37 protein-coding genes are annotated in these 57,671 nt (G+C 38.2%); 24 read left to right on the forward strand and 13 right to left on the reverse strand.

Going from position 1 to position 57,671, the window contains the following annotated elements; all coding sequences use genetic code 11:
* Positions 1-511: 511 nt before the first annotated feature.
* From Q0954_RS08685 to Q0954_RS08695, 3 genes are all read right to left on the reverse strand, one after another.
* Positions 512-805 carry a hypothetical protein gene (locus Q0954_RS08685; RefSeq protein WP_299455930.1) on the reverse strand — a complete coding sequence of 98 codons (294 nt, stop codon included), beginning with the start codon at positions 803-805 and terminating at the stop codon, positions 512-514.
* Between the two features lie 170 nt (positions 806-975).
* Positions 976-1,239, reverse strand: coding sequence for a hypothetical protein (locus tag Q0954_RS08690; RefSeq protein WP_299455932.1), 264 nt, complete (start codon positions 1,237-1,239; stop codon positions 976-978).
* Between the two features lie 143 nt (positions 1,240-1,382).
* The gene (locus tag Q0954_RS08695; protein ID WP_299455934.1) at positions 1,383-2,576 is read right to left on the reverse strand and encodes a sensor histidine kinase KdpD; all 1,194 of its coding nucleotides are present in this window, start codon (positions 2,574-2,576) and stop codon (positions 1,383-1,385) included.
* Positions 2,577-2,978: 402 nt separating this feature from the next.
* On the opposite strand from Q0954_RS08695, the gene Q0954_RS08700 reads away from it, so the two are divergent.
* The 6 genes from Q0954_RS08700 (at position 2,979) to Q0954_RS08725 (ending at position 14,937) form a co-directional block, all read left to right on the forward strand.
* Complete coding sequence (locus Q0954_RS08700) at positions 2,979-7,082, forward strand: TOMM system kinase/cyclase fusion protein (RefSeq protein ID WP_299455936.1); 4,104 nt, start codon at positions 2,979-2,981, stop codon at positions 7,080-7,082.
* Positions 7,083-7,254: 172 nt separating this feature from the next.
* Complete coding sequence (locus Q0954_RS08705) at positions 7,255-9,153, forward strand: RiPP maturation radical SAM C-methyltransferase (RefSeq protein WP_299455938.1); 1,899 nt, start codon at positions 7,255-7,257, stop codon at positions 9,151-9,153.
* A gap of 38 nt (positions 9,154-9,191) precedes the next feature.
* Positions 9,192-10,028, forward strand: a complete 837-nt coding sequence (locus tag Q0954_RS08710) for a hypothetical protein (protein ID WP_299455940.1) — start codon at positions 9,192-9,194, stop codon at positions 10,026-10,028.
* Between the two features lie 120 nt (positions 10,029-10,148).
* Positions 10,149-12,377, forward strand: coding sequence for a TOMM precursor leader peptide-binding protein (locus Q0954_RS08715; RefSeq protein WP_299455942.1), 2,229 nt, complete (start codon positions 10,149-10,151; stop codon positions 12,375-12,377).
* A gap of 280 nt (positions 12,378-12,657) precedes the next feature.
* Entirely contained in the window at positions 12,658-13,932 is a 1,275-nt protein-coding gene (locus Q0954_RS08720) for a hypothetical protein (protein WP_299455944.1), read from the forward strand.
* An 87-nt stretch (positions 13,933-14,019) separates the two neighbouring features.
* Entirely contained in the window at positions 14,020-14,937 is a 918-nt protein-coding gene (locus Q0954_RS08725) for an FHA domain-containing protein (protein ID WP_299455946.1), read from the forward strand.
* Between the two features lie 43 nt (positions 14,938-14,980).
* Here the strand turns inward: Q0954_RS08725 and Q0954_RS08730 are convergent, their stop codons facing one another.
* Complete coding sequence (locus Q0954_RS08730) at positions 14,981-16,159, reverse strand: hypothetical protein (RefSeq protein ID WP_299455948.1); 1,179 nt, start codon at positions 16,157-16,159, stop codon at positions 14,981-14,983.
* A 657-nt stretch (positions 16,160-16,816) separates the two neighbouring features.
* Here Q0954_RS08730 and Q0954_RS08735 point away from each other — a divergent pair.
* From Q0954_RS08735 to Q0954_RS08745, 3 genes are all read left to right on the forward strand, one after another.
* A complete protein-coding gene (locus Q0954_RS08735; protein ID WP_299455950.1) occupies positions 16,817-17,665 on the forward strand; it encodes a M57 family metalloprotease in 849 nt (282 codons plus the stop codon).
* A 506-nt stretch (positions 17,666-18,171) separates the two neighbouring features.
* Positions 18,172-19,032: a M57 family metalloprotease gene (locus Q0954_RS08740; protein ID WP_299455952.1), complete on the forward strand. Its 861-nt coding sequence runs from the start codon at positions 18,172-18,174 to the stop codon at positions 19,030-19,032.
* A gap of 1,036 nt (positions 19,033-20,068) precedes the next feature.
* Positions 20,069-20,689: a thermonuclease family protein gene (locus tag Q0954_RS08745; protein ID WP_299455954.1), complete on the forward strand. Its 621-nt coding sequence runs from the start codon at positions 20,069-20,071 to the stop codon at positions 20,687-20,689.
* A 530-nt stretch (positions 20,690-21,219) separates the two neighbouring features.
* On the opposite strand, the gene Q0954_RS08750 is transcribed toward Q0954_RS08745, so the two are convergent.
* Positions 21,220-22,704 carry a tetratricopeptide repeat protein gene (locus Q0954_RS08750; protein ID WP_299455956.1) on the reverse strand — a complete coding sequence of 495 codons (1,485 nt, stop codon included), beginning with the start codon at positions 22,702-22,704 and terminating at the stop codon, positions 21,220-21,222.
* A gap of 129 nt (positions 22,705-22,833) precedes the next feature.
* On the opposite strand from Q0954_RS08750, the gene Q0954_RS08755 reads away from it, so the two are divergent.
* Complete coding sequence (locus Q0954_RS08755; protein WP_299455958.1) at positions 22,834-23,028, forward strand: TIGR04149 family rSAM-modified RiPP; 195 nt, start codon at positions 22,834-22,836, stop codon at positions 23,026-23,028.
* Between the two features lie 338 nt (positions 23,029-23,366).
* Here the strand turns inward: Q0954_RS08755 and Q0954_RS08760 are convergent, their stop codons facing one another.
* From Q0954_RS08760 to Q0954_RS08780, 5 genes are all read right to left on the reverse strand, one after another.
* Positions 23,367-23,672 carry a hypothetical protein gene (locus Q0954_RS08760; protein WP_299455960.1) on the reverse strand — a complete coding sequence of 102 codons (306 nt, stop codon included), beginning with the start codon at positions 23,670-23,672 and terminating at the stop codon, positions 23,367-23,369.
* Positions 23,673-23,688: 16 nt separating this feature from the next.
* Positions 23,689-23,850 carry a hypothetical protein gene (locus Q0954_RS08765; protein WP_299455962.1) on the reverse strand — a complete coding sequence of 54 codons (162 nt, stop codon included), beginning with the start codon at positions 23,848-23,850 and terminating at the stop codon, positions 23,689-23,691.
* Between the two features lie 196 nt (positions 23,851-24,046).
* Positions 24,047-24,364, reverse strand: a complete 318-nt coding sequence (locus tag Q0954_RS08770) for a hypothetical protein (RefSeq protein ID WP_299455964.1) — start codon at positions 24,362-24,364, stop codon at positions 24,047-24,049.
* 688 nt (positions 24,365-25,052) lie between these two features.
* Positions 25,053-25,379, reverse strand: a complete 327-nt coding sequence (locus Q0954_RS08775; protein WP_299455966.1) for a nucleotide pyrophosphohydrolase — start codon at positions 25,377-25,379, stop codon at positions 25,053-25,055.
* Positions 25,380-26,223: 844 nt separating this feature from the next.
* Complete coding sequence (locus Q0954_RS08780) at positions 26,224-27,591, reverse strand: hypothetical protein (RefSeq protein ID WP_299455967.1); 1,368 nt, start codon at positions 27,589-27,591, stop codon at positions 26,224-26,226.
* 533 nt (positions 27,592-28,124) lie between these two features.
* Between Q0954_RS08780 and cmk the strand changes: the two genes are divergently transcribed.
* The 9 genes from cmk (at position 28,125) to Q0954_RS08825 (ending at position 42,018) form a co-directional block, all read left to right on the forward strand.
* Entirely contained in the window at positions 28,125-28,814 is a 690-nt protein-coding gene (gene cmk / locus Q0954_RS08785) for a (d)CMP kinase (protein WP_299455969.1), read from the forward strand.
* A 211-nt stretch (positions 28,815-29,025) separates the two neighbouring features.
* Complete coding sequence (locus Q0954_RS08790) at positions 29,026-29,793, forward strand: HNH endonuclease (RefSeq protein WP_299455971.1); 768 nt, start codon at positions 29,026-29,028, stop codon at positions 29,791-29,793.
* 307 nt (positions 29,794-30,100) lie between these two features.
* On the forward strand, positions 30,101-31,453 hold the full coding sequence (locus Q0954_RS08795) for a Na(+)-translocating NADH-quinone reductase subunit A (RefSeq protein ID WP_299455973.1): 1,353 nt from the start codon (positions 30,101-30,103) through the stop codon (positions 31,451-31,453).
* 101 nt (positions 31,454-31,554) lie between these two features.
* On the forward strand, positions 31,555-32,928 hold the full coding sequence (gene nqrB, locus Q0954_RS08800) for an NADH:ubiquinone reductase (Na(+)-transporting) subunit B (RefSeq protein WP_299455975.1): 1,374 nt from the start codon (positions 31,555-31,557) through the stop codon (positions 32,926-32,928).
* A gap of 6 nt (positions 32,929-32,934) precedes the next feature.
* Positions 32,935-33,687 carry an NADH:ubiquinone reductase (Na(+)-transporting) subunit C gene (gene nqrC, locus Q0954_RS08805; protein WP_299455977.1) on the forward strand — a complete coding sequence of 251 codons (753 nt, stop codon included), beginning with the start codon at positions 32,935-32,937 and terminating at the stop codon, positions 33,685-33,687.
* Between the two features lie 69 nt (positions 33,688-33,756).
* Positions 33,757-34,413: an NADH:ubiquinone reductase (Na(+)-transporting) subunit D gene (locus tag Q0954_RS08810; RefSeq protein ID WP_299455979.1), complete on the forward strand. Its 657-nt coding sequence runs from the start codon at positions 33,757-33,759 to the stop codon at positions 34,411-34,413.
* Between the two features lie 34 nt (positions 34,414-34,447).
* Positions 34,448-35,053 carry an NADH:ubiquinone reductase (Na(+)-transporting) subunit E gene (gene nqrE / locus Q0954_RS08815; RefSeq protein ID WP_299455980.1) on the forward strand — a complete coding sequence of 202 codons (606 nt, stop codon included), beginning with the start codon at positions 34,448-34,450 and terminating at the stop codon, positions 35,051-35,053.
* A 286-nt stretch (positions 35,054-35,339) separates the two neighbouring features.
* Positions 35,340-39,245 (forward strand): two-component regulator propeller domain-containing protein, encoded by a 3,906-nt coding sequence (locus tag Q0954_RS08820; protein ID WP_299455981.1) that lies wholly within the window; start codon positions 35,340-35,342, stop codon positions 39,243-39,245.
* Between the two features lie 370 nt (positions 39,246-39,615).
* Positions 39,616-42,018: a SpoIIE family protein phosphatase gene (locus Q0954_RS08825; protein ID WP_299455982.1), complete on the forward strand. Its 2,403-nt coding sequence runs from the start codon at positions 39,616-39,618 to the stop codon at positions 42,016-42,018.
* A 233-nt stretch (positions 42,019-42,251) separates the two neighbouring features.
* On the opposite strand, the gene Q0954_RS08830 is transcribed toward Q0954_RS08825, so the two are convergent.
* A complete protein-coding gene (locus tag Q0954_RS08830) occupies positions 42,252-43,418 on the reverse strand; it encodes a DUF3103 family protein (protein WP_299455984.1) in 1,167 nt (388 codons plus the stop codon).
* Positions 43,419-43,746: 328 nt separating this feature from the next.
* Between Q0954_RS08830 and Q0954_RS08835 the strand changes: the two genes are divergently transcribed.
* The 4 genes from Q0954_RS08835 (at position 43,747) to Q0954_RS08850 (ending at position 49,639) form a co-directional block, all read left to right on the forward strand.
* Positions 43,747-44,817: a phosphotransferase family protein gene (locus Q0954_RS08835; protein ID WP_299455985.1), complete on the forward strand. Its 1,071-nt coding sequence runs from the start codon at positions 43,747-43,749 to the stop codon at positions 44,815-44,817.
* 166 nt (positions 44,818-44,983) lie between these two features.
* Entirely contained in the window at positions 44,984-45,823 is an 840-nt protein-coding gene (locus Q0954_RS08840; protein WP_299455986.1) for a DUF2071 domain-containing protein, read from the forward strand.
* Between the two features lie 427 nt (positions 45,824-46,250).
* The gene (glpK, locus tag Q0954_RS08845) at positions 46,251-47,741 is read left to right on the forward strand and encodes a glycerol kinase GlpK (RefSeq protein WP_299455987.1); all 1,491 of its coding nucleotides are present in this window, start codon (positions 46,251-46,253) and stop codon (positions 47,739-47,741) included.
* 251 nt (positions 47,742-47,992) lie between these two features.
* Positions 47,993-49,639 (forward strand): glycerol-3-phosphate dehydrogenase/oxidase, encoded by a 1,647-nt coding sequence (locus Q0954_RS08850; protein WP_299455988.1) that lies wholly within the window; start codon positions 47,993-47,995, stop codon positions 49,637-49,639.
* A gap of 192 nt (positions 49,640-49,831) precedes the next feature.
* Here the strand turns inward: Q0954_RS08850 and Q0954_RS08855 are convergent, their stop codons facing one another.
* Together Q0954_RS08855 and leuS are read right to left on the reverse strand one after the other, a co-directional pair.
* On the reverse strand, positions 49,832-51,670 hold the full coding sequence (locus Q0954_RS08855; protein ID WP_299455989.1) for a leucine-rich repeat domain-containing protein: 1,839 nt from the start codon (positions 51,668-51,670) through the stop codon (positions 49,832-49,834).
* 522 nt (positions 51,671-52,192) lie between these two features.
* A complete protein-coding gene (gene leuS, locus Q0954_RS08860; RefSeq protein ID WP_299455990.1) occupies positions 52,193-55,000 on the reverse strand; it encodes a leucine--tRNA ligase in 2,808 nt (935 codons plus the stop codon).
* A 713-nt stretch (positions 55,001-55,713) separates the two neighbouring features.
* On the opposite strand from leuS, the gene Q0954_RS08865 reads away from it, so the two are divergent.
* Complete coding sequence (locus Q0954_RS08865; protein ID WP_299455991.1) at positions 55,714-55,890, forward strand: helix-turn-helix domain-containing protein; 177 nt, start codon at positions 55,714-55,716, stop codon at positions 55,888-55,890.
* The last annotated feature ends 1,781 nt before the right edge of the window (positions 55,891-57,671 follow it).

The following is a 57,671-nucleotide window of genomic DNA, read 5'->3' on the forward strand; positions in this document are numbered from 1 at the left end:
AATCCAATAGATTTTAAAGATACATTGTCTATTGGAGCCATTCACAGATTTTAAAATGGAGGATGGCGAACATGTTGTTATTGAACAACTTAAATTAAGCATCAAGGTAGTTACTTTGATGACAAATTCATAACGATTTAATAGGTTTATTCACTTCACTATTTTCTTGAGCTATTTTTAGGTGAAGACTTTAAAGTAGTTGTTTTAATGGTTTGAATGTTTGATAGTTTGCGAGGAGGTAGGCTAATTAATGGCTTTGTAAATGACTGATTATAAGTAGTTTATGAATCGGTATCTCAGGGCTTATACCGTATAAGAGGAAAAGTGGATACAAAATATAAAAACACCATACTGTAGTATTGACAAGCGGTTTTTAGGATTGATATCAAAGTATGGTGTTGGTTAATTTTGCGTAAGCAAAGAATTAAAAAAGCATAACTGGCATTGGATCAAAAAAAGCTGGAGCCAGATGGTTTAAAGTAAAGATATTTATATAAGCAGTAATTAAAAGTTAATCGTTAAGCGCCTGAGCGATAAGGTTGATGCCCCAAGGGTGTTGAAAGCCTAATTTTTGAGCGCTTTCCCAGTCTTGGCGGGCTTTGTCTTTGTTTCCAATTTCTTTATAAGCACACCCTCTCATATATAAAGCATAAGCCAAATTAGCAAGAGCATTTATCTGGGCAATAGCCTGAGTATAATACTGAATAGACAGCTCATACTTTGCCTGATCAAATACTTGTTCGGCAGTGTCCATAAGACTAATGACACTTATAGGTGAGTGTGAAGAGTAATGTGTGCTAGTCATAGTTCTATGCGTTTGTTAATGATGTATTTGCCTTGATTTTTAATGACATTACAAATATAGATAGTTCATTTGATTTAAAATATTTCACTGTATTTCATGGGGGCAGCCGTAATAAGTTAAAACAATGATAAACTGTAACAAGCAGGCATAAAAAACGAGCATTTCATTGACTACGCTATTTCGATAGGTAGCTCAAAACCAAACCTTTGAGCTTCTTTCCAGTCTTTTGCTGCTTCTATTGCATTGCCTGTTTCGTGATAAGCACAACCACGCATATACAATGCATAAGCCAGGTTAGAAGGTGAGTTGATTTGTGGAATGGCTTGAGAGTAATATTCAATCGATAAAATATACTTCTCTTCATAAAATATGCTTTCTGCGGCGTTCATAAGCTCTACTGCCTTTTGTGCCGGTGTTTTTTTATAGTTCTTCATAGTTCTGTCGTCTTCTTGATTGTTTTGTAAAATGCATTGAATGCCTGTTCTTAAAAAATAGCATTGTTACATAAAGGCATATAGGCTGTAGGATTGGCCGCGAAGAAGAAGGTAATTGGCTGAGGTATAGATAGGCAGTGGATTTACTTAATTAACCACTCATACTGTTCTTGGTTGCTGGTATAAAGCGCTTGTTCAAGTTGCTTTTTCCATCGGTTATAGATGCTTTCTTGTTCAAATGTCATTGTTTTGAGTATACCCTTTATTTTACTCAGTTGGTATACTTCGTACTGTCTCAGTTGTATTAACCAAGGAGTGAGTAAATCTTTATCTTGTGAGGTGAAATAGTTGGAGCAAGGAGCACAGGCAGCGGGTGTTTTTCTGAGTACAGAAGTGTTGTTAGGTTGACTCAACTTGCCAGCGGGTAGGGTAAACCAAAATGTAGTACCTTTGCCTACTTGCGACTGAACACCAATAGTACCCCCTTGTGCTTCTACCGCAAGTTTGCAAAAGGTGAGTCCTATGCCAGTAGAATAAGCCCCACTGATTTTGGGTGAGTGATTTACCTGGTAAAACTTGTCAAATACATTTTTTTGAGCTTTTTGTGGTATTCCACATCCCTGGTCACTGACAGAAAACCTGACAGTGTCAGCATTTACCTGTTGGGTTTCCACCAATATTTTACTGTTTTGAGGCGAGTACTTAATAGCATTACTCAATAGGTTGGTCAAGGTTCTTTTTACCAACCGGCTGTCAGCGGCTACTGAAGTAGGGTGAGGTGGTGATTGAATGATGATGTTTTTAGCCTGTGCTTTGCCCTCCACCTGCGCAATTGCTTTGTCGATCAGGGTTGAGCTATGGAGAGGTTCAGGGTTTATGGGAAGTTTGACCTCCTCCATTTTTTCTACATCCAAAATATTCATAATTAAATCAAGCATGTGAGTCCCTGACTCATAAATGCGCTCCATATCGCTACCTGATTGACCATTTTCTGATAGACTAATGATATTGCTCAAAGGGGTTTTAAGATCATGAATAAGCATGTTGATCATTTGTTTTTTAAAGCAGGTAAGCTCGTCGGTAGGCGCAGGGTCTTGTGGGTAAGGCGGGGTGGTTTCTCTGGGCGTATTTAATGGGCGTATTGTTTGAAAAGCAGGTGCAAAGACTTGTTGTTGAGACATGTAGAATATTCCAGCAAATGTTGTACTTATGATGGCTACTGAAAATAAAGAAGGGGTAAAAAAGAAAAAGCTAACACCTGCCAGTAATATCAAAAATAACTTTTCTTCAGGGATGCACTGATACACCGAAAGTGAGTAACCCCGTGTTATTTTCATTTTTTTATCATTCATCATATCGTGTAATGTTCTTATATAAAATAGTTCTAATGCCTTCATTACAAACATACCCATATAAGACCGATAAAAATATTTCACCCTATTTCACCCTGCTTTAACGCTCAGTTAAATAAGCGCCACACTTTTATTTTAAACCTTAGGTGCCAAAAGTTTGAGAAAATGAGCTAAGTACTTGAAAAAGAGTGTTTTTTGTGGGTAATGAGAGGCTTAATTGCAGGGCATTATTACAAGGTTTTTTTAGAATTTTATTTTGCTTTTTGCTCCAATACTTTCTATCTTGGTTAAGTATCTGGCTATTTTTAATAAAAAAGGCTATCCTTCCCGGAGCTCATGTAATAATTCCTCAATAAAGTAAGGTTCATGTAAATCCCTAAGAAAGCGATGATAAATCCATCAATACCGAATTACACGCTATTAGAAAAAATTGGAGAAGGAGGCTTTGGTTTGGTATATAAAGCCAAGCAAAGCAATACAGGACAGTTGGTTGCTATTAAAGTACTGAAAAATGATGTAGGCATTGATGAGCAAAAGCATAGGCATCAACAAGCCCGATTTGAGCGTGAAACCCAACTTAGTGCAAAAATTAATCATCCCCATATAGTAAAATTATTAGATAAAGGCTATACAGAAACAGGTGAACTATTCGCTGTTTTTGAATATGTGGCTGGCGAAACACTCAAAGATTATATCATTCGTAATGGAGCTTTACCTGCTGCTGAGACAGGGGTCTTAATGGGACAGGCGTTAGACGCCTTGGTTTGTGCCCATGATCAAGGCATTGTGCACCGCGACCTTAAGCCTCAAAACCTAATGGTATCTCAAACCGGATCGCAACGCCATATCAAGATCTTAGACTTTGGTATTGGCGCGTTTACCCAAGAGTATCGTACCAAAGACTACAAAAGCCTCACTCTCACCAAAGAAATGGTGGGTACTCCCAGCTATAGTGCCCCTGAGCAGCTTCGGGGCGAACCGCCTACCGTAAAGTCTGATTTATATGCCTGGGGGTTAATTTTGATAGAATGTCTGACTGGAAAAACAGTGATGGAAGGCGATTCGATTGCTGAAATATTTCAGCAACAACTACAGGCAAGCAACGTACCTCTACCTGCTGCAATTTTAGACCATCCTCTGGCAAGTTTGCTGCGCCGGGTACTCGAAAAAAATCCTCAGTCAAGGGCAGGATCTGCTGCCAAGTTGTATGAAGATTATCTGGACATTAATTTTAGCTCTATAGTAGGCAAATTAGCCCGTGAATCTGCCGGGCAACTGGCTGATTATGAAGATGATCCTACCTTGGATAGTGACATGGATGTAGTGGTAGGGCGTAGCGCAAAACGACAGATTACAGTACTTTGTGTAAAGTTAAGCTTGGTGTTGTCTGATGACAATGACTTGAGCCTCGAATTATTGGATACCATTCAAAAAGATCAACTCAATGGGTGCCGTGACATTGCCATACGCTATGGAGGACACATAGCGGGAAGCTTAGGCGACAATATTTGTATATATTATGGCTATCCTGAGGTAAGCGACAATGATGCCCGACGCGCTGGAAGAGCTGCGCTTGAGCTGGTTACCCAAACCCAAAAACGCAGTGCATTGCTGCAGGCCTTGCATGGCATTTCGCTCGACATCAGGGTAAGTTTGCACGCGGGCGAAGTAGTAGTAAAACAAGCGCATACCCCTGAAGGGCTTACGCCCAATGTGGCCTTTAACCTTTTGTATCAAACCAAGGAACAATCGGTGTTGGTAAGCGAAACGACCAAAAAACTACTAGACCCTTTTCTTGAGTTCGAAGTAGCCGAATCTTGTTATTTTCCTAATATAGCAGGTGAGTTTAAAGTATATGCGCTGGTAGGAGAACGACAAACAGAAGCCTTGTCTTTTTTGCGCCCACAAAGTGCTGGGCGACAAATGATAGGTCGAGAGCAAGAGCATCAAATATTTGTACAGCAATGGCAAAAAGTAAAAGCCGGAGAGGGACAGGCAGTACTATTTAGCGGGCAAGCAGGCATTGGTAAGTCACGCTTGACTTATGAGTGTAAAAAACAACTTCGGGAAGAGGGGGTTGTAGTAGCAGAGTGCCGTTGTTTGCCCGAACACGAAAATAATGCGTTGTACCCGTTTTTTGACATGTTGCGTAAACATTGGGGTTTGCAAGAAGGTGAAAACCAAGATTTTAATATAGTAAGACTAGAGGATGTACTGACTCAGGCAGGATGTGATACAAAAATGGCATTGCCTATACTTTGTTCCTGGTTATCGGTACCCTTGTCTGATACTTATGAAGCAATACAATTGCCTGCTCCTGAGCAACAAAAAGAAATTTTAATGGATGCGCTCGAAAAACTGATCCTTAACCTTGGAGAGTCAGCATATTTCTTACTGATAGTAGAAGACTTGCACTGGCTCGATCCTACCAGTAAAGAATTACTAGAGCGATTGTTACATAACTTAGACCAACAAAACTACTTGTTATTGCTCACTACCCGCCCTTATTTTAAACCCTCTTGGTCGTACAACTACTTGGCAGTGATGGATTTGATGCCCTTGGAAATCAATTCGGTGAAAAACTTGATTGAAGGCGTGCTGGAAGGCAAAAAGGTAACTGATCCCACTGTACAATACATAAGTGAGCGAGCGGACGGTATACCTTTATTTATAGAAGAGTTAAGTCAGATGTTACTTGAGCAAGGATACTTGGTTTTAGACAGTGATGAATATCATTTGCAAGAAAACCTAGACGAAGAAGCCGTTCCGGTGACCTTACAGGCATTACTCAACGCTCGTTTAGACAAGTTAGGTTTAGCCAAAGAAACCGCTCAACTTGCGGCTGCCATTGGACGTAATTTTGACTATGATTTATTAGTCCGGTCTTCGTTGCGTGACGAAGCATTGGTACAAGCCGATTTGCACCAGCTCATGAATGCCGATTTGGTTTATCGTCAAAGACGTGTACAGGGCGAAAGTTATATTTTCCGTCACGCCCTTATTCGTGATGCAGCGTATGATGGTATGCCCAATGCCCTGCAGAAAGATACTCACCAACGCATAGCCACTACGCTGGAGAGCGAGTTCCCGTACGTTCAAGAGGAGAATCCCTTCGAAGTAGCCAGGCATTTTGCCGGAGCCGAACTATTTTCAAATGCGGCTGATTATGGGTTGCAAATGGTGAAAAAACAAGTCGATGGTTCATCCAATCAGGAAGCTTTATTGGTAAATGAAAAAGTAAAAGGTTGGATAGAGCAGATTACATCATTGACCACAAAAATTGAAACTGAACTTACCTTAAACAACACCGTGCTGCCTGCATTTATGGCCATTGAGGGTTTTGGTGGAAAAAGCGTATTGCAAACAAGCAAGCGCAATGAAGAATTGATAGATAAAGTAAAAACACTGGATAGCACACTATCTAATCATAACCTTGAAGCCTTGGCTAACAACACTGAGTGGGCGTTATTTTTAAATTATCATTTTCATGCCAAACGTAAAGATGCGCGCAAAATAGCTGAGAAGATACTACAAAGTGCCCGAACTAAGGGTGATCGTATGAGAGAAGTGGCCATTTCGCCTATGATTGCTCAGGCATTCTTAATTGATGGCGATTGGGCATTGGCAAAAGAAGTGTGTACAAGGGTGTTAGAGATATACAATGAGGCAACAGATGTAGAAATAGGCATTGCCCATGGGATGGAGGCTAAAAGTGCCGCCAACTTTATTTTGGCGCGTATTTATTGCTGCTTGGGTTATCCTGATAAAGCCATTGGTTACATAGAAAATGCCATTGCCTGGGCTGAGCAAACCAAACACCTGGTAACTACCACCTTGTCTTACAACTACAAGGGCATTATAGGAAGCCTAAGGCAAGACAAAAATATGGTGAAACAAGCAGTGACAGATCATAATGCCAAACACGCGGGGCTTTCAGAAGGAAATTGGGTCACTATTCATTTGCTAATGCTCAACGACTGGAGCAATAACAAGTATGACTATGCTGCCCAGTATGTAAAAGATTCTTTAGCGTCTGGACAACACTATGCTTTAGGCTACTTTGAACCTTACCTTGCAGAAACTTACCTTGACCAAAAAATGGTACAAGAAGCCATTGACTTGATGGAAAACTCAGTACAGCGTTGTTTGAAACACGAAGAATGGGGAACATTGCCTATGGTTACCAGGCGATTGGCGTTGAGTTATTATGCCGCAGACCAATGCCTAAGTACAAGGGTGAAAGAACAAATCACTGAGTCGCTGAAGCTTGCCCAAAAACAACAAGTAAAATGGTTTGAGTTTGAAGCCCTGATTGACTATGCCAATATTTTGCTGGAGTGCAACGAGGAAGTTATAGAAGAAAAGGTGAAAATATACAACCAACTTGAAAGCGTAATGGATTTTTTCAAAAGAGAAGGAGAAGCCCAGGAGACGCTACAGTGGAAACGTGCAGTCAAGGTTTTAAATAATATTAAGAGTTTGAATAACTAATAGATCACGTTAGTTTGAGCAAGGAAGCAGGTGAAGGCTCATATTGTAAGCAATTAATTTTATAGAATTGTAGGATAGAACAACAGTAAAAAATACTAAATATCTGCTTTAATTACTTAAACAGTGCACTAGAATATTTTCATAGAATTACGAACTCTAAAAACAGTATCAAATGAATCAACCTACACCTGATACCGACTTATTGAGTTATCTAAAACAGCAAATTGACTCAGTAGTACACCAAGGTGACATACTTATTATTGTACCTCCTTTTTATAATATTGGCTTCATAGCTCTTGGACCTTATTTATTACAAGCCATTGCTAAAGAACATGGGTATAAGGTTGATGTCTTACATCTGGACTTGTTGTTGGCAAACCTCATCGGGATAGAAGATTACATAGAAATTCAGGAAAGCCCGTCATTTTGGATGTTAGGCGAGAGGATGTTTGCCCGAAGTGCGTATGGTTTACCCGCATTGGGTGAAGACAGTGCCCAAACCAACGAGCACTTTCATACCATAAGCCCTACCAATAAGGCACAGATGTACTTGAACCACGGACATGCCTTTGATTTAGAAAAGTACCAAAAACTAGAAGAGCAATGTTACCAGTTTGCGCAGTGTGCAGGCGCCATCATTGCAGGGCTTGACTATACTATAGCGGGTGTTTCGTTAGGGTTTTGTAATCAAATCAATGCTGCGGTTGCCTTTATCAATCACATTAAACACCATGCGATAAAAACGACTACTATTATAGGTGGTAGCTATTGCGAAGGAGAAAAGGCTGAAGCCTTGTTTTCTCTAAGTGACAAAATTGATTATATTTTTGAGGGAGAAAGCGAACTCACATTTATTGAGTTTATTGAACACACCCTCAGCAAACGACCTTACCCCAATAGGCTCATCAAACCCAAAAAAGCAGTCCCTTTAGAAAAACTCCCCATTGCCAACTATCAAGCGTATGCTCATCAGGTAAAAACTATCATGGGAGAAGAGTACTATGAACACAAAGTAAAAGCGGTATGGTATGAAACCAATCGAGGGTGTTGGTGGGCAGAAAAAGCCAAGTGTACATTTTGTGGTATTACAGAAATAGGCTTTCGACAAAAAAGCATTGCTCAAATTGCCCAGGATTTAGAAAAAATAAAAGCCCAGGTTCCAGACAAGTTTTTGTTTTTTACCGACCTGATTATGTCAAGTGGTTTTCCTGACAAACTATTGAATTATAGCGCCGACACAGACAGTTATCCTGTGTTAGGAATGCAACTAAAAGTAGGGCGTACGATAGAGGAGGTAGTAAAGCTCCATCAGATAAACGCCAAATACATTTTGCCAGGAGTAGAGGCATTCTCTACTAGTTTGTTGAAAAAAATGAAAAAAGGAACCACTGGCAGGCAAAATATCTATTTTATCAGAAATGCCTATTGCTTTGGTATCAGTACACAGTATTATTTATTGTGGGGTTTCCCCGGAGACACCGCCAAAGAGTACACTTCTTTGTTAGACATGATTCCCTCGCTCAAACATCTACAGCCTCCCCAACTGTTTGATGGTGCCCAAATAAGCCGGGATGCCCCTTACTTTACTAACCCCGAAGAATACAACATCAAAGCATTGACTTACTGGAAAGTATACGATATGATATTTCCTAAACAGGCCAATATCCAACAGCTGGCCAATTACTTTGTAGGAGATTATGAATCATATTCTTACGAAAATATTCATTTAATGGAGGCTATTCAAAAAGAAGTAGCCGACTGGAAAAAAAATTGGGCTACCTGTAAACTGAACATGATGTTTTTTATGGGACGGTATATGATTTATGACTCACGCAAAGTAACCAAACCAGAAGTGGTAAATCATGTGGTAAGCGAAGAAGAAGCAACAAAAATCATGAGCTATCAAAGGCATCAAACGGGGCAATCACAAGTGTTGGATTGGGCTTTAGAACATAAATTGGGGCTTTTGATGGATGGTTGGTACTTGCCATTGGTTACCGCTACTCCAGAGCTATTGTTAAAACTGAACGAGTACAGCAAAGTAGAAGAGGCAGTAAGTGTATTAAAATAACTAAATGAACATAATCTTAAACTTAAAAATTATTTGTTATGACGCAGAGTTCTGTGAAAAATTTTAAAATCAAGAATGAGGTAGCTCAAGGAGTACTCAATGAAATTCTTGACTTATCGGTTAATTTTTTGACTTTAATGGCTTGTTTAGGCCAAACCGAGTATGCAGGGGATGATTTTGCCACTGTAGCTGATTTTGAGCGCAATCCGCAAAACTACCTGACAAAAAATGACAAAAATAAAATGAAATGGAAGAAAACACCTGATCGGCTTAAACAGTACAATGGAGTAGGGATGAAAATTCCTAAAAATACTTTGATTATTTTAGACTCTAACATTCTTTATCCAGTAATTTACCTCAAAGAAAAGTCTGACACCCAGTATGGAGTAGCTTCCAAATTTACTACACCAACGATTGAAGATAAAGACAATATTTTTATTGTAGGCGAAGAAAGCCTGGACATGGCAGTGATACAAAATGTAAGCAAGTACGTAAGGCGTGACTTGAACAACACCCGCATTCAAAAATTGGAAGAATCGGTAAAAGTAGAGCAAACTTACCTTTTTTCTGAATTTTTAGGCTTGCTAAACATTACTGGTGGTAGTCCTGCACAGGAGCTAAAAGCAGCCCAAGGACACCGAATGACTACTATTATTGAGCAAAATCCAGAAGACCATACCGTAGAAAAATATTTGCAACTCGACTACTATGATTGTTATGATTATACTCAACCTGATGGTTTGAACCCTGATTCGAGCTTTGAAAAAGGAGGAAAGTTAATCATTATGATGCCTTATATTTCGGCCAGGCATGATATGCTGGGGCAATTATCATTTGGTGATACTGATCCTGCCATTATTCTAACCACTACTTAATTGGTAAACTTATACACCAATCAAACTTCAGAAAGTTGGGCAGTCATCCCCAGTTTTCTGAAGTTTATTATAAGAAAATAAACCACCATTTTTGGCACAAAATTAAACTTAAATAACTAGTTGAAAAACCAACAACTCAACCCATCTTATCACTTCGAGGTACTCAACAGTGATTATACCTTATTGGTTTCTGAGAGTAACGAAGTGATGTTTTCTAACAAGTTAAGTAATGCTATATTAGCCGAAATAGTCCAAAACCAACCTTCTAAAGAAGAACTAATTGCTGAATTTTCGGCGAGTGATGTGCCTTTGTTTGAAGTTATGCAAGTATTGGTTAAACTTGAGCAAGCAGGGTACATAAAAGAAGTAAGTGATTTTTTTACCCCTGAACAAGCAGCTTATTGGGAGTCGGCAGGGTTCAATACCACGCATTTGGCGCAGGTACTACAACAAAAAACTATAGGCTTGATAAGTGTTGGAGTAGCACAAGAAGCGTTTGAAGATGCTTGTCGCCAAGCTCAATTGCAGTTGTCTGCTACACCTGATGTATACCTGGTCATTACCAAAGACTATAATCACCCTAAACTTAACCAACTCAACCAACAGTTTGAACAAAGTAAAACCCCTTGGCTATTGGTCAAACCTACGGGACAAACTTTATGGTGGGGACCTGTGTTTGTACCAGGCAAAACTGCTTGCTGGCAGTGTTTGCACCATAGGCTAGAGCTACACAACCCTATCAATAAATTTTACAGAAATATCAAAAACACGGATCAAGCACCCTCCAAGCCCTTGGTGAGCCATCCCGCAACTTTTCAAATAGCGACGGGTTTTGCAGTACTTGCCTTGGTAAAATGGTTATATCACCAACCAACCGACGTGTCAGAAACCCAAATTACTTCATTCAATACCCAAACTCTTGAGCAACAACATCATACCGTCGTCAAGCGCCCTCAGTGTAAAACCTGTGGCAATGCTACCGTCAAACCACCCCAACCTATTACTTTACAGCCCGTGTCGGTTGCTTCTACCTTGGGGGGCTACCGTGCTGAATCGCCAGAAGTGAGTTTTCAAAAATACAAGCACCATATTAGTCCCATATCAGGCATTATCTCTGGTTTGAAACCTTATGGTATCACTAGCCATACTGATATTCATAATTATTCATCAGGGCGAAACCTTGCCCTGCAAAGCGTGTCTATGTTTTGGCTAAACCACCACTTGCGTAGTGGCAATGGAGGAAAAGGAAAAACTGATATTCAGGCAAAAATGGGCGCTGTTGGCGAGGCAATAGAACGCTATAGCCTCATGTATCAAGCAGGGGAGAGGTACAGCATCAAAGCTACGCTTGACGATTTACCAGAAGGTATTCACCCCAATAAGTGTATGAACTACAGCAAGGCACAAATGCAAAACAGAGATACTACCAATATCAGCAGTGCTAAGTTTTATGAACTTATTCCGGTTCCTTTTAACACTTCAGAAACAATGGATTGGACTCCTGTATATTCATTGACCCATCAGAAATTTAAATATTTGCCTGCTTGCTTTTGTTATGCCCAGTATCCGGCTAAAGATGAAAGCCAATTATATGCTTACCCCGATTCTAATGGTTGTGCAGCGGGTAATACCATAGAAGAAGCTATTTTACAGGGGTTTATGGAATTAGTAGAGCGTGATGCAACGGCGATATGGTGGTATAATCGTCTAAAACGTCCTGCAGTAGACCTTAATACTGTAAACAATCCTTATATCGACAAGATGAGGGCATATTATGTGTCGAACCACCGTAGTTTGTGGGTATTAGACATTACCAACGACTTAGGAATTCCCGTGTTTGTGGCGATATCACATTGTTTGAAGGGTGACAAAGAAAAAATACTGTATGCTTTTGGGGCACACCTAGAGGCCAGTATTGCGGTAGAACGTGCAGTGATAGAACTGAATCAATTGCTGCCCATTGGAGCTTCAGAGAAATACTTGACTCAGGATCAGTCTTTTATAGATTGGTTAGATACTCAAACTTTGGCAAACAATGACTATCTCTTGCCCAGGCAAGGAGCAACTAAAAATATCCAAACCGACTATCCTAAATTATGCAACCCAACCATTTATGACAGTGTAAAGTATTGCATAACTACTGCCCAACAACAAGGCTTAGAAACATTGGTGTTAGACCTTACCCAGCCTGATATAGGCTTGCCAGTAGTGAAAGTAATGGTACCTGGTATGCGGCATTTTTGGCGCAGAACTGCACCTGGTCGGCTGTATGATGTTCCAGTAAAAATGGGTTGGCTGAGTCAACCATTGGCAGAAGAAGCACTAAACCCGGTCAGCATATTTATTTAAGTAACGTGTTCGCAATAACTGTCCGATTCAGAATAAATCCGCTTTACTGCCTTTCGTTACCCCGGCAGTTCCGCCGGGACTGTAAGTTTTTATTGCCCGTAGCGCTGCCCCGAATCAAGTTCGGGGTTCAAGCTCTACGAGCGCAAAAACCGATAGCTGCAGCTACGCTGCGCTGAGCTCTGCCAAAGGCTAAATGCCTCAGTCAGTTGTGCGTATTTGTCCTGAAAACCAAAAACTTATTTTGAGCACGTTACTAAACCAACAAATCAATTCCAGAATTATGAAATATATCTCTTATAACAATCACTCTTTTAAGAAAACAAAGTACTACGGGCGTTTGTCAAAAGCACAACAAGACGACTTTGACCTGTTATCCAATATTTTTTATTTTAAAACCAATAACTATGTGCTTGATAATCTAATTGATTGGGATAACCTTGAGCAAGACCCCATGTTCAGACTTAATTTTTTGCACAAAAATATTTTGAGCGAGGCTGATTATCAACAACTTCTTTATTTGTATCAAGCAGGCGCCAGTATTGAAGCTTTACAGCCTTTCATTGAGTTGATTAGAAAAAAAACAACTCCTCAAATTCCCTATGATGAAAAGTGCTTTCCTACGGCTGGTGGTGAACGCATCAAAGGTTTGTATCGATCTTTTAATAATGTGATTAGCTTGTTTCCTGATCCTATGTTGAAAACTTGCCACGCGTATTGCTCTTATTGCTTTCGCTGGATCGCATTTAACAATAGTGAAGTACAAAGTTATACCTCTTACAAAGACCCTCAAACCCCAGTGGCTTATCTAAAAGCCAACCCTGAAATTAATGAAACTTTATTTACTGGTGCGGACCCACTCACGTTGACTGCAGCAAAAATAAAAGAATATATTGATCCATTGCTGACCATAGACTCAGTAACAACGATTCGGTTCAATACTAAAGCATTGACCTGGTGGCCGTTTCGATTTACAACTGATAAAGACGCTAAAAATATACTGGAATTGTTTAAGCACATTGTGGCATCAGGGCGTACACTTACTTTTTGTGCCCACCTTACCCACGTGAGAGAGTTGCAGAATGACAATGTGATAGAAGCTGTCAAGAACATTCAGGCAACTGGAGCTAAAATTATATGTCAAGGTCCGGTAGTAGAAGGAATCAATGATACTATAGAAGATTGGGTAAACTTGTGGAGCCAAGAGGTAGCTTTAGGCTTACAACCTTATTATATGTTTGTAGAGCTTAACCATAATGCAGAGGCGAGTTTCCGAATTCCCTTGGCAAAAGCTGTTCATATATTTCAGGAAGCCGAAAAACGCGTCAAAGGTTTGCAACAACCTTTTAATGGCCCTGTGTTTATGAATGATGTGCACTGTGTGTCTATAGATGAAGTGACTGATGAAAATGATGCAAAACAATTTGCACTCAAGTGCCTTGCTTCGCCTTATGCCGAAAGCGAAGGACAAGTGAAGCATATTCCTTATGATAAAAACACCCGTAATGCAGGTAATTTGGTTGAAATGTTTATGCCAAAGGAGTATTCGAAGCCATAGTGCATAAACTATTTCTTGATTTCTAATCCATTCGGTAGTAATTTGAGTTTATTTTAATGTTGGAGAGATGGAATAAATTGATTACTTATGGCTACAATTGAGAATACAATTACTAAAAATACTATTTACCTTAATTCCCAGCATATATTTGGTAGAAGCCCGCACAGTTCTACCCAGCTTGATGCAAAAGATGTATCTAAGTCGCACGCCACTTTATATTGGCAGGGAGGGTTGTGGCATATCAAAGACCATAGTCGCAACGGGACAGTGGTGAGTGGCAAGTTTTTGCATAATTCTGTAGAGCGATTGGCAAAGGGACAAACCATACAGTTTGGTAAAGACCCTACTACTCAATGGAAAGTACTCGATATTGCGCCACCACTCAACTATTTGGAGTTGCTTAATAATTCACCACAAGTTATTCCGCTGGAGTCTTATTATGCACTACCCAATGAAGATACACCCGAAATAGCTTTTTTTTGTACACCAGACAGGCAATGGAAAGCAGAGCGTGCCGGAGAAACTTTTGAGCCTGAACACCACCAGGTATTTGTGTGCAATAACGAAGAATGGCGTTTTGTAAGAAATGAACTAGTGGATGAAACTGTAGACTATGGGCGAATTAAACAAAACGCCTGGTTTGAGTTTACTCTAAGTGCCGATCAGGAAACAGTGAATATTCAGATTACAGTAAATGAACTAACAATGGATATGGGTGAACATGCCCATAACTATATGTTGCTCGCCTTGGCACGAAAACGCAAAGAAGATATAGAAGCAGGGCTAGACTCCAAAGATCAAGGATGGCAAAGCATAGATGCACTCACGTATGAATTGTCAAAAGAAGAATTAAAAGAAGTAGACCAATACAACCTTAATTTACGCATTCATCGTTTACGCAAAGGCTTACAAAAACTAAAGCCACACGGTACACAGTTTGTCAACATTATTGAACGAAGAAAAGGGGAAATACGCTTTGGTCATCCCAAAATTAAAATACAGTAACAGTAATGGGTGCCTGCATACTACAAAGGCGGGCACCTGTTAATCAAGCTTGTTTGCGGAGTAGACGCATCACTACCAAAATATTAATGCCTATAGTAAGCCCCGTAAATGCCAACCCTACCAAAATGGTAATAGGCTCAATGCCTGGAGTAATCTCCAGTCCACTATCAATCATAAAGCGTTGGGTAAGCTGAATACCATAATATACCAAACCAAAAGTAAGCACTGACAAGCCACAAACAAATGCAATAAAAAAGTAGATGAGGTTTTTGCCAATCATCTGGGCAGTGTATCCTAGTTGTATCAAAAGCTTAATTTCGTTTTTCGACTCTGCAAGCACCACCCTAAAACTCATCATAAATATAACAAACGATAATGCTATAAAAAACGCCCCTAAAATACTGATCACTGACATGATAATTTTAATTACACCACCTGCTTTGCTCGCATTCAAGCGATCTTTATTAATTTGAATCCGTTTTCTTTCAAAGTAATTTGCAATGGCAGGATCTGCCGGATTTTTTACCTTAAGTATCAAACGTGAGGGGTTTACCTCTTCGTTGCGTCCAATATTTTTGTTTGCCCAATCCATAAAACGCTCAGGTACAATCATAGATGGAATACGTTCACTAAAACCTACTACTCTGCCTTGAAAACTTGCCTTTCCTTGCGGTCCTTCTATGCGTATGCTTACTTTAAGCAAACCAATAGTTGATTTAGATATTTGAGGAAGTCCATTACCCAAAGCATAACCAAAGTTGTATAAGTCTAAAAAGTTTTTAGAAATAATTACCGGAATCAACTTTTGCCCTTCTTTCCAACCCCACCCTTCAGGTATTTCACCTATCATCTGGTCAGGCACCGACTCAAAAAATAACTCAGAATAAAAGGGGATTTTCCCTTTAGCAAAAGCAATTACTTTGTATTGGTTAGACTTAAACTTACCTATATCTTCTACAAACGGTTGTCGTTTCAGGCTACGAATATCCTTTTTGCGAAAACTAGCCCGTGCCATCGTAAGCATATTGCCTAAACCTACTTGTTTGCTTACAATCAAGTATTCAGGATAGGTATTTTTAGGATTGAGCACTTTATTTACCTGAATGTATAGTTGCACCGAAAGCAACAGCATAAGCATACCTAGCAAAAAGCCCAATCCGGCAAATAAAAATTGCCCAAGGCTTTGCCGGGAGCGAAAAATTTTATTCAGTATCTTATTCATAAAAGTTTTGAGTCATGAGGGTGGTTGGCATTTTGTGTTGAAAGATAACAGAAGTATAAAAATAAAGAAAGCACCAGCGCTCAAAATTCGGTGAAGCACTGTATTTAGCTTTTGGCATGATGTTTTTCGGGTGGTCGTCACCTCCAAGTGAGTGCTTATGTATGGGAGAGTATACAGTGTGTTAAGTTGTGTTGTGCAACTTTGTTAGATTATTCCGGGAGAGCGAATAAGTAAAATCAAACAACGGGAAAAAGTGCTGAAACCTGAAAGCGCCTTGAAGATTATAAAATAGATGAGATTGATATTTTAATAGCCTAATAAGCTTGATTGTTAATGTTTTTGAGTTAAAATAAGTCCAAATATAAAAATAAAACCGATTTATTTGTTCACCTACTTTTACTATGCTTGTTTACTCATTTTAGCACTATACACAGTGATGTAAAGCTTTATTTCAGCGATTGAGGGATATTTTTTGGTCATTTATTATTTGAGTTGTTGTTGTGTACAACTACTATTGTTTACTAGGTTTTTTACGTATTTTGATGGTGTATACTTTTTGTTTACCTGTGCTTCTTTGATTATGTTTTGAGTTATAGTAGAATTGCCAACGAATATTTTATTCAGTTTCAATTATATTACACAATAACTTAAAAAATTATGAAAAAGAACACATTGTTCGCTGCAGTGCTTGCTGTTGTAATGGCTGCATTTACTTTCTCTTGTAAGCAACAAGAAGGAAACGTAAACCCAGTAAAAACCAGCGCTATCAGCACAGAAGTAATAGCGCAGTTTAAAAGCTTGGGCATAGATGCCCGTGATGCTAAATTTGGCGAAGTAACCAACGAGTTAACTGGTGAAAAGCAAACAGGGTACACTTTAGAGAAAGACCTGTTTGTTTCTGAAAAGCAATTAGCAGAAATGCTGAGCAGTAGTGTAAAAACAGGTCCTGATGGTGAACAATACAGAACCACCAACCTGGTAAACGGTACTCGTACAATTAGAGTAATTGGATACACTGGCGGTTCTTTTGCTTTGACCAGTAAAATGAGAAGCGGTTTACAGCAGGCAGTTGCCAGCTACAATGCTTTGCCATTGCGCTTAAGCTTTAGTCTTTCCTTTGCTACCAGTACCAACGCCGACATTGTAGTATACAAAGTAAGTGGTGGTGCAGGTGGATCAGCTGGATTCCCAAGTGGAGGCAACCCTTACAAGTGGGTAAGAATCAACTCTGGAACCGACGCTTACTCAACTGCAGTAAACAGACACGTAATTGCGCACGAAATTGGTCACTGTATCGGTTTCCGTCATACCGACTGGTTCAACCGTTCTATCAGCTGTGGCTCTGGTGGAAACGAAGGAACTGCTGGAGTAGGTGCTATCCATATTCCTGGTACTCCAACTACCAATGTTACAAGAAATACTTCTATTATGGTATCTTGCTTTAACTCTGGCTCAAACGGTGTATTTACATCTTCTGACGTAACTGCTTTGAACTTTCTATACTAAGAACATAGCGTTAAGTTTATAAACCAAGTAAAGCCCTGATGAATGCGTTAGGGCTTTACTTATAATTACAATAGAATAGTAGTATAAAATCGAGTTTTTAATCCTGTATTTATACGCAGAAGAATCTTGAAATAGTATCTGATTTTTGTTAGAATAGTACTGTTTATGCTTGTTTTGATGCATAAAGCGACCAATTTATACCTTAAGTAAAAAAAATAACGCTCTTTCCTTGTTTACCCCCTCTTATCCCATTTGTTTACTTCGTATATTTTCCTCTATGTCAAAATAAAATGCTGACTAACAGAAGTATACAGGGTTAATATTGTATTATTTAATGTTAAATATTGCCCATTTTAAATGCAAATGTTTACGTGATTTTTTCCTCTTTAACGCCTTGTTTACTTTTTGTTCACCCCTTGTTTTTGTGAAATATTTTGAGAATAGCTAGAATTGCCAATGAATATTTTATTCAGATAATCAATTATATTACACAAATATTAAAAATTATGAAGAAGAGTTCTTTTCTAACTGTAATGCTTGCAGTAGCAATTGCCGCATTTACTTTTTCTTGTAAGCAACAAGAAAACAACGTAACTCCAGCTCCAGTAACTAAAAATGGTATAAGTCAAAAAGTGATTGACAATTTCCTAAAGTTAGGCATTGATGCCCGTGATGCCAAGTATGGAGAAGTAACCAATCCACTAACTGGCAAAACACAAGTGGGCTATACACTTGAAGGCGACATGTTTGTATCTAAAGAAAAGTATGACGAGATGTTAACAGGTGATGTAATAGCAGGACTAAATGGTGAGCAGTACCGTACTTCTAACCTTGTAAGCAACAACCAAACAATTGACGTGATTGGTTACACTGCCAACAACTCTAATGGACTAAGCTCTACACTACAAAATGGTTTGCGTTGGGCAATAGACAATTATAATGGTTTGAACATTGGCTTACGCTTTAACCTTACTTTTGGAACTAACTTCCAACCTAAAGACATTGTGGTGTACCAGGTAAGTGGTAACGGTGGAGGATCAGCTGGATTCCCAAGTGGTGGAGCTCCTTATAAGTGGGTTCAGATTCAGGCTGGAACTGCCAACTTTGGTACCAACGTAGCCGAGCACGTAATTGGCCACGAAATTGGACACTGCTTAGGCTTACGTCACACCGATTACTTCAACCGCTCTATTAGCTGTGGTTCTGGTGGAAACGAAGGTTCTGCTGGGGTAGGAGCCATCCAAATCGCAGGAACTCCTGGTCAGTTTAATATTGATATGAACTCTTTAATGTTGGCTTGTTTCAGCTCTAACGAAGATGGTGAGTTCTCTAACTTTGACATCATTGCATTAGAGAATCTATACTAGTCATAGTCATATTTCAGACTTTTATTTAAAAGTACCTACCCTGACCTGCAAGGCCAGGGTTTTTTGTGTTTTGGATAATATAATAATATAACTTTATAAAGCTTGGTTGGTAGATGTTTGAGAGGTTGTAAATATAAAAAAAGCCATTTTACGTATATGGATTTCAAATGTTTCGTTTTTAGTTTGATAAAATAGTACTTTTGTATGCAAAACTATGTGTTTTATGTGTAATCTGTTGTTTTTATTACCAATACCGGAATTATATTTTGTTTTAAATGCTTTTAGTTGACTTGTTAAGTATTTGATTATCAGATTTGATATGTAGGTTCGCACCTGTAATACATCACCTGATCAGGAATGATAGGTTCGGTCAATATGAACATTTATATTTTAGTAGATTACAGTGGTGAGAAGTGGTTTATTGTGTTTTTTGGTGAATTTGGTACTTTTCGGTTTTTACCTTTTTTAGGATAAACCAACCCTACACCCTATCTTTGTATTAAATCATTCAGAACATTATCACTTATCACAACAACAAATGTTCTGTTTTAATTAAAATCCCACTTCTTTGATCTGATAAAACTGAAGTGAGTCTGAGTAATTTCCTTGAAAACTCAGTAGAAGTACCAAGTGACCTAAAAAATTTAATTATATATTAATTACAAAGAGAAAATATCACATAGCAATATATTAAATATCATTACTACCAAATTTGAAAGCGCTGGAGTTATTTCCAGCGCTTTTTTTGTGCCCCTTATTTAAATCACACCTTTACTATTCATCTCTTAGGAACGGTGAGAAATTAAATTACCATTCTTGAGGTAGAGGTTTTGTTTTGAGACGAGGCTATTTTTTGCGCCCATAGCAGCGCTACGGTCAATAAAAATAACGAAGTATCAAGGCGAAAAATCACCCCTCAGAGTGTAAATTTATTTTTGAACAATTCCTTAGACTTGTCTGTTATTGAAAAATGCTTATTTTTGTAGCAATAAGATACTTTTTGTTAGCAAAACATTTTTTTAAATCAGAGTTTTCTATGTTTGAACCAATCATTGACTTTTGGAAGAAACTACCTGAGTCTACCCAATACATTCTGATAATAGTGGGTGTAATCATTGTGCTATTTTTTGTGTATCGTTGTTTAAAAATATTTGGGTTATTCTTTGGTGCTATTTTCCGGGGTAAAATTACCAGGATATACAAGGTGGTAGATGGAGACACGATACATGTGGGTACCAAAAAAAACAAAAAAACGGTGCGAATGATTGGTGTAGATACTCCCGAGAGTTTGAGGTCAATGTATATGAATGTGCAACCTTTTGGCAAAGAAGCCTCTGATTATGCTAAAAAACGACTCAAAAAAGGTCAAAGGGTAGTATTAAGATACGATAAAGAGAAGGAGGACAAGTTTGGTCGTTTGCTTGCCTATGTATACTTGGGCAATGGAGAGTTATTCAATGCTTCTCTGGTAAAACATGGATATGCTTTTGCCAAACGCTATAAGCCCAATGTAAAAAAAGCTCCTTACTTTGAAAAACTGGAGGCCAGGGCTAAATCTAAAAAGAAAGGACTGTGGAAGATTTATAAAAATCCAAAAGAGTTGCGTGCCCAATACAAAAAATCAGCAGCTTATCGCAAGTTTAAAATGAAACATTAGGGCATAAAGCATAAAAAAAGCCGAAGACAAGCTTCGGCTCAACATTAAAATAAAAGATATATATATTAAGCTATGGTTATTAATTGAGATCTTTATATGGATGGTTGTTTTTTCAACCAATTTATATCTTATCAATACTATTTGATAGTTGATCTAAACTATAGCTATAACCTTGCCTATAGTTGAAAGACACTTTGTTTAATTATATAATTTCTTGTGATATTCTATTTATAGCACAACTTATTAAGAGATTTGATAATTAAGAGTTGTAAATCAAAACAAGAAAAAAATGTATCTTATATATACCTACCGTAACGTATAGAAACTTAATGAGTTGTGTGATTAGATGAAAAAAATCAAATTAACTCACAAGTGTAAAATCAATACCCATTTTCATTGATATAGCATTAGACCTAAGAGCTTGTCAGCTATAGCAGACATTGATCATTCGTTTTCTCGAGAAAAGAGGAGTGTATAGACTTTAAAGTTACTGGTCTTTTGTTGATATAAGTTGTAGTGTTTCCATTTTTTTACATTAAATCCCTTATATTCTTTACCTGACACTGGTCTTTCAGTCTTTTTATTCTGGTTTTAATAGCGCCTACATTGAGCCCTACAGCTACTGATATTTGAGCATATTTATAGTTTCTTGCTACCATCACCAAAATTTTAATATCATCCGTATTAAGTTTGCCTTGTATATGCCCTTCAATACTCTGAAGCATATCTATCTCTTGTGGGCTGAGTTCCTCAAACCCCTTCACTGGACTGGCTTTGATTGCCTTGATAAAGTTGGTGTGGGCATGCAAGCTCTGCTCACGTTTACGATAAATAAGCAGACCGCCAGTAATAAGCACCAAGGCGATAGCAAGTAGCCACCAAAGGTTGATCTGGCGCACTATCTGGGTTTTGGGGCGGTAGCGTTCTATTACCAGAGCATCCTTAAGAGTCATTGCTACCTTAGAGCGCTTATACCAATTTTTTTCTGCTTTCATACGGGCCTTTGCCCAAGTTTTGGCAGGCTTAAACCTTACACGATCGCCATAAAACCAAAGGGTGTGCAACACCCGCCAGGCACGGTGATAAATTTCATACGCTGTTTTATGTACATATTTTTGCTGTAAGTAGTTTTGAGAAGATTCAGACAAAATTGTGAGTAATGAATCGCAACGTTTGTAGGAAAGCTTGGCAGCAGTTTCGTTTCGGTTGATAAAATGCAGCAAGCCTCTGGCTGCATATAGTTGTATCAAGGCTTTGGAGGTGGTGGTTCCTAAAGCATTTACTTTGGTCAAATACAGCTTTGCAGCTGCTGGTTTTTGGGCAAGCAAACAGAGTTGTATCATATGCGTAAGTCTTATTACTTTTTTTGCCCGGCAAGCATCAGGTTGTGTGTCTAATGCAAGCTGTTGATAGCTGATAGCCGAGTTATATTCGTTCAGCTTTTCTTTAAATCTTGCCATGTCATCATACAAGTTTGCCAAATCTTGTGGAGTACCTCGTTGAATGGCCATACTCAATGCGAGTTTGTAAGTACTGTCAGCATTTGTAAAGTTCAATCTTGCACGGTAACAGTTTGCCAATAAGTTGTAAGCATGCATAAGTTTAGTAGAGTCTTTTAGGCGTTTAAAGTGTTCAATCGCTTTATGACTGATAGATATGGCTGTCTGGTGGTTTCCCGCATTGTTGTAGCAAAAAGCCATATTGTTAAGCATAGCAGCTTTATTTGCCAGTGAGTCGTAAAATTTATAAGCTGCTTTATAATGTTGGGTAGCCATTCCGTAATAGCCTAAGTGTTGAGAGTAATAAGCAATAAGTTCGTGTGCATAAGCTTTTTCTGTTACTTTCTGAGCAGCGTTTAATGCCTTTCGAGCATAATGAATGGCTGAGTCAGGCTGGGCTTGATACAAGTCCTGTGCTTTTTTACATAACTGTTGGTAGTTCACAGGTTTTTTAGTGTGGGCAAGTCCCCACAAGCTAAAGCTCAATAATACTATTGATAATATGAAACGTTTCATTTAAATAAATGCAATTAGGTTTATCTTAAATTTACTGATCTGTTTTGTGTCTGTAGGCAATGTTTTTGTAGAAGCTTTGTTGCCCTGCACAATGCCGGGTGTATTTTTACACAACTAAAATACAAAACAATGAAAAAAAATAATAAATTAAACAAAATGTTTAAAAAATTCAGTGAAAATTCACTCAAGTCTAATCAATTATCTTCTTTAAAAGGAGGTTGTGGGTGTGGAGGAGAAGACAGTGGAGGGCTTATCCCTCCCCCTCCAAGACCACCGAAAAGTGCGGTTAATATACTTGAAAAAGGTTTTTTTTCAAAAGTTTAGCCTTGATTTATAAGTGAATAAACCCAAATGCTCAAGGGTATTGGGACAATTCATTGCTTAATTAACCAATGATAAACTGAGTATGCTTTTAGTGTGCTTAGTTTATCTGTTTTGGTTGTATGTTTTTAATTATAATGATTTAAAATTGACTCTTAATGTTGTTTTTTGTGAGGGTTAAAGATGAAAAGTATTGGCAGAAATACAAAAAAGTGAAGTATACAACTTATAAATAACCTGATTGTAAAGATTACTTTTTATGCATTTACTTTTTTACTGAATTGAATCTATTTGATTTATATATTGAGTTAAATGTTTTTTATTTGAGTCGTTTTGATTTATTAGCTTTTGATACAGCCAATTCCAAGCAACCCTGACATCAATACCCCCAAAAGAGCCGCCCAAAGTCCCAAACGACACATAAACCAAACACGGTGTGTTGTCGAGTAATTGAGCGCTGTATCAGTAAAACCTACCCAAGTGATGCTCCGAGCCCAAGCAATGTAAAATCCGGTTTGTTCGTAGCCTTGTAAAAAAGTGCGCCAGCTAAAGTCACGATGGGCAAAGTAAAACCATAAAAAAAAGAAAGCTGTGCTTGTAAACAAATACAAATAGCGGTAGAAGCGCACAGCAAAAGCAGTGGTCATATTGTTCTTTGAGCGATTATTGAATATTTTTCTTAAGCCACCTAGCGGTCAGGTAAGCCCCCACACTAATGCTGGTAAATACAAATAAAGCTGTATATCTGTCATATATATTGAGGTAAACCCCTAGCAAACTCATGGCTGCTAAAATGGTAAGTATTAGCATTTCAAGTATATGCATAATCATCGTTTTTTTGTCCATAAAAAACACCATAGCATAAGTTCCAGATTAGCCACCCTAATCCAGAGACTTATGCATGGTGGCTTTACACACACGGTCTCTGGCGTACTATTAAATACTACCAGAGCCGGCTAAAATGTGAGAAAGCGATTGTTTAAGAGTGAAATATTGATTGATAACTCGAACTACAAAACAGTTAAGTCTTTTTTTGAGTCAATGTTGTTTTTAGAGCTTCTAATTGAATTATTCCTACCTTGTTATGGGCAAGTGTATTCAGCGTTTTTCTGAGTGAGGCAAAGTTTTCACTGCATCTAAAGGCAAAGCTTTCGTCATTCGTTTGTTCACTTACTACCATTAGTTTTGCTTGCACTTCTAGCAAGAAGTCAAGCCACAACAGCCACACATTTTCAGTGTCAGTATCAGTGTCAATCTCAAAAAAAGAAGAGATACTATCGATCAATACTTTAAGTTCGGCGACTTCATTTGTATTGATTAAAACTTTTTGTTCAATCATTATCCTAAGTATATTAAGTGTAATTGATGTATCAAAGTGTAATAAGGTGAGTAGGGTATAAAAATACCCTATTCACTCAATATACAACTAAGTTGTTGTATAGAAGATTATTATATTACACTTATGCAAAAGTAGGAGGAGTAAACATAGGATACAATAGCTTATGTTGAGTGTTTACATCTTGTATAACAGGTGAAACTTTTTAAGCGAAAAGTTTCAGTTGGTTGCATCTTTTTGCATCAGCTTTATTTACAGGTGATTATAATAATTTTTGTAGTAGTTTAATGGTAAAGGTTTTTTTTTCTCCTGTTTCCTTAATTTTTTTTCGTTTATCAGTTTTTTACTCAAAAATTCGTGAAAAACTATTTTTTTAAATAAAAACTCCTGTTAACCATTAAGCTGATAAATTAAAATGGATATGATAAATCAAAGTACTATGACCAAAATTATATAATGATACTCATGTATAATATCACTTTTATTTAAGGTCTACAGTTACTTTGGTCGGTTGTGAGGACACAAATCAGGGCGAAAAATAGTAGGGTAGAGTAGAAGACTATTTGATAGTCTATTTTGTAAGTTACGCAAAAAGCCCCATAAAAAAGATGATGATTTTTTAGGGGCTTTATAGTTGCTTAGAGCACGCTTAAAGCGTATCTATTGTGTTTTGGGAGCGACAATACTTACACTACTTTAACTTCTCGTTATTGGCGTGGCGTTCCTTGTCTCGTTTAGTTTTTTTATCCAGGTTTTTATGTAGAGCTTCTGTCAAGTCAATGCCAGTTTGGTTTGCCAAACAAATCAATACAAACAACACATCTGCCATTTCGTCGGCAAGGTTATGTGCTTCATCCGACTTTTTGAAAGATTGCTCACCATAAATACGTGCCATTAATCGTGCTACTTCGCCTACTTCCTCCATTAATACTGCAGTATTGGTCAGCTCATTATAGTATCTTATACCAGTAGTGTTTATCCATTTGTCTACAATTTCTTGGGCTTCTTTGATAGTCATAATAAAAATTTGTTTTGAATAGGTGATGAGTGAATCTCGACAAAACTACTCATTAGCCGTAGTTTTGTTTGAATTATGACAAGTAAATTTTGAGTAAAGCAGGTGCTAAAAAGTACTTACCCATCCATAGGTTATCAGGCGATTGGGCAAGCAGAATAGTAAGAGGTGAAACTGTTTTTTTTGATAGGGGTATAAAAAACGAAAACAGAGATTTATTCAATCTCTGTCTTCGTGATAAGTTTGTACCATCAGGCAAAATACAAACCGTGGATTAGTTTAGGTTTAAAGGTAAGGTATAAATTTAAAAGTTCAAAAAGTATAATAAAATTTAGATGTATTTTTTTATAAAGGTTAAGTAATAAGTGTATAATATTTTAAAAAGTGTAATAAAATTTAGATGTATTTTTTTTACTATAATAAGTGTTTTAAAAAAGTGTAATATAACCTGGGTGATTTTATTAGTATGTTCCAAAGGTCGAGGTTTTTTAGCGATTCGCAAAAAAAAGCAAGTAAACAAAAAGTAAACAAGGGGTGTTTTTGAGGTTTTCAGGGTAAACAAAAGGTATACAAGTAAGTTTTTTGTTGGTATAATTATAATTTAAAGTGATATAGTTAAATAATGAGTTGACTTTTATTTTTTCTTTCAAAAAATGCTTGATAATAGGATTTTACTAAATAAGTGCAGTGGATACGACCAAAAGACGGAATAAAGTAGAAAAAAAAGCAAAAAAACGATGTAAGTTTTTTTGCTTTTTTGTATATGTTGTGTGGGTTTATTTCCTGAAAATCAGGGGTGTTTGATAAATGAATAGTGATAGTTTTGGATACTCTTGATAGGAAAGGTTTAGGTAAACAGGGCATTCATTTTTTGAATAAGCAACTTGTAAGCTGACTCACTCGCATCTCCCCAGAAACCATCTGCTCCTCCACTTCTTACCACAATACTTCCGGCAGTCATGATGGTTTTTTGAACACCTTTTACCTCTTTAGGCGACATTTTGCCAATGGCTAAACTGTCTTTTTGTATTTGTTGTTCCGTCATTTCAATCAATCTTGCCAACTTTGCAAATGCTACAGCACTGTCTTTGCCCCAAATACCATCAGCACCTCCATTATAGGCTACTAAATTAGCTGCATCTATGATGGTTTGTTGTACACCCTTTACTTCTTCACGACTTAGCCCGCTAATATGTGTAATGTGGTTATCGTTGGCACCCTTGAGTAATTCTTGAATAGTTTTACCTGTTAACTGGAAAGCCTTTTCTGTAGAATTCCCCCAAATGCCATCAGCTCCTCCACTGCTCTTCATTAGTTGGGCAGATTGTGTATTACCTGAGTTTATAATAGCTTGTTGAATAATCTTAATTTGTTGAGGGGTGAGGTGCATACCATTAATAGCGTATTTGGGTGGTATGTCTGTATCAGGTGGAGCCTGGTTGTCATTGTCAGGTGTAATGGTAGCTGTTTTTAGCATGTTGTATAAATTAAGTGCACGTGGTGTATACTTGTGATTTACATAAGCTACCCAACCCCCACTTACTAGCATGCCATAAGCTTCAAAACTCCCCTCTGTTAAATTAGCAATAGCTTTTTGTGCAGTATGCCCCTGTGAGATAAAATTATGAAAAGTTTTACAGGCAACATCTAAACTGTTGATGGCTGTTTCAAATTCTTCTGCCTCATAATCATCTAAAGGCTTGGGTAAGGCGGGTTGCATATATTTTTCGTAATTGTTGCGCCAGGTAAGTTGATTGAAGCCATACCCACGATAACGATAGAAATCGCAACGGTTTTGGGCATTATTAGGCAAGTCGCCAGGGTATACATGGCCATTCCATTTGGCTACATCCAATTCACTGCTAATGATTCCCCATTGCTTAAGTTGATCTCCTGCCAGTTTATTAGGTGCTTTGTTATAGGTAACTTTTCCCCAAGAGGTTGGCTCAAACATATACTTAGGACCTCCCATTTCGCGAATAACCGTAAAAGTACCTCCGGTTTCATTGTACATAATGGCAAAATGCCCACAAAACTCTGCTAAGGTAATGGCTTGCTTGCCTGTAAAATCAGGAATATAGCCCATTAGTTTGGTAAAGTTGGAGGCATTTACAAAGTGGGAATAGATTTGCGGGTTAGTAAGGCGAAATGTTTGGTTAAACCAGTCGGCAAATGGTACACCATTTACCCTAAAGTTCCCATTGATAGTGGTCATAGTTGTTGATAAGTTTAGAAAATAAGAGACTACTGAAAGCTTTGTCTATTCCTAAGGAATGGTGTAAAAATAAATTTCTATAGTAACGCTAAAATATTTTGTTGCTAGACGCGGCACGGCAATATCCAGTGGATATTGAGCGAGCTTGCGGGATGGCCGGCTAATAGCATCGCTATTCGGCTATTTTTTAACAACGTATAGCCTCAAAAGATGAGGTTAAGAATGCGTATTTATTTTGGTACCATTCCTAAAAGAAGAAAATAGTAGCTGATTATTTAGGCAGAGCTAAATAATCAGCTGTTGTCTACATACAATCTGTCTTACTATCTGGCAGAATAAACTTTTATCCAGGCTCTTATAATAGATTGAATAGAAAAGGAGTTTTTTGATTAATGGTTATTTATGCACTTTCTGTACATACACCATAAAAATGCATATTAAACTTAGCAATACCAAGCTGTAAACGGTATATTTGTAAGTCGACAATTTTATACCCTTAAAAATATTTTTCCAGTCAGGTTAATATGAATCTAATGGATAACGAACACAAAATTATCATTGCCATTGACGGTTTTTCAGGTTGTGGCAAAAGCACCACAGCAAAAGTTGTGGCCAAAAAGCTCAACTATATATATATAGATACAGGTGCTATGTACAGAGCCGTGACTTTGTACTTTTGTCAAAACAATATTATGCTTGACGATGAAGCACAAATAGACAAAGCCTTGGCAAACATCGAAATCCGGTTTGAGTACAATGCTTCTTCTGGGCAAAATGTTACTCTACTGAACGGAAAAGTGGTAGAAGACGAGATACGTAAAATGTATGTATCGGCAAGGGTGAGCCCGGTAAGTGCGATTCCGGCAGTACGCAAAGCAATGGTAGCACAACAACGTCAAATGGGTGAAGGCAAGGGCATTGTAATGGATGGCAGAGACATTGGTACCAATGTTTTTCCAAATGCTGAACTAAAGATTTTTATGGAAGCTGATGTAGTAGTAAGGGCTGAGCGTCGTCAGAAAGAGCTAGCCGCTAAGGGACAAGAGGTAGACCTGCAAGAAATTATAGATAACCTGAGCCAACGTGATCACCAAGACAGTACTCGTAAAGAAAACCCTTTGACTAAAGCCATTGATGCCCACACCATTGATACCACCCGTATGACTATAGAGCAACAAAGCGAAGAAATAGTAGGATTGGTAGAATCATTGGTGAGGTGTTAGAAAATACTTTATAGATATATGCAGAATGAGTGGAGTTTCTGAGTTTGATAATGTATTCATTATGGGTGATGAAACTCCTTGTTGTTCGAAGTGTGGTGCTAGAACGGAAATAGTTGCAGAGTATACACAAACCAGGCCTTATTGTCAGTTACACAGATGCTTATCCTGTTTCTTTGAATTTGTGTTAATTGATGACGATGACTAGTCAAGAATGAAAAAAGGACAAAAATTATGGACGCGTGAAGAATTGATATTGACCTTATGTCTTTATTACAAGCTTCCTTTTGGTAAAATGCACGCAAAGAATGCAGAAGTGATGCATCTCGCCAAGGTGTTAAATAGAACACCAGGTTCTATAGCTTTCAAACTGGTTAACTTTGCTAGTTTAGATCCTGATTTGCAAAAACGAGGAGTGAAAGGGGCTACAAACGTAAGCAAACTAGATAGAACTATATGGGCAGAGTTTTATCAAAAGTGGGACAGTTTAGTTTTGCAAGAAGAGCAAATTAGTCAAAGTCATTTGATGATTGAGTCTGATCAACCAGATGAACATTTGATAAACTCTAAGACAGTAGGTGAAGACACGGAAGTAATACGTAAGCAACGGGTAAATCAACATTTCTTCAGAAAAAGTATTTTGGCTTCTTATGATAATACTTGTTGTATTACTGGTATACAACAACCCCAATTATTGGTTGCGGGGCATATTAAACCTTGGGCATTGGATAAACAAAATAGGCTAAACCCTCATAATGGTATTCTTCTCAACTCGCTGCATGACAAAGCCTTTGAAACTGGGCTGATTACTATAAATACAGACTACTATATACAAGTAGCTACAGAAATCAGGCAGTCAAAAGACAAAAAACTTACCTCATTCTTTCTGCCTTATCACAATCAACCCATCATTTTACCAAAAAAATATTTGCCTCACCAAGAGTTTTTAGCATACCATCATAACGAAAGATTTAAGGGATAAATACAGTGTTTTTTTGTGAATAGTGGCTGGTTTTTAACTTTTCACTTCAAAAAAGACTTTCCAATAAATGTAATCTAAAGCCCTTAATTAATTGTTTCCCATATACCAAACATATACTTTTGCCATTAATTTTTAACAAAAAGCACAAAACATGAGTTAACGAAGTGCATTTTACATTCAGTATGTTGCATTTTGAGAATAAAAAGAACAATCCCTCTTTTATAAACTAAAAGAAGGCATTTTTTTTCTTGAAAAAGTTACTATTTTTGCGCAGTTTATAAAACACAAGAAAGTTACGGTATAGAAGATGTCTATCAAATTAAAACGTGGTTTTGATATAAATTTGGCTGGAAAAGCGAAAGCCGAAAAGGGAGATACCATCCATCCTGAATCATACATTTTTAAGCCCACTGATTTTATGGGCATCAAGCGACCAAAAGTGATGGTGAAAGAAGGGGATGAGGTAAAAGCTGGAACCCCTATTTTCTTTGACAAACTCCATGAGCAAGTCAAGTATACTGCTCCGGTAAGTGGAAGAGTATCCGAAGTAATTCGAGGTGCCAAACGCAAACCAATGGGGATCAAAATAGAAGCTGATCGTGAAACTCAATACGTTGAGTTCGATAAATACGATAGCAGTCAGCTGTCTGGCTTGAGCAAAGAACAAATCATCGCAAACCTTTCTGCAAGCGGTGTGTGGCCAAATATTATTGAACGCCCCTATGGTATAGTGGCAAACCCCCAAAACACACCCAAGTCTATCTTTATTTCTGGATTTGACAGTAGTCCCCTTGCTCCTGATTACGATTTTGTATTCAAAGATCAGGGAAAATACCTTCAGGCAGGAGTAGATATACTAAGCAAGCTTACCTCTGGCAAAGTACACCTAAGCACTGAAGCAGGAGTGGCCTCGGTACTTAAAAATCTTACAGGGGTACAAAAACATGAAATACAAGGAAAACACCCTGCGGGCAACGTAGGTGTACAGATTCACCACATTGACCCTATCGTTAAAGGTGACATTGTGTGGACTACCACTCCTTACGGCTTACAGCAAATCGGCAAGCTTTTCTTAGAAGGGCGTTATGATGCTTCTAAAACCATTGCAGTGGCTGGTTCGGAACTTAAAAACCCTTGCTATTACGATACATGTGTAGGTGCTACGGTGATTGGGTTTTTGAAAAACAACCTCAAACAAGACAATGTGAGAATAGTGTCTGGCAATGTACTTACTGGCGAAAGAATAGAAATGGATAGTTCCGTTGGTTATTACAACAACCTCATTACAGTAATACCTGAAGGTGATAAATATGAGTTTTTGGGTTGGATCACACCAGGCAAAAATAAGTTGAGCATGCATCGTCCGATAGGTTTGTTGTCTTTTCTTATGCCTAAAAAAGAATATGTTCTCGATACCAATATGAAAGGTGAAGAAAGAGCCTTTGTACAAACAGGAGTTTTTGAAAAAGTGGTGCCTATGGATATTTTTCCGGTGTATCTGCTGAAAGCCATTATGGCAAATGACTTTGAAGAAATGGAAGCATTGGGTATTTATGAAGTCATAGAAGAAGACTTTGCTCTGTGCGAATTTGTGGATGTGTCTAAAATAGATGTGCAGGCAATTGTACGTGAAGGGATCAACGCGCTCATGGATGCCTAATTTTTGCTTGTACCAAGCATATTGAAACAATCAAGAGAAATACAACAACTGATAAGAAGCAGCATTAGCGAATTGCTATCTATTGAACTTTTATTAATGATATGAAATTCTTACGTAATATCTTAGATAAACAGAAACCAAACTTCGAAAAAGGGGGGAAACTACATTTTCTTCACTCTGTTTTTGATGGTTTCGAAACCTTTTTGTTTGTCCCCAAACATACTACCCCTGACAAAGGTGCTCAGGTACGCGACGCTATAGATATGAAGCGTCTGATGATCACAGTAGTAGTGGCTATGGTACCTTGCTTGTTGTTTGGTATCTGGAACACCGGACACCAACATTATTTGGCAATTGGCGAAACAGCCGATATGATGGCTAAAATCATTTATGGAGCCAAAGTAGTATTACCAATAGTGATTGTGTCGTATGGTGTAGGTTTAGGAATTGAATTTGCCTTTGCCCAAATGCGCGGACACGCTATCAACGAAGGTTACCTTGTTTCCGGAATGTTGATTCCCCTCATTTTACCTGTAACTATTCCTTTATGGCAAGTAGCTTTAGCTTCTGCTTTTGCGGTAATTATTGCCAAAGAGGTTTTTGGAGGTACAGGCATGAATATTCTAAATGTAGCTATGACTGCTCGTGCTTTCTTGTATTTTGCTTACCCTACTTATATGGCTGGCGATATCAAAGTATGGACTGCAGGAGAGCCTACTGTAATTGAACAAAAATTAGATGGATATACTCGTGCTACTGCACTTGGGCTGGCTGCAGAGCAGTCCAGTAGTTTGGCGGCTGAGATACAGAATGCCCGCGAAGCTTATGTAGATAAAAAGGTAAAAGAAGCTGAAACAAAGGGTGAAATAAAAGATCCAGTAGCATTTAACAATGCAGCATATAAGGAGTCTGGAAAATTGCCAGAAGTAAAAAAGCTTCAGGCACAGATACCCACCCAAGTAACCAATGCCTTCGAGTCTAAAAAAGGAGGGCTCTACTCGCTCAAAAGTTTTGTAATAGGAACTATCCCTGGTTCTATTGGTGAAACCTCTTTTCTGATGTGTTTAATTGGTGGAGTCATTCTTATATTGACAGGTGTAGGAAGCTGGAAAATTATAGTCAGTGCTTTTGGGGGAGCCTACCTTATGGGACTCTTATTTAATGCCATTGGTGGTAATGCATTTATGGCAATGCCAGCACACTATCACTTAGTAATGGGAGGACTCGCCTTTGGTATAGTGTTTATGGCAACCGATCCTGTAACTGCCGCTCAAACTGAAATAGGCAAATGGTATTACGGTTTTTTAATAGGAGCACTTACTGTCTTGATTCGCGTATTTAACCCTGCATATCCTGAAGGTATTATGTTGGTTGTATTGTTGATGAACGTTTTTGCTCCATTGATTGACTACTACGTAGTGGCTGCTAATAAAAAGCGTCGTTTGAAAAGATTAGAGTTAAAAAAAGCACAATAAGGAACAATGAAAAAGGATTCTAAAGCTTATCTTATTACATATACCCTGTTGATCACGATCATTTCAGGTTCGTTGCTTGCAATGGCTTCAAAGGGACTGGAGAGTTACAAGGAAGCCAACAAAAAACTAGAGCTCCAGAAAAGTATTGTAAATACATTTATGGAGTTGCCTAAGTCGAGTGAAGATATTGTAAAAGTTTACAACAAACGGGTAAAAAACTATGTTGTAAATGCTCAAGGCGAAAAAATAGAAGGAATGAAAGCCTCTGCAGTAAATGTAGGGGAAGAGTATTCGGCAAAGCGTGAAACTCCCAGAAGAAGACACTTGCCTGTATATGAAATATATGGTGAAGATGGAAAAGGAGGTGTTTTATATTATGTCTTTCCCTTGTATGGCTTTGGCTTGTGGGACGTTATCTGGGGTTACATTGCATTGGATGCTAAAGACATGAACACGATCAAAGGATTGGTGTTGGCACAAAAAGGTGAAACCCCCGGTTTGGGTGCTAGAATTTCTGATAAAGAAATTCACGAGCGATATACTGGTAAAAAAATCTATGATGACAAAGGGCAATTACAACGTGTGGTAATGCAGCGAGGAGAACACCAGGGATATAGTATCAAACACTATAAGGGACAAGACCACAAAGTAGACGGAATGTCTGGTGCTACTATTACCGGAAACGGAGTAAATACAATGTTCAAAGAGTATTTGAAACTGTATGATGGCTTTATTCAAAAGAAACAACAAAAAAAGTAAGCCTCATAATATTTAATAAAAGTTTATAGAAACCCTGAGGTATCAAGCCTTTTAAAAATATAAATCATTATGGCAGAAACTACAATTGAAGAAGTAAAGCCTAAAAAGAAAGAGGCATTATTTTCTAAGAAAAACCGACGAATTCTTACCGATCCGTTAGATGGAGACAATCCGATTACGGTACAGGTATTGGGTATTTGTTCAGCACTTGCCGTAACTGCACAATTAAAACCTTCACTGGTAATGAGCATTGCTGTTATCTTTGTAATGGTTGGTTCAAGTGTACTTACTTCTTTGCTGAGAAACACCATCCCTCCACGCATCCGTATTGTAGTACAGTTAGCCATTATTGCTACATTTGTGATTTTGGTAAATGAACTACTTTTAGCTTTTGTATATGATACAGCTAAAGATTTAGGTGCCTTTGTAGGCCTAATTATTACTAACTGTATTGTAATGGGACGCCTGGAAGCTTTTGCAATGGCTAATAAGCCTTGGCCTTCATTTTTAGATGCGTTAGGCAACGCAATGGGGTACGCTATTATTCTTTTATTGGTAGCTTTCTTCCGTGAGTTGTTGGGTTCTGGTACACTATTCGGCTTAAAAGTATTTCCAGAGAGTCTTGCTACCAACGGTTTGATGCTTTACTCTTCTGGTGCTTGTATAGTAGTTGGTGTGCTTATTTGGGCACAACGTTCGTTTAATGGCTATCGTGAAGATGCCTGATTTTTAAGTAGAACTAAGGATTTAAGAATATATTATGGAACTAATTAGCATTGCAATTCGCTCTATATTTGTCGAAAATATGATCTTTGCCTATTTCTTAGGCATGTGTTCATATTTGGCTGTATCAAAAAACGTAAAAACAGCAGTAGGACTTGGAATGGCGGTGATTTTCGTATTGACAATGACCATCCCTATCAACTATTTGATTTACAACTATGTGCTAAAGAAGGATGCATTGGCATCTATCTTTGGACCCGGTATAGATCTAAGTTTTCTTATGTTGATTGTGTTTATTGCAGTAATTGCTTCATTTGTACAATTGACTGAGATGATTGTAGAGAAATTCTCCCCAGCATTATATGGAGCCTTAGGTATATTTTTACCTTTGATTGCTGTAAACTGCTCAATTCTAGGAGGTGCCCTTTTTATGTTAGGTAAGCCTTATACCTTAGGACAAGCCACTGTTTTTGGTCTTGGTTCAGGTATAGGTTGGTTATTGGCAGTAGTTGCTTTGGCTGCCATCCGTGAAAAAATTAAATATTCAAATGTGCCTCCTCCTTTAAGAGGTTTAGGAATCACATTTATCTTAGTAGGTTTAATGTCATTTGGATTTTTGAGCTTCTTAGGCTTTTCAATCTAAACAAAACTTTATATTAAGAAGTACAAAAAAGCGCTGAGTTTCTACTCAGCGCTTTTTTGTTTTTTGCTGCATAGTTTTTGCCACACGGGGTGTTACAGCGCTTAATATTATTCTTTATTTTGATAGAATAAAAGAGTGAGTTAGGTTATGTGAGAGTGTTTTAGGCACAGTATATAGATATACTCATTTTTTATTTGTTATTTAGTTTTCTAAACGGCAGAGTTGATAACCACAAAACGATAGAATATACTACTGCCTTATTATTGATTTTTATAATAATAATCCTATGAGGTTCTGGATCACACTGTATTTATCTTGTGTTTTTTTTCAGGCGTCCGCACAGCAATATTTTTTTCGAAACTATTCACTAAAAGCAGGCATACCCCAATCAGAGATATACGCTTTAGTAAATGGCCCTAAAGGTGGAATTTGGGTAGGAACAAATGGGGGAGGGGTAGCTCGCTTTAATGGGCATAGGTTTGAAGTGTTTAACAAGCAAACCCATGGGTTTGTTCACGATCAGATAATCCAGCTTTTTTTTGATAGCAAAGATCGGCTTTGGGTAGGCACTGCTGCTGGTATTACCCGTTTTGATGGAAAGTTAACCAAAAACTTTCCTTTCCCAGCTACATCTTCTAGCGAGATTTCTCTTTATTTTTATGAAGATCCACGAAAGCCTGGTAGAATATGGAGCATGTCTGTGCTCAACCAAAAGATTCAGTATTTTGACGGAGACAAAGTTGTTGACTTGGCCGATCAATATCCTAAACAATTAAAAAATGTTCCTTTTCTAAACTTCATTTTACTTCATAATGGTAATTTTCTCATTGCTACTGGCAAAACATTGCTTGAGTACAATGGCAAAGTACTTCAGGAGTCACCTATAGCACTGCACCCAAGGTTTAAAGGGGCAAGGTTGAATCCTTTTTTAGTAGACAACGCAGGTAATTTATGGTTGTGGGCAGTTACACCACCTGCCAATGGACAACCTGCTATCCGGCGTTTATTTAGGTACAACAAAAAGGTTGAAGAAATAACCTTGCCTCCGCAAGTACCTCCATTTAGAGTGAATGCTATTGGTTTAAAAGATCGCCAGGGGAACTTATGGCTGACTACCAACCGCAATGGTGTTTTGAAATATGATGGAAAGGAATTTCAGCACTTTTCTACAAAAAATGGCTTGCCGACTAACACTACCACCAGTTTGCTGGAAGACAGTGAAGGAAACATTTGGATTGGTACTATAGGAGCAGGATTGGTAAGGTATAGTGGGGATACCTTTACTTTATTTGATCAGAAACACACCAAAATAGCCTCTAACTTTATTCGTGCAATCTATCAGGATGGGGTAGGTAATTATTGGATTGGAACAAATAGCAGAGGCATTACCCGCTTTGATGGTGTAAATGCAGTCAGTTTCTTTAATACTGCCGAAAACGAGGTAGGAAGAGTACATGATTTTACAAGGATAGATGATCAACAATTTTTAGTAACAACCACCCGAAAGGGGGTATTGAAGTATAATGGAGAAAAGTTTGTGCCTGCCAATACGAATTATGGTATTCCTGCAAATCGGGGAGTAGGAGCTTCTTTTAGAGATGGAGATACTTATTGGTTTGGCGTATTTGGTTTAGGGGTAATCAAATATTCACCTGAAGGGGTAGATACCCTAAGTGCTAAAAAACATGGGTTGATTAATAATATCATTACGTCCATTACTAAAGATGGAAATGGTCACATGTGGTTTGGTTCCCTTCGCAATGCTACGGGTGGTTTATCTCGTTATGACGGCAAAAAAGTGACGACCTGGCATAAGTCAGATACTCTCAAGACAGAGTTAGTGATGCAAATGACTACTGATAATAATGGAGGTGTATGGATTGCTACTTATGGTGAAGGAGTGATCAGGTATTCGGATGGCAAGTTTAGTTATGTGACTACTAAACAAGGAATTAGTGATAATACTATCTATTCTATTATAAAAGATGATGAGGGGCATATTTGGCTGGGAGTACAGGGAGGAGTAGATAAGATTATTTTGGACAAACAAGCTAAAATTGTTTCTATCAAGCACTTCAGGCAAGAAGACGGTTTTATGGGCATAGAAAACAACGGCAAAGCAGTGTATAAAGATGCTCAGGGAAACTTGTGGTTTGGTACCTTAAGCGGGGTAGTAAAGTATACCCCTCAGGCACATAGGTTGTATCATCAAAAAACCAAGTTAAATATTAAAGAAGTAAGGTTATTTTTGAAAAAAGTGGATTGGCAAAGTGAGGAGTATAAGCAATACACGCAGTCACTAGATGCTTTTTTTCCAGTACCTCGTCAATTGAAACTTCCTTACAACTTAAATCATATTACTATTTATTTTGAAGGTATTAGTTATTTTATTCCCGAAAAAGTGGCTTATAAGTGGCGCCTAGATGGTTTAGACAAAGAGTGGTCGCCAGTATCTACCTCACAAAAAGTGACTTATACTAACTTGCCCCCTGGGAAATATATATTTAGACTGAAAGCTCGTAACAGTTGGGGGCAGTGGGCAGGACAAGATTATGTATATGAGTTTGAGGTACTGGTTCCTTACTGGCAAACTTGGTGGTTTAGAACTTTAGCATTGCTTGGGTTTGTATTATTGATTGTTGCAGGTTTTAGTTGGCGTGTGAGGGCTATTAAGGCTCAGCGAAAGGAGTTGCAACGTTTGGTACACGAAAAAACCCAGGAAGTGAGGGCTCGTAATGAATCAATACTCGAGAAAAATGCAGAATTAAAGCAACAAAAAAAGGAGATATTAGTGCAGAATGAGCAAATTCATTTGCAAAATGAAGAAATACAAGTACAACGTGATCAGTTAGAACTGTCGTTTCAAAATGTGAAGTTATTGAGCGAAATAGGGCAAAAAGTAACTGCCAATCTTTCATTACAAAAAATTACGGAAACTTTTTATGAGCAAATAACTGCAGTAATGGAGGTAGATGAGTTTGGGATTGGTTTGTATGATGCTGAACAAAAAGCTTTGGTTTTTGACCTGATTTATATAGGCAATGATTGTTTGCCTCAGGTGACATTACCACTTACACAAACAAAGCGTTTGTCGGTACACTGTTTTTTAAGTAAGAAAGAGTTGGTATCAGGCGATGTAAAAAAAGACTTTGCTAACTATACGAGTATTAAAGATACATACACTGAAGGTGATTTGTTAAACTCTATGTTGTGTTTGCCTATTTTAGAAGGAGAAAAAGCATTGGGAGTAATGACACTGCAAGCCCGAAAACCTGATGCTTACGCTGATTATCATGTAAGTATGGTACGTAGCCTAAGCACTTATGTAGCAATTGCTACTCAAAACTCAAATGTGTTCAATCAGGTGAAAATTCAAAAAAGAGAAATAGAAATTAAAAACGAAAATATTACAGCAAGTATTAACTATGCCAAACAAATTCAACAAGCTATTCTGGGCAGAGCCAAAGATATTGCCCAGTACTTCAGCGATGCTTTTGTATTGCTAAAGCCAAAAGATATAGTAAGTGGTGATTTTTACTGGAGTACTAAAGTAACTACTGAGCAGACACAACAAAAAATAGTGCTGGTGGCGGCTGATTGTACCGGGCACGGAGTACCAGGGGCGTTCATGACTTTAATGGGGAGCGATTTTCTGGACGACATTGTGTGTAAAGAAAAAGTGACCCAGCCCGACCGTATACTACAGCAGTTAGAACAAAGAGTAATAGAACGATTGCAAAAAAATGAAGGTGATCAGGTAAACGATGGTATGGATATGGCAATCATCAGTGTTGATCCTCAAGGCTTGACTCTTGATTTTGCCGGAGCCAAAAATCCCCTATGGCTCATACGCAATGGTGAACTGATAGAGTACAAAGGGGCTAAGTTTCCTATAGGAGGAAGTTCTCAATATCGAAAAATGAAACAGTTTGAGGTACATACCATTGATTTACAACCAAAAGACGTACTGTATATGTTTTCAGATGGTTATCAAGATCAGTTTGGTGGTGAGGAGGGTAAAAAATTTATGAAGCGACGGCTAAGAGCGTTGTTGGTTGAGATTCACCAAAAACCTATGCAGGAGCAACAAAAAATACTGGAAAATACCCTGGAAAACTGGATGAGTTATTTGCCGGAGCACAGTGAAGTAAAGCAGGTAGATGACATATTGGTAATAGGGGTAAGCATTTGATGAATATCATTTATGAGAAGTAGTCAGCCTAACTATTAAAATGTACCTGCTTATATGTTGAAATAATTTATTGAAAATAAAGAAATCTTACAACCTATACCAGTACAACAAAGTAATAAGCAACTGATGCTAATAAGACAAGTCAAGCTTTTTGTTCATAGACTTTACTACTTTGTGGTACCTTGCAAAGTAGATGTAAGTTTTTAACCATTAAGTGTTTGATATTAAGCCCGAAAATTACTTAATTGTTATGTAAAATTCAACCAACTGTTTTGTATTCTCTACTCCAGATGTTTTGATTTCATTCACTATCGCCATATTTTTTTGTTTTCACTTATAAGACACATCGTAAGTAAAGCAGGGCTACTACATGACTAAATGGTTGCAAATACTACTTTTTATTTTGGTTATCACGTTCAGTGTCCACTGGGTAAAAGCACAAACCCCCACAACTGACCGCTGGAAGAAGGTTAAAGCGGACAAAAAAGGCACCTTATGGGTAATATATACCAATAATGAACCTTTTATAAAGGCTGAACTACAAGGACAACCAACTGGACTTGAACCTGATATTATCAGGGCTTTTGTAAGGTTTATCAAGTCTCACTATCAAATCGACTTACAATTACGTTGGAAAAAGTTCAAGCAATTCAAAGATTGCTATAAGGCCATTAAACAAATGGAAGCAGGAGTGATTGCCTGCGCTGGTTTTTCTATTACCGATCAACGAAAGCGTGAGCTTCAATTCTCAAAAGCTTACATGCCTGATATAGAAATACTAATCTCTAGCCATAATGTACCTGTATTTGAAGACATCGCCTCATTCAATAAATACCTACCTCAACTCAAAGTCATTACTATTCGCAATACTACTTTTGAACAGAACCTGAAAGACTTGATTAAAACCAGGGCGTTTACCAACCTTACCTATAGCTACATTCCTAATGGAGAAGTTATGCGAGACTCCTGTGTAAATAAAAACAATTTTTTGGCTTATACTCAGCTACCCAACTATATTATGATGCTACAGCAAGGAAAACTCATACAAAGACAACGTCTCTTTAATGTAGTGAGAGAAGGACTTGCTTTGGCATTGCCCCTAAAGTCTGATTGGAAACAGCCTCTTGACACCTTTTTTGCGCAACCCGCCAGCAAACAATTGATTAAAAATATCATCAATAAACACTTTGGTAATTTTGCTACAGACTTAATCATTGATGCCCAAAAAAACCGTGATGACACCCACCGCGAAAATCAAATGGTGTCGATGGAACAAAAATTCCAGGAATTATTAATTCAGAAAACAAAAGAGCAGTTAAAAAGTGAAAAACTGCAAACACGTATTGCGCTCCTGGCTTTGGCTGCATTGATTTTGTTGTTTGGTGTTTTAGGTTGGTTTTTGTATAACCGTGAAAAAATAAAAAAAATAGCGAGGCAAGAGTTAGCACGAAAAAATGCTGAAATAGCTGCTCAGGCTGCCAGTATTAAAGAATCTTATCAAAAACTTGAGTTGATATCTGACCTGGGTAAGTTGGTAATTGCCAATTTATCTATAGAAGACATCATCAAAACGGTATACCAACAAGTACTATCGCTTATGCCCACCGAAGAGTTTGGGATTGGCATATACGACCCTGTAAGAAAAAGCCTGGTATATGAGGTATACTTTAGTAAAGGCAAACGTATGCCCGTTTTTTCTTTGCCTGTGAGTCAAAACGATCGTTTGACCCTCAAGTGTTTTACCCTTAAGCAAGAAATAGTACTGTCAGATTTGCCAAATGAATACACCCAATACCTGGACTCGCTCGATGCGTACCAACCCCACGAACTGTTAAACTCTATGATATGTTTGCCATTGGTAGCCGGTGACCAGGCCATTGGTATTATCAATGTACAACATTCAGCAAAAAATGCCTATGGCAGCCAACATGTGAGTATTTTCAGAAACCTGGCAAACTATGCCATTATTGCCATTCAAAACGCCAAGGTGTTCAAGCAGCTGGAGTCTCAAAAAAATGATATTACGGCAAGTATAAATTATGCCAAACAAATTCAAGATGCCATGTTGCCTGGCACAGAGATAATGCAAGCGTTTTTGCCCAATATATTTGTCTTGTTTAAACCCAGGGATATAGTGAGCGGTGATTTTTACTATTTTGCTGCCAACGCTGATAAGTCTAAATGTGTATTGGCAGCTATAGATTGTACTGGTCATGGGGTACCAGGTGCTTTTATGAGCTTGATTGGGAATGACATTTTAAATAGTATTATTGAACAAGAAGGCATTATAGATGCGAACCTCATTCTTGATAAATTACACACAGGAGTGTATACATCGCTTAGGCAAGATAGCAACTCCAATCGTGATGGGATGGACATCTCTTTATGTGTAATAGACAAGGCAACCCAAACCTTACAGTTTGCCGGAGCAATGAGTTCATTGGTATACGTGCAAAATGGAGAATTAAAACGATTGGTGGGTGATAAAATGCCTATAGGTGGGGAGCAAAGAGAAAGAAATCGACAGTTTCAAAAACAAGTACTGGATATAAGTATTCCTACTACTTTATACTTGTACTCAGATGGTTACCAAGATCAGTTTGGTGGTGAGCATAATCGCAAATTTATGGCACCCCGTTTCCGGGAGTTACTCTATAGCATACACCAAACCCCTGTAACTGAACAGAAAAAAGTCCTTGAGTCTACTCTTAAACATTGGAAGCAAAACAACGATCAACTAGATGACATATTGGTGATTGGGGTCAAGGTATAAATTTGGTTTATTGTGCGGTAAAAATAAAGTTCCGTTCCTGTATGCCATTTCAGCCCAAAATAATAACAGGTATTTAGAGTTTGTTATCGTCAAAAAATACCCCCTGTTTGAATAACTTAACAGAGGGTAACTTTAAAATATATTGTGTAGAATACTTGAAGATTAATAACTAAAAATGAGTGTAATATTTATAAGGGTAATTTAGATGTTGTAATGCTGTGAAGCATTAGTAATTAATTGGCTGGAATAAAAAATGGCGTCAAATCTACATTTGCATTGCCACCAGCACCATTATAATTGCGATAAGTTCTATTCTTTTCTATAGTATAAAACGAATCAATGTAGTCATCATCATTGGTAAACCAAGCATCGGGCATTGCTTGAATAATGGCATTAGCAATTTGCCCTAAGGCACTTACTATGGGTACCTCAGTAAGCAAACCAGTAATTTTAAACACGCCATCTACAATCACTGCTACCATATCTTTGTAATTATGGTTATCATCTTTTTCAAACAACTGTATATTTGCTGCCTGGTAGTCGTAGTCATCCCAGAAAAGCAACACTTGATTTGGGTAATAAGTTTTGCCATCTGTATCTAAGTAATACATTGGAATTACATTGATTTGGGCTTCTTTTTGGTTGCCGCGAATACCAGAAGTGATCGCATACACCTCTGCCGATCCACTAATCCAAGGCTCTTGGTCATCGTTCAAGCGAATACGGTCTAACTTGGTGGTTTCCAAACCAGAAGCTGTTGTTCTTTTTTTGGCTGCTGTGCGTTGGGCAAAGTTTTGTAACCCCTTCTTCTTTAATTGTTTATTCATGTAAGCAACTTCTACCTTTAATGCTTCAAAACCATCGGTTTCTACTACTATTACTGGTACTTCAGGAGCCTTGAAAGGGTCAAGATACACCACTTCTTTCTGAAGGTTATAAGCTTTTACTTTGGTCCATTCGGCTTCATCTTTTTGGGTAGGCGCATAGGCTACCAACAATTTAGAAAAATCTATTCCAGCAGTAGGTTGGTGCAGCCATAACTCAGGCACTTCTACATTATCAGGAGCATCTACATTTTTGTAAGTAGCTTCTGCATTAGTTACCACTTGGCGCAGTTGCTGCGTAGCCGTGTTGCTTACCCCTTCAGATTTTACCTGGTCTAGTATTGTAGCAAGGGCTACACTAGGTTGTTGAGCCTTAAGTGAGTTGATAATGCTACTGCGACTAGACTTTTGATTGAGCAAGTCTATTACATCCAGGGCTATTTTATCTTTGTTGATTGATTTACTAGTAGTGGGAACGTTTTTTTCAGGTGCTACTTCTGATTGTTGTTGACAGCTTGCCAAAACAGTGATAAAAGCCAGACATATCATCCAAGCTTTAAGTTTTAAGATATTCATTTTGTTATGTTGTTAGTTTAGTTAATTAATCTTCTGTTGATGTATTCTTTTAAAGTAATAGCAAATAAAAAAATCAGTTTTTCAAAACAAAATTTGGAAGGAAGTTTTTTTGACCATTAGTTAGTTTTTTTCTGGTGGGTCAGTTTCTACATGATAAAAGGTGGCTGATAGTTATTTATTATTTTCAGTACCCTCAAAGTCAAAGCAGGTAATTCATTGGGTACCCATAGCCAAAAGCGAACTACTAAAAACTATAGTTTTTAAAAAAATATACTTAATTTAACAGTTAAACATTACCTTACTTATTTTAAATAAACTTACTTGGCAGATGGAGCAACCCCAAATTGATGAAGCACGCGCAATACGTAAAGGAGAAGAATTAAATACAGAAAAACTTCAGGCTTTCCTAAATGAAGAATTAAACATGGGAGATGCCTCTCTGGAAATTGCCCAGTTTCCGAGCGGCTATTCAAACCTTACCTATCTATTAAAACTAGGAGACAAAGAACTTGTATTACGTCGGCCACCCTTTGGAGCTGAAAAAATAAGCAAAGGGCACGACATGGGCAGAGAGTATAAAGTATTGTCAAGGTTAAACCCTGTATACCCCAAAACCCCCAAACCTTTGGTATATACCGAGGACAGTTCTATCATTGGAGCCCCTTTTTATATTATGGAACGTGTCAAAGGCACCATCCTAAGAGCCAATCAAAAGGTAGATATGTCACGGCAGGAAGCCCGTATTTTGTCCGAAAATTTTATACACAATTTGGCAAGACTCCATAAAATTGACGTAAATGAAACAGGGCTTATAGAGTTGGGCAAACCAGAGGGGTATATGCGCCGTCAGGTAGAAGGGTGGATTGAACGTTATAAGAAGTCGCAAACAGATGATATTCGTGATATGGACGAGGTAATACAATGGTTTCCAGACAATATACCCGAAACCAAGTATACTTCTTTTATTCACAACGACTACAAGTATGACAACATAGTGCTCAACCCTGAAGACCCTACCCAAATAAAAGCCGTGCTCGACTGGGAAATGTCTACCGTTGGCGACCCGCTCAGCGACCTTGCCACTACCCTTGCTTACACTACCGAGTCTACCGATCCTGAACCTCTTAGAATGTTTGGTATTCGTGCTTTTGAGGGGGTAATGAGTCGTGATGAAACTGTACGACGTTATGAGGCAGCCAGTGGTATAAAAACCGAAAACATGGTTTTTTATTTTGCTTTTGCCACCTTTAAGCTAGGTACTATTTGTCAACAGATTTACTATCGTTACAAAGAAGGCTTTACCAAAGACCCGAGGTTTGCCCCGCTCATATTTTTGGTAAAAGCCACCGCCAAGCTCTCTGCCAGTGCAGTGCGTAATGGTAGAATAAGAGATATTTAGGGAACAACCAACAAATAGTATACGCATTTGATGGTTGATATTTCACCCTGATGCTTCGTTAAATTTATTGACCATAGCTATGGCTATGCTCGCAACCGTCGCACAGGCTGGCTCAACAGCCACTGGCTGTTGCCATCTTGCCTCAAGGCAAAACCTCTACCCAAAAATGGGTACTTTATTTACTGATTACTCCCTTAAAGTGTTAGACAAACAAGTAAAAATGAGCTACCAGGATAAACTCAATCAAAGGGTAAGTACCAACATTAAAGAGGGGCGTTGGTCGGCTGAAACTACATTGGATCATTTTGCACTGGTGAACTACGCCTTACCTTTGGCTCGGTTGCGTCCATTGATTCCTGCACGCTTTGGCATTCCCACGTATGAAGTAAACGATGAACTTTGCGCTTTTATAAGTGCGGTGCCATTTATAGATCGTGATTTTCACTTCCCTCATGTATATCCTTCACCCCGTTATCATTTTGGGCAAATCAATTACCGGGCTTATATTACTGACAAAGAAACTGGCGAGGATGTGGTTTGGTTTTTTGGTACAGTGCTAGGGTCGCATTGGTATAACCTGCCGCGTAGGTTATGGAAAATGCCTTGGTATTATGGCGACTTTTCTACCAGTTTTCATTATGACCATAAAGACGGCTACCAAACCTATAAGATAAACATAGACTCTGTTTGGGGCAAAACCAGGATAGAACTCAAAGATACAGCAGAGGCAGTTACTACAGCTGAGGGCTTCGATAGTATTAGCCAAATGAAGCTATTTTTAACCCACCCTATTCAAGGGTTTTACTACAGAACCAACGGCAAGATCGGTACTTATCGAGTGTGGCATCCAGAGATGCGATTGACCAATGCTGTGGGTGAATATTTATATTTTGAGCCGTTCGAAAATCTCAAGTTATTGTCGCGCGAAGAAATGCGTTATCCTCATTCCGTGTTTATCTGCCCCGAAATATTATTTAGGGTCGAGCTACCCCCCAGAGAAGTTTAAGTGAAAACACCCTGCCAGGGTTGATAAAAGACAACTAAGGTGATTTGGTTAGGAAAACGGTTTGTATGCTTTGCCTGAGTCAACACTTACCTGAAAATGGTTTTACTACAAAAAAATAATGTAGGATTTTTCGGTATTGAATAGTTTAGACTGAATAACCAACTATACTATAATGTATTTTGTAAGTGTATTAAAAACCACCACTTTGCCCCAAAAGGTAACTTACCCAATTTTACCCATCTATTGTATTTTAGTGATGTATGTCTGCATATTCATACTTTAGAGTAAGCTTGTAAGCAAAATATTACAGTTTTACCTAATACAATTACCTTAAAGTACGGCATCTGCTTTAAATGTTGATAATCTAAACCAAAAAAATACCTAAATTGCCCGCCAATTTTAAAAACACCTGACAAGCCAATACACAATGAAAAATAAATACATAGTAGCCCTTGACCAGGGAACCACCAGCAGCAGAGCTGTATTGTTTGATGCCCAAGGAGATTTGAAAGGGATGGAACAAAAAGAGTTTACTCAAATATTTCCTCAAGCTGGTTGGGTAGAACACGACCCTATAGAAATATGGGATTCGCAATGGGAAGTTTTTCGCAGGCTAATGCACGAAAACAAAATCACCTTAAATGATGTGCAAGCTATAGGCATTACCAACCAACGTGAAACAACCGTAGTTTGGGACAGAACCACAGGAGAACCTGTGCACAATGCTATAGTATGGCAAGACAAACGTACTGCGGATATTTGTGAAGAGTTGAAAAGTAAAGGGTTGACTGATTATATCAAAGAAAATACGGGCTTGGTAATAGACTCTTATTTTTCGGGTACCAAAGTAAAATGGATTCTTGATAATATACCCAATGCCCGATCGAAAGCCCAGGAGGGAGAACTATTGTTTGGTACAATAGATACTTGGCTTATATGGAAATTGACCAATGGAATGGTGCATGCCACCGACTATTCTAATGCGTCACGTACTATGTTGTACAATATCAAAACCCTTGAGTGGGACAAAGAGTTATTGGAAGCCTTAGACATTCCTGCCTCTATGTTGCCTGAGGTCAAAAACTCGTCTGATCATTATGGTGATTTATACTTTGAGGGCGAAAATGCACCCATTACAGGAGTAGCTGGAGATCAGCAAGCGGCTTTGTTTGGGCAAACTTGTTTTGTGCCAGGTATGGCAAAAAACACCTATGGCACTGGTTGCTTTATGTTGATGAATACAGGCAAAGACCCAGTAAAGAGTCAATCAGGATTACTCACTACTATAGCCTGGGGGCTCAATGGCGAGGTAACTTATGCCTTGGAAGGGAGTATTTTTATTGCCGGAGCTGCCATACAATGGCTGCGTGATGGCTTAAAGCTTATCGATGCTGCTCCTGATTCGGCTTATTTTGCTGCCAAGGCAGGAGATGCCGATGGAGTATATGTAGTGCCCGCTTTTGCTGGATTGGGTGCTCCATACTGGGACATGTACGCCCGTGGAGCTATTTTTGGACTTACTAGAGACACAGATAAAAATCACTTGGTAAAGGCTACACTGGAGTCGCTTGCTTACCAAACCAAAGATGTGTTGGAAGCGATGCAAAAAGATGCCGAAATAGACCTTAAACGTTTGCAAGTAGATGGTGGAGCTTCTGCCAATGATATATTGATGCAGTTTCAGGCAGATATATTAGGAGTAGAAGTGGAGCGCCCTCAAGTTATAGAATCTACTGCTTTAGGTGCGGCTTATTTGGCGGGCATTTCGGTGGGCATGTGGCGACAAGACGAAATTGCCAAAACCCGTGATGTAGAAAAGTGGTTTACTCCTGAAATAAATCCGGCAAAACGTAAAGAGCTATACAAAGGTTGGAAGAAGGCAGTAGAACGTACCATGGGCTGGAACGAAGATAAGTAGTAGTGGGTGCTGCTAATACAGAAAAATGGTGGGTGATTATAGTCCACCCAGTATATCCACAGCTAACCACTTGCTACTTTATCTTACGCAAGTTATTGTATATCAGACAACGCGTGAAGCAGGCAGAGTATGACTAAAATCAACTATGTGTAATTACATTCTTTCTTGGCAGCACCAGGTGAAAAACCAAGCACCAAGTACCTACAACCAAGCATTGAAAAGGCGCTATAGACTAAAAGAAAAACAACATAATGAATTTATTGTCATCAAAAAACCGTCAGGTACTATTAGATAAACTCTCTGAAGAGACTTATGATTTGTTATTGATAGGAGGAGGAATTACTGGGGCTGGCATTGCCCTGGACGCAGCTTCAAGGGGCTTGAAGGTAGCCCTGATCGACAAACAGGATTTTGCCCAAGGTACCAGTAGCCGATCTACCAAATTGATTCATGGTGGACTACGTTACTTGAAACAAGGAGAAATAAAACTGGTAAAAGAAGTGGGTAGCGAACGAGCCATTGTGCATAAGAACGCCCCACACTTGGTCATTCCTGAAAAAATGTTGCTTCCATTGGTACAAGGGGGTAACTATGGAAAGTTGATGACATCTTTTGGTTTATGGACTTACGATTTGCTGGCTGGGGTAAAAGGAGACGATCGTCGTAAGATGTTATCAAAAAAACAAACCCTTGAAAAAGAACCTTTGCTAAACCCAAACACGCTCAAAGGAGGAGGATATTATGCTGAGTACCGTACCGATGATGCCCGACTGACTATAGGTGTGATAAAAACTGCAGCAAAATACGGCGCCTTGTGTGCCAACCACTGCGAAGCCACCAAACTAGTGTATAAACGCGAGCAATTGCAAGGGGTAGAGGTAACCGATCAGCTGACTGAACGTATTTTTACCATCAAAGCTCAATACGTGGTCAACGCTACAGGACCTTGGGTAGACACTATTCGCAAAGAAGATAACTCGCTCAAGGGCAAACGCCTTCACCTTACCAAAGGAGTACATTTGGTGGTAAGTCATGAGAAATTGCCGCTCAAACAATCTTTGTATTTTGATGTACCTGATGGCCGAATGATTTTTGCGATTCCACGTGGCAAAATCACCTACATAGGCACTACTGATACCAACTATAAAGGTAAAATGGAAGAACCACGCACTACCCTGGCCGATGCTGAGTATTTGCTTAACTCAATCAATGATACCTTTCCAGAAGTTAACCTCACACTCAACGACATAGAGTCGAGCTGGGCTGGTTTGCGCCCACTGATCCATCAAGAGGGTAAATCACCTTCTGAACTTTCGCGTAAAGACGAAATATTTGAGTCGGCTTCAGGGCTAATTTCTATTGCAGGGGGTAAACTGACGGGCTATCGAAAAATGGCGCAACGTGTGGTAGACTTGGTAGTGCGTAAAATGAAACGGAATGACAAATGCCAAACTAAAGGTATTACAATTATAGGTGGAGAGTTTGGTTCGGCAAAGGCAGTCAACGACTATATAGCTCAAGTAAGTCAACAATTAACCACAGAAGGCTTTGAAGATTATACGGCGGGATACCTGGTGGGTACTTATGGAAGTCAAACCAAAGATATATTGGGAAAATATGCTGCGCAAAAACAAGAAAATCCCCCTTACTCACCTCAATTATGCCTGGCAATGGCTGAACTACATTTTTGTCTTGAAAATGAAGCGGTACATACTTTAGGCGATTTCTTTAACCGACGAACTGGAAGGCTGTATTTTGATATTCATTCGGTAAAAGAACTCGTAGAAGCCATTGCTCAAGAGCTACAAATAGAGCTTGGCTGGACAGAAGGAGTATTGCAACAAAACCGCATTGGTTTGCAAAAATTGATGGAGCAACTAGAAACTTTTGCCAGGTAAAAAATAACTAGAGAGTCTCTTGTTTGAAAAGCTTTTTTGATGAATTGTTTCATTGAAAAGGCTTTTTTTATGGATATAAAATCAGTAGATGAAAGAAATACTAAAAAGCAGAAGTGATTTCCTGCTTTTTATCCTGAAGCAAATTTAGCCAACATACTTTAAAGCTTATTTTGGAGACAAAATGTTCACTTTTTAATAAAAAGTAATCTTACAATTAGGCAAAGTGGCCTGAAGTGCCTCTACATCTTGTTGGTCAAGGTCATTCTCGCTTATATCAAGAATAGTCAATTGATTGAAAGCCTTCAGTTCTTCGGTAGAAGTAATTTTATTGTTTTGTAACTTGAGCGATTGTAACTTGCGTAGATTGGCCAAAGGCGAAATATCTTCAATGCGGTTATTGCTTAGGTTAAGTTCTGTAATTTTATCCAACTTACCCAGTGTATTGATATTACTTACCTTATTATTGTTCAAATTGAGTTTTTGTAAACTGTGCATTTTCTCGAAAATGACAGTATCTGTGATTTGATTATGGCTCAAATCTACCTTCTCAAGGTGAGTCAAGTCTTTTACAAAGCTGGCATCTATCAGGTACTTTCGGGTGATGCTTAGTTCGGCATTGTACAAAAATGCTTTGAGTTTGTTCTGCATGATAGAAACATTGTACAAAGATAATATTTCTAAATTAGTAAACCCTTTTAATATTCTTAATACCTCAGAATCTATCTTTTTGATAGATACATAGACCACATTTTTCATCCCTGAGAGCTTCAGGTTTCCAAATGGCTGGTTCGTTACGTTGGTGCTGAGCCGAAACTCCCCATCTAACTTGATAGCCCTATCATAATACATCTCTTGCAAAAAAGCCTCGGTTTGCTCTATGCCATCAAAATTTCCATCCTTGATGAAAGCATCATTCTCGAAAGCCTCTAGCGCGAGAAAGTATTCCAGAATAGATTTATGCGAAAACTTGTAACGCCCCTGTACGTCACGGTTAAGCAACGAACGACTTTTGAGTTCTAATTCCTGGAGGTCAACCTCTTGTTGTCGGGCAAAGTGTAATACCTCATTACCTTCAATAAAGAAACCTTCTCGTTTTTTATGGTTTTCGTAAATGTTGTTGGCTATTACCCGCGAAAATTTATACAATTGTTCCTGGTACTCTTGCTTACCCTTAGGGCGACGTTGCACCTCCCGGTGAATCCATTTTTTGATCAGTTCCTGGTAAATCTGGTAAGTACGTTCATATTTCTGACTACTTTCAATCAAGTCATCTATATAACTTAGCAGCATAGGACGCACCATCAGATTGGGCGATTGCCTGACTATTTCTTCGGCTTTCTGTTGTTTTTTCTTTCTAAAGAAGGAATACTTCTTTTTGAGGTACTTTTTAATATCCAAATCATCAAAAGGAGAAATATACAGCTTGCGAAAAACATACTCTCCGCCATTATCACCAAATTTAAGTACTCCTGTTTCTTTAGGCTCTTCCACCTCTGAGGGAAAAAACTGCGTGCGACAAGTGATGATGATTTCTTTGAAATCATTGGCTTTTTGCAAAATAAGCTTCAACCTCGATTGATAATCTTTAATGGCGTGGTTATCTTCATCAAATGCATCAAGCAACAAAATCGTTTTTTTTCGTTTATGGGGTTGTATTTTGTCTATTTCTGTCAATGCATCGGGGTACCCCAAGGGAATAAGTTCAATATTATCTGCGCCATTTTTTTTTATATAAGTAGCATACAGGTTAATCATAAAAGTTGTCTTACCCATCCCAGAGTCTGCCATAATAATAAAGAAGCGGTCAGTCTGACTTTTGTTATTAAATACCTTATCCATAAAAAATGGAATCAGACTTTCCTTAGTAGCAAAAGCATGTGTATGTCCGGGTTCGTGTTCTTTCGATGGTGCTATATTCTGGCATTGTGTGGGCACATAATACTCTGTGGCCTTTTTGATGTCATTGCGAGAATAAAAAGGGGCTAGTTGTTTTTGTAACTTCTTTTGTAATAAACTTCTAAATCCAAGCATAAGTCCTATTCTTTGCTGTATTCTCTTTGATGGTTATGATATAGTATGTTAAAAAAAATGCCAAAAAAAGATAAACCCCTCTTACAAATCGAAATTTTTGGCAATTACCAGTTTTGATACCCCCACAATACTGGCTTCTCATGGGAAATCATAGATCAATCAAAAATCACTAATAAAAAGCTAAAAATGAAGTGCTTGAATAATTTTTATTTTAAAAACAAGTACCAATACTACAGGGAGGATGCAAAAAGTTACATTAATCTGAGTTGATTTTAGTTTTTGCTGTACTTCAAAAAATGATCATAGTCATTACTAAGCAGGTTTTTAGGTATATATGAGCCCTTTCAAGAAATTTTATACTACCCAAGTTTTAATATATGTCAGGTAGGATTCATATTTTTCTAAAATCCACGAAACAGTCTCATAAATCAAAAAAGGCATCAGATAAAATTACCTGATGCCTTTTTTGAAAAACAAATTTATGCGAATTTGTTAGCTACGCCCTGTGAATGCTGTCGTCTACTATATCACCACATTTACAATACGCTTGGGTACCACGATTACTTTTTTGGGCGCTTTGCCCTCTAGCCACTTCTGTACAATCTCATTGGCAAGTACTTGTTTTTCTATATCACCCTTAGGCATATCTAAAGGTACATTAATAGTGGTACGTTTTTTACCATTGATAGAGACAGGGTATTCAAACGAACTCTCTTGCAAATACTTCTCATCGTGTGTAGGAAAGTTAGCCAAATGAATACTGGTTACGTGTCCCATCTTTGCCCAAAGCTCTTCAGCAATATGAGGAGCATAAGGAGCTGCAATCAATAATAACTTCTCCAGAATCTCGTGCTTGTTACACTTCGCATCGGTCAATTCATTCACACAAATCATCAAGGTACTTACTGGAGTATTGAAAGAAAAACGTTCTAAGTCTTCAGTAACTCGTTTGATTGCCTTGTGTATAATTTTTTGTTCGGCATCGGTAGGGGTATCCTGAGTTGTGTCAAATTTCCCTTGATCGTCAAAACTATGGAACAAACGCCACATCTTTCTGAAAAACTTATGTACCCCATCAATCCCTTTAGTATCCCAGGGCTTTGACTGCTCCAGCGGACCCAGAAACATTTCATAACAACGCAAAGTATCAGCACTATAATCAGCAATTACATCGTCAGGATTAATGGCATTATGATAACGTTTCCCCATTTTTTCAACCCGGCGATTGCAGTAAAAATTACCATCAGCATCGGCTACGAAGGTGGCATTTTTAAAATCTTCTGGCTTCCATTCACGCAATACCTCCAAGTCTAGCGTATCTTCACCCGTCAGCGCTTTCACTGTTACATGAATTTCTACCAAGTCTTCAGCCTCATAAGCGTCCTTTTGTTTGGCAGATACATATTTACTGGCGTCTTCTTTTAGTCTGTAGATAATTGCCGAATTACCCTGGATCATTCCTTGATTAATCAGCTTTTTAAAAGGCTCATCATACGGCAAGAAACCACGGTCGTTGAGGAAGTGCGCCCAAAAACGCGCATACAATAAATGCCCTACGGCGTGTTCGGTACCTCCAATATATAAATCTACCTGATTCCAGTAAGCCGCTTTTTCTTTATTTACAAACTCTTCGGCATTTTGGGCATCCATATAACGGGCAAAATACCACGAAGACCCTGCCCAACCAGGCATCGTAGTCAACTCGTAAGGGTATTTTCCTTGATACAGCCAGCCTTTGGCTCTACCCAAAGGAGGGTCTCCATCAGCTGTAGGCTTGTACTCGCTTATTTCGGGTAGAGTCAAAGGCAACTCTTCCTCTTTAATCATATAAGGCAGGTCATTTTTAAAATAAGCTGGTACAGGTTCTCCCCAATAACGTTGGCGGCTAAATACGGCATCACGCAAACGAAAGTTAACCTTGCCTTTACCAGTACCATCTGCTTCTGCTTTTTTAATCACTGCCTGAATAGCCTCCAGACAAGTCATTCCGTTCAAAAAGCCTGAATTAATCATGACATCGTCTTTGGTAGCGTTCGCCTCCAACACTTCGCCTTTTTCATCCAACCGAGTACTTTTTACTACGGCAGTTACTGGCAGGTCAAAATGACGGGCAAAACGGAAGTCGCGTTCATCGCCTCCTGGTACCGCCATTACTACACCAGTACCATACCCAGCCAATACATAATCGGCTACCCACAAGGGGGCTTTTTCGCCCGAAATAGGGTTAATTACATACGAACCAGTAAATACACCAGACACTCGCTTCACCTCACTTTGGCGTTCACGTTCCGAACGGTTTTTAGCCATTTCTACATAAGCCTCTACTTCGGTTTTTTGCTCAGGAGTAGTCAATTGTGCCACCAAATCGTGCTCAGGAGCCATCACCATAAAGGTCACTCCGTAGATAGTGTCGGGGCGGGTAGTAAAACAGGTCAAAGTAATCTCCTGTCCATCTACTTTAAAGTCCATTTCAGCACCATGCGACTTACCAATCCAGTTACGTTGCATTTCTTTCAAAGGGTCAGACCATTCTATCTGGTCAAGTCCTTGCAACAAGCGGTCAGCGTACGCAGTAATGCGCATAGACCATTGCTTCATCTTTTTGCGTTCTACTGGGTGGCCACCACGTTCCGATACACCATCTTTTATTTCATCGTTTGCCAATACTGTTCCCAGGGCTGGACACCAGTTTACTACTGAGTCTGCCACATACGTCAGGCGGTATTGCAACGATATTTTATATTTTTCTTCTTCAGTAAAAGCCTTCCATTCTTCTGCTTTAAACTCAACCACATCTTCGTCGCAAGCCGCATTAATTGATTGATTGCCAGTTTGCTCAAAAGCCGTATACAAGGTCTCAATAGCTTCTGCTTTGTTGGTATCATAATTAAACCACGAGTTAAACAGTTGCATAAAGATCCACTGAGTCCATTGATAGTACTCAGGACTGGAAGTCTGTATTTCGCGACTCCAGTCAAAGCAAAATCCTAGTTTTGATAATTGACTTTTGAAAGTCGCAATGTTTTGCTCTGTAGTAACGGCAGGGTGTTGCCCTGTGTCAATGGCATGTTGTTCGGCAGGTAAACCAAATGAATCGAACCCCATAGGATGTAGCACATTAAACCCTTTCATTCTTTTATAACGTGCCATAATATCCGACGCAGTATAGCCGAGTGGATGCCCTATGTGCAAACCTTTGCCCGATGGGTAGGGAAACATGTCCAAAGTATAATATTTTGGCTTGTTATGGTCTACCTCTGTTTTGTAAACACTATTTTGTTGCCAGTATTCCTGCCATTTAGGTTCTATTTGTTTGGGATCGTACACCATTGGTTTTGAGCTTTTTCTTATATAGTAATAAGGTTTATACCTCCCACTATTTGGGAGAATTGATGCTGAGGTGATATGTTTGATGGGCAAAACCCTGGCACATCACCTATTGTTGCATTATACATTACCCCACAAAAGAGGATAATCTTTGTAAAAACTAAAGATTCGCTTACAAAATTAGAAATTTTTTGAAAGCAGTCATTAATCCTTTGCTATTATTGTAGTAAGCTTGGGCAAAAAAAAACTTTGGCGAGCCACAGAAAAAAAGAAGTTACGCAAGTAGTATTACTTATGAAATTAGCCACTGATTAGAAATTTTTTTGAGTATTAATACTTAACTTTTTAAACTATATGATATGTAAGTATAATAAAACCAAGATGGCTTGTGAGGCAAGTGCTTGTATAAGTTGTGTGTTTAATGATGAATCTTTGCCGTTTTGACTTGGATATAGATACTTAATTTTGTTACTTAAATTTTAATTATTTCAAGTTTAATATTTTTTTTAAAGCTAAAGATAGACAAAGGGTAGACAATACCTTGCAAAACTAAAAAAAAGCTATTTTGTTTGTATTCAAGGCTTTATAACTTCTTAAACAAATGATTATAATAATCTAAGGATTGTTTGTATAGGCTTTTTAGCTTGATAAATATTTTGTAATTTTGGGCTTTAAATTTAAATATTACACTAACCCTTAACTCTGCTATTAAAACAATGAATAAAGTCAAGAGCAGGCAGCAAATTGCCGAGGAGTATGGCGTTTGCCGCAAAACTTTGTACAATTGGTTAAAACAAGAGAATATAAAACTTAAACATCGACTTGTTTCTCCAAAAGAACAAAAAGAGATTTATGACAGGCTGGGGATGCCCAATGAGTTAAACTACGTTTAGTGGTTCGCAGCTATGTAAAGCATTGGAGAATCAACCAAAAAATGTAAGTTGTGTGGTTATTTTACTAAAGAATTTATCAGAAATATAAATAGCTTAACCCTAATCACATCAGGCACACACAACTAACTATTTTAAAAAGATCTTTTGTTCAATGGTTGAGCGAAAGATCTATATCTTGAGAAACGTTACTGTCATCAAAACACCAAATATTGCAGTTTGGCAGATAAAACTGTTTTGATATCACGGCATGTTTTGCTTTTTTATACCCTAAAGGAAACCAACACCCATTTTTTATTGCCTCCCAAATATCACTTCATTACTTTGTTGATAAAAGGTCAGTTTCTAACAATCTTTGAGAAATATATCAGTTAGAGGTGTTTGAATGGGATAGACTATTTTGATGATTAGCGCAATCTTGGGCAGGTTTTCTCAGGCTTACCCACCATTACCCGGTCTTACACGCTGTATTTACCTACCTTTGTATCAATCAATCTCTAAAACTCTTGAAAAAGCATAAAGTGTGATATACCTTCTTTATGCTAAGAGTGATTTTGAAGTGTAACAATGTTTAGCATAACGCAGGAGTAACTTTATAGTACAAGTTCATTTTAAAAGTATACTCACAAACAAAAAGCTGGCAGTTATTTATAGACTGCCAACTTTTTTTAAAATATTGTATTTTCAGTACCAGTTATGATCGAAAAAGTTGGTTAGTTGAACCCGGTAGTAGGGGTGAAACTGGCTATATACCTGACTCGATAAATAGTAGTTGTTTAAAACAAAAAGCCAGCGTAGTAACTGGCTTTTTGTATTTTGTCACCTGTGCTTTTCTTCACTTATTGATAAAGGTTTATTTTTAATTTTTGGTGGGCTATAAAGTAGCCGAGGAATGTAGTACGACTGCCCTCTTTATTGGCCTACAAAACCAAACCATTATACTTGGGATAATATTCCTTAGGAATGGTGAGAAATTAAATTACCATTCTTGAGGTAGAGGTTTTGTTTTGAGACGAGGCTATTTTTTGCGCCCATAGCAGCGCTACGGGTAATAAAAATAACGAAGTATCAAGGCGAAAAATCACCCCTCAGAGTGTAAATTTATTTTTGAACAATTCCTTAGGAATGGTGTAAAAATAAAGTTCTATAGTAACGCCAAAATATTTTGTTGGCAGGAGAGGCAAAAAAACGCGGCATAGCAGCGCTACGACAAGTTTTTTTAACGAATTCTGTCAGCGAAAGATGAGGTTAAGAATGTAAATTTATTTTGGTACCATTCCTTATATATTTTTTATGTGTATTCTTATTTTAGAGCTTGTTTAGCTTAGCAAAGCTTAAAAGCAAGTCTCCAATGCTATTTCTTTATCCACCAGCCTCTTTTTTTTGATCCCTTTAAAGACATGTTTAATCTATACTTAAACAAAAATGGTTTTGGGGATGGATTTTGACTAATAGCCTGAATACCAACATTAATCAACCGAAGCTACAGCTTTGCTGTGCTGAGCTCAGCAAAGCTAATCCTGTAAATCCTAAAACCGAGTCTATTTATAAATCCCGATTCACCGGGGCAGCTTGCTGTGACGAGCTCACCGCAGGTAATCACTTTAATCTTAGTATAATAAGAAAACCATTTATTAGAAATATACTACTGGCAATAACGCTTACCTCTGGCATGCTTGCTTGTAATTAACAGCAACAAGAGGTAAGTCTTCAGGTTGTATTAAGAAAGGCTAATATTGTGATTGATCTTAACCACGATAGGCTGATAAAGCTATCAAAGACAA

The sequence above is a fragment of the uncultured Microscilla sp. genome (genome assembly GCF_947493425.1).
In the GTDB taxonomy this organism is placed as follows: Bacteria; Bacteroidota; Bacteroidia; order Cytophagales; family Microscillaceae; genus Microscilla.

Excerpts from the sequence above, each read along its gene's own strand:
- Q0954_RS08685 (WP_299455930.1), bottom strand. The coding sequence starts at position 805 with ATGACTAGCACACATTACTCTTCACACTCACCTATAAGTGTCATTAGT.
- Q0954_RS08690 (WP_299455932.1), bottom strand. The coding sequence starts at position 1,239 with ATGAAGAACTATAAAAAAACACCGGCACAAAAGGCAGTAGAGCTTATG.
- Q0954_RS08695 (WP_299455934.1), bottom strand. The coding sequence starts at position 2,576 with ATGAAAATAACACGGGGTTACTCACTTTCGGTGTATCAGTGCATCCCT.
- Q0954_RS08700 (WP_299455936.1), top strand. The coding sequence starts at position 2,979 with ATGATAAATCCATCAATACCGAATTACACGCTATTAGAAAAAATTGGA.
- Q0954_RS08705 (WP_299455938.1), top strand. The coding sequence starts at position 7,255 with ATGAATCAACCTACACCTGATACCGACTTATTGAGTTATCTAAAACAG.
- Q0954_RS08710 (WP_299455940.1), top strand. The coding sequence starts at position 9,192 with ATGACGCAGAGTTCTGTGAAAAATTTTAAAATCAAGAATGAGGTAGCT.
- Q0954_RS08720 (WP_299455944.1), top strand. The coding sequence starts at position 12,658 with ATGAAATATATCTCTTATAACAATCACTCTTTTAAGAAAACAAAGTAC.
- Q0954_RS08725 (WP_299455946.1), top strand. The coding sequence starts at position 14,020 with ATGGCTACAATTGAGAATACAATTACTAAAAATACTATTTACCTTAAT.
- Q0954_RS08730 (WP_299455948.1), bottom strand. The coding sequence starts at position 16,159 with ATGAATAAGATACTGAATAAAATTTTTCGCTCCCGGCAAAGCCTTGGG.
- Q0954_RS08735 (WP_299455950.1), top strand. The coding sequence starts at position 16,817 with ATGAAAAAGAACACATTGTTCGCTGCAGTGCTTGCTGTTGTAATGGCT.
- Q0954_RS08740 (WP_299455952.1), top strand. The coding sequence starts at position 18,172 with ATGAAGAAGAGTTCTTTTCTAACTGTAATGCTTGCAGTAGCAATTGCC.
- Q0954_RS08745 (WP_299455954.1), top strand. The coding sequence starts at position 20,069 with ATGTTTGAACCAATCATTGACTTTTGGAAGAAACTACCTGAGTCTACC.
- Q0954_RS08750 (WP_299455956.1), bottom strand. The coding sequence starts at position 22,704 with ATGAAACGTTTCATATTATCAATAGTATTATTGAGCTTTAGCTTGTGG.
- Q0954_RS08755 (WP_299455958.1), top strand. The coding sequence starts at position 22,834 with ATGAAAAAAAATAATAAATTAAACAAAATGTTTAAAAAATTCAGTGAA.
- Q0954_RS08760 (WP_299455960.1), bottom strand. The coding sequence starts at position 23,672 with ATGACCACTGCTTTTGCTGTGCGCTTCTACCGCTATTTGTATTTGTTT.
- Q0954_RS08765 (WP_299455962.1), bottom strand. The coding sequence starts at position 23,850 with ATGCATATACTTGAAATGCTAATACTTACCATTTTAGCAGCCATGAGT.
- Q0954_RS08770 (WP_299455964.1), bottom strand. The coding sequence starts at position 24,364 with ATGATTGAACAAAAAGTTTTAATCAATACAAATGAAGTCGCCGAACTT.
- Q0954_RS08775 (WP_299455966.1), bottom strand. The coding sequence starts at position 25,379 with ATGACTATCAAAGAAGCCCAAGAAATTGTAGACAAATGGATAAACACT.
- Q0954_RS08780 (WP_299455967.1), bottom strand. The coding sequence starts at position 27,591 with ATGACCACTATCAATGGGAACTTTAGGGTAAATGGTGTACCATTTGCC.
- cmk (WP_299455969.1), top strand. The coding sequence starts at position 28,125 with ATGGATAACGAACACAAAATTATCATTGCCATTGACGGTTTTTCAGGT.
- Q0954_RS08790 (WP_299455971.1), top strand. The coding sequence starts at position 29,026 with ATGAAAAAAGGACAAAAATTATGGACGCGTGAAGAATTGATATTGACC.
- Q0954_RS08795 (WP_299455973.1), top strand. The coding sequence starts at position 30,101 with ATGTCTATCAAATTAAAACGTGGTTTTGATATAAATTTGGCTGGAAAA.
- nqrB (WP_299455975.1), top strand. The coding sequence starts at position 31,555 with ATGAAATTCTTACGTAATATCTTAGATAAACAGAAACCAAACTTCGAA.
- nqrC (WP_299455977.1), top strand. The coding sequence starts at position 32,935 with ATGAAAAAGGATTCTAAAGCTTATCTTATTACATATACCCTGTTGATC.
- Q0954_RS08810 (WP_299455979.1), top strand. The coding sequence starts at position 33,757 with ATGGCAGAAACTACAATTGAAGAAGTAAAGCCTAAAAAGAAAGAGGCA.
- nqrE (WP_299455980.1), top strand. The coding sequence starts at position 34,448 with ATGGAACTAATTAGCATTGCAATTCGCTCTATATTTGTCGAAAATATG.
- Q0954_RS08820 (WP_299455981.1), top strand. The coding sequence starts at position 35,340 with ATGAGGTTCTGGATCACACTGTATTTATCTTGTGTTTTTTTTCAGGCG.
- Q0954_RS08825 (WP_299455982.1), top strand. The coding sequence starts at position 39,616 with ATGACTAAATGGTTGCAAATACTACTTTTTATTTTGGTTATCACGTTC.
- Q0954_RS08830 (WP_299455984.1), bottom strand. The coding sequence starts at position 43,418 with ATGAATATCTTAAAACTTAAAGCTTGGATGATATGTCTGGCTTTTATC.
- Q0954_RS08835 (WP_299455985.1), top strand. The coding sequence starts at position 43,747 with ATGGAGCAACCCCAAATTGATGAAGCACGCGCAATACGTAAAGGAGAA.
- Q0954_RS08840 (WP_299455986.1), top strand. The coding sequence starts at position 44,984 with ATGGGTACTTTATTTACTGATTACTCCCTTAAAGTGTTAGACAAACAA.
- glpK (WP_299455987.1), top strand. The coding sequence starts at position 46,251 with ATGAAAAATAAATACATAGTAGCCCTTGACCAGGGAACCACCAGCAGC.
- Q0954_RS08850 (WP_299455988.1), top strand. The coding sequence starts at position 47,993 with ATGAATTTATTGTCATCAAAAAACCGTCAGGTACTATTAGATAAACTC.
- Q0954_RS08855 (WP_299455989.1), bottom strand. The coding sequence starts at position 51,670 with ATGCTTGGATTTAGAAGTTTATTACAAAAGAAGTTACAAAAACAACTA.
- leuS (WP_299455990.1), bottom strand. The coding sequence starts at position 55,000 with ATGGTGTACGATCCCAAACAAATAGAACCTAAATGGCAGGAATACTGG.
- Q0954_RS08865 (WP_299455991.1), top strand. The coding sequence starts at position 55,714 with ATGAATAAAGTCAAGAGCAGGCAGCAAATTGCCGAGGAGTATGGCGTT.